The organism is Bacteroides stercorirosoris (assembly GCF_900142015.1).
In the GTDB taxonomy this organism is placed as follows: Bacteria; Bacteroidota; Bacteroidia; order Bacteroidales; family Bacteroidaceae; genus Bacteroides; species Bacteroides stercorirosoris.
The window spans coordinates 173015-213501 of the sequence record NZ_FQZN01000008.1 but is presented as its reverse complement, the minus strand read 5'-3'; the positions used below and the strand labels follow the sequence as shown (position 1 = coordinate 213501).

27 protein-coding genes (1 of these 27 cut by a window edge) are annotated in these 40487 nt (G+C 46.3%); 11 read left to right on the top strand and 16 right to left on the bottom strand.

The window, feature by feature from the left end; all coding sequences use genetic code 11:
- The 10 genes from BUC01_RS25670 to BUC01_RS08150 all read right to left on the bottom strand — a co-directional run.
- A partial coding sequence (locus tag BUC01_RS25670) for a hypothetical protein (RefSeq protein ID WP_217653890.1) occupies positions 1-286 on the bottom strand: 286 nt, incomplete at its 3' end.
- A 185-nt stretch (positions 287-471) separates the two neighbouring features.
- Positions 472-3495, bottom strand: coding sequence for a M14 family metallopeptidase (locus BUC01_RS08190; protein ID WP_073313298.1), 3024 nt, complete (start codon positions 3493-3495; stop codon positions 472-474).
- Positions 3492-4637: a beta-aspartyl-peptidase gene (iadA, locus tag BUC01_RS08185; RefSeq protein WP_025835026.1), complete on the bottom strand. Its 1146-nt coding sequence runs from the start codon at positions 4635-4637 to the stop codon at positions 3492-3494. Before iadA ends, BUC01_RS08190 begins: the two co-directional genes overlap by 4 nt.
- A gap of 12 nt (positions 4638-4649) precedes the next feature.
- Positions 4650-6038 (bottom strand): C4-dicarboxylate transporter DcuC, encoded by a 1389-nt coding sequence (gene dcuC, locus BUC01_RS08180; protein ID WP_073313296.1) that lies wholly within the window; start codon positions 6036-6038, stop codon positions 4650-4652.
- A 334-nt stretch (positions 6039-6372) separates the two neighbouring features.
- The gene (locus BUC01_RS08175; protein WP_073313294.1) at positions 6373-8166 is read right to left on the bottom strand and encodes a RagB/SusD family nutrient uptake outer membrane protein; all 1794 of its coding nucleotides are present in this window, start codon (positions 8164-8166) and stop codon (positions 6373-6375) included.
- Positions 8167-8187: 21 nt separating this feature from the next.
- Positions 8188-11229, bottom strand: a complete 3042-nt coding sequence (locus tag BUC01_RS08170; RefSeq protein WP_243462736.1) for a SusC/RagA family TonB-linked outer membrane protein — start codon at positions 11227-11229, stop codon at positions 8188-8190.
- A gap of 202 nt (positions 11230-11431) precedes the next feature.
- On the bottom strand, positions 11432-13147 hold the full coding sequence (locus BUC01_RS08165) for a DUF6377 domain-containing protein (RefSeq protein ID WP_073313293.1): 1716 nt from the start codon (positions 13145-13147) through the stop codon (positions 11432-11434).
- Between the two features lie 6 nt (positions 13148-13153).
- The gene (locus BUC01_RS08160) at positions 13154-14113 is read right to left on the bottom strand and encodes a tetratricopeptide repeat protein (protein ID WP_025835020.1); all 960 of its coding nucleotides are present in this window, start codon (positions 14111-14113) and stop codon (positions 13154-13156) included.
- Positions 14114-14212: 99 nt separating this feature from the next.
- On the bottom strand, positions 14213-15355 hold the full coding sequence (locus tag BUC01_RS08155) for a DUF5991 domain-containing protein (protein ID WP_025835018.1): 1143 nt from the start codon (positions 15353-15355) through the stop codon (positions 14213-14215).
- A 4-nt stretch (positions 15356-15359) separates the two neighbouring features.
- Entirely contained in the window at positions 15360-16391 is a 1032-nt protein-coding gene (locus BUC01_RS08150; protein ID WP_073313292.1) for a hypothetical protein, read from the bottom strand.
- A gap of 205 nt (positions 16392-16596) precedes the next feature.
- Here BUC01_RS08150 and BUC01_RS08145 point away from each other — a divergent pair, with 205 nt between their 5' ends.
- On the top strand, positions 16597-17394 hold the full coding sequence (locus BUC01_RS08145; protein ID WP_025835014.1) for a M48 family metallopeptidase: 798 nt from the start codon (positions 16597-16599) through the stop codon (positions 17392-17394).
- A gap of 166 nt (positions 17395-17560) precedes the next feature.
- Here BUC01_RS08145 and BUC01_RS08140 read toward each other — a convergent pair whose 3' ends face one another.
- Both BUC01_RS08140 and recJ read right to left on the bottom strand, forming a co-directional pair.
- Positions 17561-19471 carry a RecQ family ATP-dependent DNA helicase gene (locus BUC01_RS08140; RefSeq protein WP_073313311.1) on the bottom strand — a complete coding sequence of 637 codons (1911 nt, stop codon included), beginning with the start codon at positions 19469-19471 and terminating at the stop codon, positions 17561-17563.
- A gap of 97 nt (positions 19472-19568) precedes the next feature.
- Positions 19569-21284, bottom strand: a complete 1716-nt coding sequence (gene recJ / locus BUC01_RS08135; protein WP_073313290.1) for a single-stranded-DNA-specific exonuclease RecJ — start codon at positions 21282-21284, stop codon at positions 19569-19571.
- Positions 21285-21497: 213 nt separating this feature from the next.
- On the opposite strand from recJ, the gene yaaA reads away from it, so the two are divergent.
- Entirely contained in the window at positions 21498-22262 is a 765-nt protein-coding gene (gene yaaA, locus BUC01_RS08130; protein WP_025835013.1) for a peroxide stress protein YaaA, read from the top strand.
- Here yaaA and aat read toward each other — a convergent pair.
- The 3 genes from aat to BUC01_RS08115 are packed head-to-tail and all read right to left on the bottom strand — an operon-like array spanning position 22259 to position 25459.
- Complete coding sequence (aat, locus tag BUC01_RS08125) at positions 22259-22900, bottom strand: leucyl/phenylalanyl-tRNA--protein transferase (protein ID WP_025835011.1); 642 nt, start codon at positions 22898-22900, stop codon at positions 22259-22261. The genes yaaA and aat overlap by 4 nt on opposite strands.
- A gap of 4 nt (positions 22901-22904) precedes the next feature.
- Positions 22905-25133: an AAA family ATPase gene (locus BUC01_RS08120; protein ID WP_025835009.1), complete on the bottom strand. Its 2229-nt coding sequence runs from the start codon at positions 25131-25133 to the stop codon at positions 22905-22907.
- Positions 25134-25150: 17 nt separating this feature from the next.
- Positions 25151-25459 carry an ATP-dependent Clp protease adaptor ClpS gene (locus BUC01_RS08115; protein WP_025835007.1) on the bottom strand — a complete coding sequence of 103 codons (309 nt, stop codon included), beginning with the start codon at positions 25457-25459 and terminating at the stop codon, positions 25151-25153.
- An 898-nt stretch (positions 25460-26357) separates the two neighbouring features.
- Between BUC01_RS08115 and BUC01_RS08110 the strand changes: the two genes are divergently transcribed.
- The 6 genes from BUC01_RS08110 to BUC01_RS08085 all read left to right on the top strand — a co-directional run bounded on the left by BUC01_RS08110 (position 26358) and on the right by BUC01_RS08085 (position 36795).
- On the top strand, positions 26358-29510 hold the full coding sequence (locus BUC01_RS08110) for a SusC/RagA family TonB-linked outer membrane protein (RefSeq protein WP_073313288.1): 3153 nt from the start codon (positions 26358-26360) through the stop codon (positions 29508-29510).
- Positions 29511-29522: 12 nt separating this feature from the next.
- Positions 29523-31199, top strand: a complete 1677-nt coding sequence (locus BUC01_RS08105; protein WP_025834227.1) for a RagB/SusD family nutrient uptake outer membrane protein — start codon at positions 29523-29525, stop codon at positions 31197-31199.
- Positions 31200-31219: 20 nt separating this feature from the next.
- A complete protein-coding gene (locus BUC01_RS08100; RefSeq protein ID WP_073313308.1) occupies positions 31220-32035 on the top strand; it encodes a hypothetical protein in 816 nt (271 codons plus the stop codon).
- Between the two features lie 88 nt (positions 32036-32123).
- Positions 32124-32957 carry an ROK family protein gene (locus BUC01_RS08095; RefSeq protein ID WP_073313286.1) on the top strand — a complete coding sequence of 278 codons (834 nt, stop codon included), beginning with the start codon at positions 32124-32126 and terminating at the stop codon, positions 32955-32957.
- A 23-nt stretch (positions 32958-32980) separates the two neighbouring features.
- Entirely contained in the window at positions 32981-35614 is a 2634-nt protein-coding gene (locus BUC01_RS08090; RefSeq protein WP_073313284.1) for a glycoside hydrolase family 2 protein, read from the top strand.
- A 20-nt stretch (positions 35615-35634) separates the two neighbouring features.
- A complete protein-coding gene (locus tag BUC01_RS08085) occupies positions 35635-36795 on the top strand; it encodes a DNA-binding transcriptional regulator (protein WP_073313282.1) in 1161 nt (386 codons plus the stop codon).
- Between the two features lie 12 nt (positions 36796-36807).
- Here the strand turns inward: BUC01_RS08085 and BUC01_RS08080 are convergent, their stop codons facing one another.
- Positions 36808-37242 carry an acyl-CoA thioesterase gene (locus BUC01_RS08080; RefSeq protein WP_025834222.1) on the bottom strand — a complete coding sequence of 145 codons (435 nt, stop codon included), beginning with the start codon at positions 37240-37242 and terminating at the stop codon, positions 36808-36810.
- A gap of 80 nt (positions 37243-37322) precedes the next feature.
- Here BUC01_RS08080 and BUC01_RS08075 point away from each other — a divergent pair, with 80 nt between their 5' ends.
- The 3 genes from BUC01_RS08075 to fmt form a co-directional block, all read left to right on the top strand.
- Positions 37323-37886: an L-threonylcarbamoyladenylate synthase gene (locus tag BUC01_RS08075; protein ID WP_025834220.1), complete on the top strand. Its 564-nt coding sequence runs from the start codon at positions 37323-37325 to the stop codon at positions 37884-37886.
- A gap of 65 nt (positions 37887-37951) precedes the next feature.
- Positions 37952-39742, top strand: coding sequence for a chloride channel protein (locus BUC01_RS08070; RefSeq protein ID WP_025834218.1), 1791 nt, complete (start codon positions 37952-37954; stop codon positions 39740-39742).
- 23 nt (positions 39743-39765) lie between these two features.
- On the top strand, positions 39766-40487 hold the 5' portion of the coding sequence (gene fmt, locus BUC01_RS08065; RefSeq protein ID WP_073313280.1) for a methionyl-tRNA formyltransferase. 250 nt of this gene lie beyond the right edge of the window; the window shows 722 of its 972 coding nt (coding positions 1-722); the start codon lies at positions 39766-39768; its stop codon lies beyond the right edge, outside the window.

The following is a 40487-nucleotide window of genomic DNA, read 5'->3' as shown; positions in this document are numbered from 1 at the left end:
AAAACTGACAACCTTTCCAGTAGGGAAAGATAAGATGTGACAACTTATTTAGTAACCAGCCCCGAATAGTGACAACCATTTTTAGGATAAGACATACAGTATCACTGCAAAGCCTATGCAGCATCACTGCAAAGCCTATGCAGTATCGCTGCAAAGCATATGCAACAACATTGCAATACAGATGCAACACTACATTGCTTTTAATCCCCCGTAAGTAGTAACCTTTTTCTCCATCAATAGCTTGCAAATACGCAAGAATACGCAAGACTATGCAATAGCGCCACATATTCATTCCTTATTTGTTCATCGAATCACCTGGAATGAATATTTACCAATTAAAGCCTGTTATATAAAATGACGATATGCTATCACTTTGAGGGAGAATAGGGCATATCTACTTTCATTTAAGCAAACCGCAAAACACACAAAATCCTACGGGGAAGGGTTAGGAGAGAGGCTGTATATATCATTTCATCTCTCCCTGTACACCGGCAATTCCTGTCCCCGTTCCGTATGGATCACACCGAAGTTGACAAAACCATTTACCGATTCCGGCTCTAAAAGAGTTATGGCAAGGTTCGCATTCTTTTGTGAGAGACGAACAATGAAACTGCCTGCCGGGAAACTCTTCTTTTCCTTTATCACCCGAGTAGATACGGTGACCGGATAAATCTTTTCCCACTCCTTATCCGTCTTCCGGTATTCAGTGACGATGTACTTTTCTACAGTAGTCGTGAATGCTTTCCGGCTCTTTTCCACTTTTATTCCCAAAGCACGGAGTTTCTCAGCCTGCATCGGGCAACTGTCCGGCAGAATATAGGCTTTAGGGCGTTTGCGTACTAAATCCGCTTTCAGTTGGAGAGCATCGAGAGTCGGCAGGGTTTCCGTGAAACGTTCCTTCTTACTAAGGTCAATAAATGAAACAGGAAGCTCTGTACGGGTGGGTTGAAAAGTGACGAATACATCACTTTTTCCTGCACAAGTTTCCCTGACAGCTTTTTGTATGGTCTTTTTAACCTCCTTGTGATGGACTGCTGCTGTTTCCAAAAGGCTGCGGGATACCCGGAAACCGCAGTCGGCACGACGGGCAAAAGACGTCCTTCCCAGCCCTATACCCCGTATTTCTATGAATAAGGATGCCGCATTGGTGAGTCCTTGGTATGTGGAACTGGATTGCGGACTTTTTGCGTCTTTTATTGCATACAAACTATCATTCTTTATGTGTGGGGTAAAATAAAAACCGGAATTGTAACCATTGGCAGCCAACGCCTTTTCCGCTTCTTCGCGAAACAACCCGTTGGAGAGCCGGCGTATTCCATCAGAGATGTTCAGATGACCGCTGGGCAGAAACAAAACATCGGCGGCTGTGGTTGCCCGGCTTCCACGTAGACGTCCGAACTCTTTGCGGAAAGGGCTGAACTCATGGATGTCCAAAGCTATCTCAGGATTCCACTCTTTATATGCCTCTTTGAGAAGAAGGGTTACAGGGTCAGAGAGTTTGCTCTGATCCCGGTTCAAGTCGAAGCCGCTGCCCGACTTGCGGCTCTGAAATGCGTAACCATCCGGATTGGCCACAGGGATGAGTGCAAGAGATACTTTTTTTAGAATATCAGCCCCTTCGGGAGTGCCCAGCAGATAATCGGCTAGCAGACAGGCTGCTTCCGGTCCGGCCGGTTCATTGCCGTGCAGACCTGCCTGCATCCAGACTTTTATTTTCTTGTCTTCCTTTGCAGTGCCGAAATAAAGAATCGGTATTTCTCTTCCTTGCGGAGTATTGCCGATGTTGGCCAGTGTCACTTTATCAGAATGCTTGTCGGCTAATGCCTGTAAGTAGCGTGTTATCTCAAACAATGACGCCAAGCCTTCTTCAACCGGTTTTCCGAGAGTGGGGGTAGTATATTTTCTTTCCGGATCGGGATAGAACTGCCGGGTGACATCTTCGGGCTGTGGCGAAGGTTGGATATTCCATAGCGAAAGATTACTCAGAACGGTTTCCTGCGCCATCTGTTGCAGATAGAGGGCTTCATTGCGGGACAGCCCGGCAAGATAACCGCTTGTATAAGGTTTTTGGAAAAAGACGGTGCAAAATACGTTGGCGGCGAGATAAGAACCTTGCACGGACGGATGACTATGATCGGGGTTATAGAGCGTGAAGTCTGGATTCTCCGTGCGGATACGCTTCCAGGCCATACCTATGGGAGCGCACCAGGCGTTCAGCTGGTGAGTCATCTCCAGGTAACTCTCGGCAAGGCGTTGCTGCATCTCGGCATATGTGTCGATATGGTGTCCCCAGGTCATGTAGAAGACGGTTTTTCCTTGTGGATTATAAAGACGGCGCAGACTGTCGAGGGAGTAAGCCGGCTTATACACATTCTCCCGCACCCAATCCTTTTCGCGGGCGGGAGCCTTGCTTTGATCTTGCAGCACCACAAAGTCCCAGTTTCCCTCGCGGATGGCGTCGAGGGTTTCGGGATTGGCGGCATGTTTCTTCAGTGTCCAGCCGCCATGTTCCACTAATTTCACAGAGAGCTTGTGTCCGGTAGAGGCGGCGATGGCCTGCACTTGGCGAACTAAATGATTATACTGGGTGTAACTGTTGCCAATGAACAGCGCCCGCAGCGAATCGCCCAGCATGACCGGAACGGCCCGTTCGCCCATACCGGTAGAATGGTGTCCGATGCCTTGCTCATCTATCTTCTGCCAGTGGCAGGGCCAGTTCTTTTCAGCGGCTATCTGATGGATGTATTGATAGAAGCTGTTGCCGCGTTCGTAGCGGTTGCGTCCTTGCGCTTCCGCTTCGGGAGTTTTCCTTAGATAGGACTCCCGGACGGTGTCACCGGCCGCTAACTGTAAAACTATCGGTTTGGCAAGATATTTTTTGATTGTTTCGGAGGTGATATAAGGGATATTACGTACCCCGTAAGGAAAGTCCAGCGAGGTATCGGGGAACGTGTACCATCCCGGACTGCCTATGACCGCTTTTTCCACATACGGGCTGTCATAGAAAAGCATGAAGCGCTGCACAAACTGTCCTCCGGCTGAATGACCGTAAATCATATAGCCTGTTCGTTGGCTTCCCGAATTTTCTTTGACGTACTCGAATATTTTATCAATCAGGGCGGGAGTCTGTTCTTCGGCAGAACGTACAGTGTGGGTGTTGTTGTCAATGACACCGACTTCCTGATAATCGCACAGCGGATATTCTTTCAGGCCGAAGTGGGGGATGAAAACCATGAATTTGTGTTTCTCCGCTTCCCGCTTCCAAGTTTTGAGCAGATAGCTATAACCGCGGTCTGCCCCTTCGAATACGAAGACGACAGGCATTTGGCGCACATCGCCGGAAACCGGAATGTAATAGTGGACGTCTACCGGACGGTCGGCAAAAGGCGGATAATCCTTGTAAGTGAATTTCCCCTCGCCGGAGGAAAGAACCGGTGTTGCATAAAGTCCGGTGCAGAGGAAAATAACGCTGAGAAGTAGAAATAACCTTTTCATTCTTCGTACCTCCCTTTCATTATAACTTTCTTATTTCTCATTGCCACCTTTCCGCGTGCGATGACATCTGTCAGGCACAGTTCATCATCCAGAAAACAAAGGTCTGCATCGAAGCCGACGGCTATTCTGCCTTTGGTGCGAAGTTTGAGATTGCGTGCCGGATTGCTGGTGATGAGAGTGAGGGCCTTTTCCAGAGGTAGTAATCCCTCTTTCACGAGTAGTGTCATTTCCAGTAAATTAAGGTGTAGAGGGGCGGGACGGTAAGTGGGTTCCCCTGTTTCCGGGTTTACACGGCGCACACCTCCGCGGCCGTCGCTGGAGAATGTGATGCGCTCCAAAGGCACATTGGCTTCGAGGGCTTTCATCACACAACGGTGGGGGGCATCGAACTTGGTTCCCCCGGTGGAAAAGTCTACCATGCCTCCCATACCGGCAAATTCGATGGCCTGGTGGAACAATGCTTCCGTGCGTATCAGGTGGGTGGGTGAAAGGTAGGAGATAAGGGTGGGGTAGTGCCGGGCGATGTTCAGCAACGGCGTAATGCCTTCGGGCAATGCTCCGAGATGAATGTGCAGGATTCCCCCTTTGCCGGATGTGAAACCGCCGAGGCGCACCTGGTTGATGAGGCGTAATATTTCCAGTTCGGTGGGGAAAGCGCTGCGGTCGTCACTCATGGCGAGCTTGCAACCGATCACTTTATCGATAAATATAAGATCGTCTGCAACGCAGGACATCAGTGTCTTGGGTGGTAGACCGTAGAAGCTGGTAAGCATATAAGCACTAAGGCCATCGTCTTCCAGGGCTTTTGTTTTGGCATATAGGGTGGTCAGTTCTTTTACGAACCCGTCTGTTCCGAGCAGTCCCAGCACGGTAGTGGTTCCGCAAGCCACCAGTTCGCTCACAGAGACGTTGGGGACTAATGAGGCATACCCTGTCTGTCCTCCTCCTCCGGTGATGTGGACGTGTTGGTCGATGAAACCGGGGGTGACGGCACATCCTGCGGCATCTATGGTTTCGTAGGGAAGGCCTGACAAGTCTATTTTCCGGTCTATGAGGGCAATCTTGCCGTCCGCCAGCAGAATATCGCTTATGCCGAGAGGTTCGGGGGCGTACAGATTCGCATTTTTTATCAGTGTAAACATGGTTATGAAGTTTTATAGTGTAATGAAATGATAAGCTATCAGGAACAGGATGCTACCAACCAGGGGCAGGGTGTTTCTTTTCGCCAGTTCGATGGGCGATACGCCCGCCACACCGGCAATGGCTACAATAATTCCCGCTATGGGAGACGCTGCGCGCCCCATGCTGGCGGATAGTTGCAACGGGAGCACGAGGGAATAGGCTGGCATTCCCAGTTGTCCGGCAATGCCGGGCAGCAGGGGGCCGAAAGAAAAGAAGGCTGCATTCCCGCTTCCCATCAGCATGGCTGCACAGAAGATGATAAGGGCGAAGACCGCCGCGATGGCAATGCCGGAAAGACCTATATGCGTGGAGTAATCTACCAGTGAGTCGATAAATCCGAGGCTGATAAGCCCTTTTGAGAATATCTCGGATGCCACAATCAGCGTCACTACACTTGCAAAGACATTGCCCATTCCCTTCCAGAAGCTGGAGAAGGCGTCAAATGTTTTTCGTATGTTGCGTGTGTGGCAGCCTACGAATACGAGTGAGATGAACAGGGAGAACATCATTGCCGTAGTCGTATTGAGCGTGATGGGAGGTTGGAACAAACCTACGTAAGGTGAAAACAGAATGAGAAGTGCCAGTGGAAGTACGGGGAGCAAAGCGAATATCAAGGGAATATCCGGTCGGGTGGAGGACTGCGGAGTTTCCGGATTTCCGCTTGTTTCCGTACTCTGCCTGGCGGCTTCTTTTTTGTCGAAATACCTATTGTTGAAATAAAACAGTGTCATGACTACCAGGGTGGTGGGGAGGACCAGTGGTAGTTGGTGAGTGATGAAATAAGCCACATTGGTCTGGCCGATAAGTTCGGCGGCAAGGGCCGTGTTTGCCGAGCCGGGGCCTTGGTCGAAAAGCGTTGCGGCGGCAATGACGGATAAGGCTGTCAGTCGGCTTACTCCCAGTCCCACCAGGACGGGATAGACGGATGCGACAAGCAATAGCCCTAAACCGGCTGCCGAGGGTGTTGTGATAAATAGCAGTTGGCCGATAGGAATGGTGACGGTGGCTGCCAGATAGGGGTAACGGCGGAAGAATCCAAGTGGTTTCATGGAAATGTGCACCAGGGCATTGGTGGCTTGTATATGGTTCATGAAGGCCACGTAACCGCCGATAGTCATAATCATCAGTCCTGCACGGGAGAGGTTGCCGATAAATGTTTCTTCCACTACTTTCACCAGGTCGAAAACGATGCTGCCGGTAGGTTTGTCCGGAGTCAGGGGCTGGATGTTGAGTACGAGGGCAAATGTCAGCATGATGAGTCCGGCGAACATCAGTACTCCTTGCGGGTTGAGTTTCCGGTAAAGATAGATGGCAGTGAAGGTGGTCACTGCAATACAGAGTAGGAAGGCGATGACTGACATATATGGATTGGTTTTTAAGTTTAAGTACTGAATAGAATAAGTTTGATATATAAATGATAATTTAGGGGCGAGGCGCCCCGGCCAGGTTTCCTTTCGGCACAAGAGTATCTTCATTCTCCTCCTCTCGGGAGGAGGAGTACCCGTAGGGGGAGGTGGTAGGTGAAACAATAAAATACCTATTATTCAGAAGAATAAGGAACTCCTTTCTCACCTACCACCCCGCCCTTTGGGCACCCCTCCTCCGACTGGAGGAGGGGAATGAAGTTACTTCGCAAATCACGCCGCTAAATTATCATTTATCCCATTATCTTATAAACAAATAATGAACGCTCCCTTATAGATATCCCGGATTATTCTCCAGCTGTCTGCCTGTATTGGAGTCAATAAACTCTTGCGGAATCGGGAAGAGTACCGGAGTTTCATACGTATTCATACCTCGTGCGTCACGTCCTGCAATTTCATTCAACTGGCGCATACGGCGTTTGAAGTAATTATTCACGTCTCGTTCATCTCCGCCTTTCTCCTGGCTAACGCGAATCAGAGTGTGTCGGCGTTCTTCTTCCGAAAGGAGTTCGCGGCTGCGTTCGTCCAGAATGAAATCGAGCCCTCCTGCCGTCAGTTCAGCTTCCGTGATGCTGACAGCATTGGAACGGTTACGCACCTTGTTAATCCATTTTATGGCTTCACCTGCTTGATTGTTCTTCAACAGAGCTTCCGCATAGAGCAGGTAAGTGTCGGCCAGACGAAGGTAAACGATATCCTGGTAGCATCCGTCCTTGTCACCGTTTGCCATCAACGGTGCTACGTAGTCCCATTTGCGGGTGGTAGGCCAGTTGTACTTCTTGATGGTGGTTTTGTTGTCATCCAGCATGGCGGCGCTTACGATGGTGTCCACTACCATTTTTCCGTTATTCAGATATTCCGTGACTTTACCGTCGGCTCCTTTCTCATTAATGCTCCATACCACTGCGTAATCAGATACACGGTCATCCTTTGTGCCCTGATCCTTGTAGTTGTAGAGGCGGAAAGCCCCTCGTGACGGTACGCAACGCCCGGCACCTTTACCGCCGTTGTTTATCCAGAATACCTGGGGCCAGGTGGCTGCGCCGCTTGTATAGTTCGGGTCTTTCATATTACTTTTGTTGATGACGCCATCGTTGGAATAATAGTTCTTATAAGTACTCTTCATATACACCTCAGCCGTACCGAATGCACTGTTCTCCGGCTCTGTATTGACAAAGGCATACAGTACTTCTGTATTTCCATCCGCATACATCGGCGTGCGGAATACATCGATGAACGGACAGCCGGGGTTGGCGGCGTTCTTACCGAAACGTGTGGTCATCAGGCTATATTCATTGCCTTCTACCAGTGGTTTCAATACTTCGGCAGCTTTGCCGGGCTGGTCCATTGCCAGATATAACTCACCCAGATAGTGGCGTGCTACGGCTCCGGAAATCTTACTGTTGTTCTCTTCGCGGAGCGGCAGGTTGTTCATGGCGAATGTGAAATCCTGTTCCATCACTTCACGGATAGACTCTACGGAGTTGCGTTCCCAGTCGTTACGGTAGTTCATACCCGTAATCTCTTCGGTTGACAGAGGCACGGCGCCGAATGAATAAGTCAGGTGGCGATAGGCCCATGCGCGGAAGAAGCGGGCTTGCGCTATGATCTTGTTCTTATGGGCGGCAGCTTCCGTTTCCGTCCCTTTCCAGTCGATGCCGCTGCCTTCTGCACGTGAAATCACCATATTGGCGGTGTTGATGATGCGGTAGCACCATTGGAAGATGTTCTGGAATATCCGTAAATCTGTCTGATTGATTTGAGACGGATAATACATATACTTGAACTCACTGTGTGAATTGTTGCTCCATGAATTATCGACACCGCTACCCCATGCTGCATGCAGCACAAGCGGCAGGCCGCCACCCAGTGCGTCGGCACGGCGGTATTCGTTACGCATCATTCCGTTGAGGGTGATTACCATAGACTGGAATCCGCTGTAATCTACCAGCAGGTTTTCAGGATAGAGTGAAGCACGCGGGTCTTCCTCCAGGAAACTGGACTCGTTGCATCCGGTGGTGCAAAGCACAAGCAGTGCTATCAGTGTATATTTTAGCTTTTTCATACTTTTCTCTTTTTAAGCGGTTTATAAATCAAGTTTCAGACCGAATGTGAATGAACGCACCTGTGGAGTGGACTGTTGGTCGCTGATAAATTCGGGGTCCAGACCGGTCCAGCTTGTCCAGGTTGCCAGGTTCTTGATGTTCATATATACTTCGAGGCGGTTCAGTGAAATCTTCTTCAGCCAGCGTTGGGGGATGCGGTAGCCCAGTGTGATGTCCTGCACACGGAGGAAGTCGGTCTTTTCATAGAAGCCGGCGCCCATCGGGTTCACGGATGTGTCCAGAGAGTTCTTCGGATACTTATTGGTCGGATTTTCCGGGGTCCAGAAGTCTACCATCAGGCGGTTCTGGCGATAAGAGTTGTGAGATACATCGTAGAGCCAGTTGTTGGCGGTCTGTCCCAGCTGCGCATTCAAGAATACGCTGAGGCTTACATTCTTGTAGCGGAAAGTGTTCATCATGCCCATGGTAACTTTGGGAATAGCGGAGCCGATGATTTCCTTGTCTGCCGGAGTGATGTCATTTACACCGTCCTTATCATGATACTTCATGTAACCGGGGATGGAGTAACGGTAGTTCGGATCCTGCTGACCGTTGGGATTTGCCGGGTCGGTGATCTGCCAGATACCGATGAAGCGGTAGTCGTAGTTCACGCTGATAGGTTCGCCGATGAACCATCTGGAACCTACGTCATCCATAGGTTTGCCGTCAGCATCATAGAGGCCTACGTTTACAATCTTTGTTTTATAGTGCGACAGATTGAAAGTGGTCGACCACTCGAAATCTTTCTTGGTGATATTGTTTGAAGTGATTTGCAATTCCAAACCGCGGTTCTGGGTTTCCCCGATGTTCTCGGTAATATTTCCTGTTCCGTTGATGGTAGGAATGGAACGGTTCAGCAGCAAGTCGCTTGTTTTCGACCAGTACATATCGAAAGATCCCTGGATACGCCCGCTCCACAACTGGAAGTCGATACCCGTGTTGACGGACTGTGTAGTTTCCCATCCCAATGAAGGAGAAGCCAGCTTGGAAGGATAGAAACCATAGCTCGGTGTATGGTCGTCTTTCAGATAGTTGAACGTCGAGAGTTCGGGTAGTGTGGTGTAGGCACCTACGGCCTCATTACCGTTCTTACCCCATGACAAACGATATTTCAGGTTGCTGACGACTTTTGCCAGCGGACTTGCCTGGAAGAAATGTTCGTTAGAGATATTCCAGCCGATGGCCATGGAAGGGAATATGCCGAACTTGGATTGGTTGCCGAATGCCGAGTACCCGTCACGGCGTGCCGTCAATGTCAGCAGATAGCGGCTGTCGTATGAATAGTTCAGACGTGCCATCTGTGAGATATGGTTCTGCTTTGTATAGCTGGAACTTCCGGACATGGTGGCTGCTTTGGAAATCTGATAATAATACATCACGTCGTTAGGGAAGTCTTTTCCTTCCATTCCGTTGCCTTCTTTCTCGTAGCTCTGTGCAGAATACAGACCAGTGAAGAAGATGCGGTGTTTGCCGAATTCACGGGTATAGGTGATGATATTTTCCAAAATCCATTCCTGTGAATGCCAGTCGTCGGTATTCAGAATACCGTTGGAACGGGCTCCGTAGTAAGTGTCCATCCCCTGGTATTGTTTCCAGCTGCTGTCTTGGTAAGTATAACCTGTGTTCAGTTTATAGCTTAATCCCGGAACGAACGGCAGCTTAATTTCGATAACATTGTTAGTGATGACTTTGGAGCGTATATCACTGCTTTTATTGTTGAGGCTGCTCAGCGGGTTTACCGAAAAGGCTTCGCTGGAGTCTTCCCAAGCGGCAGAACGGATATTGCCTTCTTCGTCATAAGCCTCTGCCAGCGGGTTCATCCGGAAAGCTCTGGAGAATGAGGCGCTACTGCCGCTTCGGTCGTAGCGGCCCAACTGTGTGCTGGTGGAGAATTTAAGCCAGGAATTGAATTCCTGATCCAGGTTGAAGCGGATATTGTAACGCTTGAATTGGTTGCCGACAGCTGTACCCTTCACGTCTGTATAGTTCAGCGATACGAAATAATTCGTTTTGTTCACTCCACCACGGAATGAAATGTTATGTTGTTGCTTAAAGCCGGTACGGGTTGCCAGGTCCAGCCAGTCGGTATCTGTTCCCGCTTCGTGCATACGCAGCTCAGTGGCAGTCATAGAGCCCATCCACGGTTCCGGATTGCTTTCTGTCGGTGGAGTGGTATTGGCATCTCTCAATGCTTCAGTCTTGTATTTCCAAAATTCAGCGCCATTCATGAGGCGGGGTAAATTAATCGGATTATCAATGGTGACGTATGTATCATAAGCTACGACCACCTTTCCTTTCTCACCTCTTTTGGAAGTAATCAGGATGACACCGTTTGAACCGCGTGCACCATAGATGGCGGCCGAAGAAGCATCTTTCAGCACTTCGATAGACTCTACATCGTTCGGATTGATTTCCGACCAGGGACCGTCAAAAGGAATACCATCCAGAATAATCAGTGGCTTATTGTCCGCCGTGATGGAGTTCTCGCCACGGATGCGGGTTTTGGTGGACGACCCTTCGGCATTGGTTCCGGTTACTGAGATATTCAGTCCCGGTACGGCTCCCTGCAAAGACTGGATGATGTTGGCTTGCGGGCGGTTCTCCAATGTTTTGGTGTTTACGGAAGCAACTGCACCCGTCATGTCCGACTTGCGCTGTACACCGTAACCCACTACAACCACTTCATCCAGCATTTTTGTGTCTTCCTTCAGAATAATGTTGATAGGTTTGGTTCCGCTGACTTTTACGTCCTGGTTCAGATAGCCGATAAAGGAAATTTCAAGTGTGGCTCCGTTAGGTACGTTGGGCAGTGAGAAATCTCCATCTACATTACTGACACTTCCTGTGCCCGTACCTTTCACGATGACGTTGGCTCCGATGACGGGTTCTCCCTTTTCATCTTTTACGTTTCCGGTGACTGTGACTTGCTGTTGGGCAAATGCGTTGACCGAAATGAACATCAACAAAGCGCAGCAGACAAGAATAAGTCTGCCAAGGCGTTTTTCTTTTCTTTCGTTCTTCATGATTAATTTGATAGTTAACATAAGTTCTTGTTTTAAATCTCTTTGGCAAAGATATATGTAACAAGAGGCTATTCACTTCGTGAGGTAAACCGTTGAAGTAAACTGTTAAAAGAAGTAAGTGGTTGATTATTAGTGATATGTGGTGGCGGGGGAACGCTTGGAAGTAAACTTCCCGATAGGAAGCGGGAGTGGCAGACAGAGGTTAGGCTTTGTATTTTCCGAGCTTTTTGATGGCGTTCATGAAGTCTTCTTTCGGAATAATGGATTTATTCCGGGTACGAAGGCGGTTGTTGTAGACGGTTTGTGCGGAGCAATGAAGGAAGTCGGCTATTTTCACGCTGTCCGTAATGCCCATCCTTATTAATGCGTGTATGCGCAGTTCTGTATTCAGCAGTTCACCATCTTTCAGTTCAATCCGTTCTTCGGGCAGAAGCAGGGCATTGAAGTCTTCCACAAAATTAGGGTAGAGATGAAGAAAGATTGTATCGAAATGCTGATAGAACTCTTTCAGTTCATTGGAGGCCATTGTTGAAGGATCGGTCATGGCTTTGACGTCTTCTATCTGTCCCACTCTGAGTTTCCGGTTGATGTTTTTGCGGAACTCTTCCAATTTGCTGATATAAGTGGAGCAGATATTGAATACATAACCTATGTATTCCTCCTTTACATAATTGGATTCCCGCAATTGGGAGTTTACTTCTTTTAATTGGGTATTCAGTTCTTTCAGTTGGTCATTGGCCTCTTCCAGGTTTTGATGGGCGGTGGAGAGGGCATCCATATTGACAGAGAGTTTCTGATTGGTATTGTCCAATCTTGTATTAGCTTCTTTCAGCCGGCGCATTTGCTTACGGATGAACAGGAACGCACCAATCAATATAAGGAAAAGCAAACTGACGGTGATGAGAGAAGCTTGAAGTCGCTTTTGCTGTATGTTGTCCCGTTCCTGGTAGGCTTTGTAGATTTGATTTTGCAAATGAGACATTCTGACTATCCGTACCCGGTTATGAAAAAGCATGGCTTTTTGTGAACAGTAGACAATATAGTTATATGCGCGGTCTATCTTCCCGTGTTTAAACAGGTATTCGGCTATTTCCTGCAATGAACCTATGTCTCCGTTGACGCACCGGATGTCTGCCATAGCGGAAAGAATCAGATTTTCCAGATACTTGCTTTCATTTTTCTCGCTCCGGTAGATGGCGGACAGGTTGTATGTGGCAATGGAGTATTTTCGGCTGTCGTTGGGCAATATCTTTTTGTTATGTTCCAATGCTTGCTTGACAGGGGCTGCCTCGGGAGTTCCCAAGTAGAGCCATGTCCGGGTATTCCAGTAGCGCAATTCATCGGGGGTAGCTGTGTTGAGTATTGAATCCCGATAAGTCTTTTGAAGCTCATTGTAGTGCTCCGATAAATGAGAATTCTCACCGGAGTAGTCCCTTAGGCGGGAATAAAGTGTACACAAACGGCCAAAATATTCAGAACGTAGATTTTGCGGCAATTCTTCCGAACGTATATCGCTCACAGCATTCAGTGCTTCAGTAAGAAGTCCGCAGGATGTAAGGACAAAAGACTGTTCGAGCAGAGATACCACTTCCCAGGTCCGGTTATTGGTTTGTTGCGCCAACTGTACGTTTTTGTTAATGTAATGTAAAGCTGAATCAGCATCATATACCCGATACTCTAAATAAATCATCCGATTCATTGCATAGAGTTCCTTTACATCTTTTACCTGGTTATACTGCTTCTTCAACTGCATGATGCGTTCCTCTTTTACTTTCACAAAGACATCCTGATGTGCTAACAGGCTGTCCAGTGAGTAAAGAAGTTTTTTGTTTTCTTCAAAGCTGCGTTCGAAACTGTCGGCAGTTGCCAATGCTGGAAAAAGGAAACAAAATACAAGTATGGAGAGGAAGCTTCTCATAAGGCGTTACAGTCCTAATACATTCGGTTGCCTCTCGTTTGTCTGATTACCATATTGCCCGTTGAAGCCTTGTACTTCTTTTGGGTTGAGTTCCAGTCCTTTCTTCATGTCTTCTACAGAGCCTTCTTTGTCACCGTTTAGTAATTTGGCACGTCCGCGTTCGTGATAGGCCTGTGCAAAATTAGGATTTAGCTCAATGGCTTCATCAAAGAGGGCGATGGCTTCCGGAAGTTTCTTTTGCTCAATATAGAGTTGTCCCAGGTAGAGGAAGCCTTGCTCGTTGAAAGGGTTCAGTTCGGTCACGTGGCAATAATCGGCTTCTGCCGCTCCGGCATCGCCGGTGGCTTCTTTTATTTTGCCGCGTAGCAAGAGGGCGCTTTCGTCATCTGCATCTTGTGCCAATATAGCGTCAATGTCCTCCATGGCTTCATTATACTGCTTCATCTTGGTTAATGCTTCGGCACGTAGGAGGCGTGCTTCGGTGAAATCATCTTTCAGCACGATGGCTTTGGTGAGGTGGGCGATACTCATAATGCCGTCATCCATTCCCTGTTTGGCTCTTCCCAGAAGGTAGTGCGCCATGGCGTTGCCTTCTTCTATTTCAATGGCTTTCTGTGCGGCTTCGACCATGGCCTGATAATCTCCTTGCAGGTAGCATACATTGGCAAGGGTGAGGAAGGTGGAAGTATGTTCCGGTTCTAGTTTCGCCATACGCTCCAATAACTCGTGCGCTTCGCTGAGGGCGTTGGTCTGGACATAAACCTGGCTCAGATAACTCATAGTCTCAAAGTCATCCTGGATGGCCAAGGCTTCGGTGAAGCATTTGATGGCATAATCCGGACGTCCCATGCGTTGTGCACGCATGCCGTCATACTTGAATATTTCAAAGTTCTTCTGATTGTTTTTCTGTTTTTCAGTTTCCGGCTTGTCTTGTTTGCCGGAGAAGAAAGATTTAAAGAATCCCATAATTATGTATGTCTTTGATATTTTGTTTCTATTCTTTTGCAAACTTAAAGAAATTCTCCGGAATATACGAATAAAAAGAAAAAATCAATGAAAAACGAATTACCGTACCTGATCCAGAGATATCTTATAGTAATAAGTCTGGTCTGCTCCATTTTCCTCCCGGAGAGCTTTCATATAGAGCGTGGTGTTATCCTGCCAGCAGACGGTTTGCGGGAATATCTTGTCTGACCATAAGCCGAACATGAATTGGAATTCGTCGTATGAGACTTGATATACCTTTATAAATCCGGCTCTTTCGCCTTCGAATTCGGTGCATGCATCGACACAATAGCAATTGTTGGAATTTGGCGAGAACAAACCCTCATTCCGAAACCAATATTCTTCTCCATTTGCTTTAGAAAAGTATGAAACTCCTTCCCATTCGAAGCCTTCGTATTCGAATACATAACAATTTATTTGTGCAAGATACCCTTTATAATGGTATTTACAATAGTCGTCAGATTGTTCATAACTGTCGAATAAGACTTTTGTGTCCCCGTTTTCCAGTGGAATAGAATATTTCCCCTTGCTTGCAGGTATCTGAACCGTGCTGTCTATCTGTTGGTTCTGATATTTAGCCAACGCTGCTAAAAAATCAGCCTCATCGATAGCGATAGCCCAGCGGTCTAAACAATCGTCCTCATCACCATATTCAAAGTTCTCGTGCCAATAGGTTATTTTCGGCATACAGTCATTATCATCTTCTTCCGATATGTCAATCGATCCCTTTTCCAACAGCATTTTCTTATTGATGCCCCATTCAGCATCCGTAATAATCGGACTTTGCACATAATATTTGCCCTGTTCGCAAGTTATCAGGGCAACCGTATCGTTCACGTTTTGAAAAGGTATGGGAGTGACCGCTTCAATTGCTTTTTTGTAGAATAATATCAACTGATCCCGATCTTCTTTCCACGAGCACTCACATTCGAAAAATATCTGATAGCCAGCTGCTGTAAAAGAGACTGTTGAATCCCGAATCTCAAAATTATAACTGACTCCGATGTTGCTGGCGTCCTCCATAATGGTTTCGGTACTGATATATAAAGAATATCTCCCAATCCAATGCTGGCTGATGCTCTGTTCCAGTTGCTCGGTTTCACTACCGGGAGATTGGGCATCCGAAGCAGGTGACTGCTTTCCCAAGCTTGTGCAGCCGGATAGTATGGCACACAGTGTTATTAAAATCCATCTTTTATTCATATTGTCATGCATATATTTCTAATTCTTCACTGTCTTCGGGCATGTATAGTATAATTGGTATGATTCTAGTAGTAGGTATGCCGTCGCCGTCTTCATTGGCTATGTAAGATTCTATTTGTAAAACACTGTTTTTATCCGATTTATTTCGTAGTATGACCAGTTTGCCATTACCGCAAACAATCATTTCATAATCTGTAATGGGAAGAACTTTCCTTTTCTCCAACGTTTTATCGAACATTTCCGTGTTGCAGAGATTGTCTATTACTTCTTGTCGGCTATTGTAGTACATGTCCATATATGGAATAATATTGCTGAGGTACTGTGTCTGATAGGCTAATTGGTCACAGTCTACTAAGTATTGCCGCATCTTATTATATTGCTTTAGCGCCATTTCTTCCAAGTTGGGTATTTTCGTCAGGTCACGGGCTTTGGCAAGTCTGTCGCTGTAATCAAAGGGTAATAAGGCTTCAAAAGCCGCCGAAGCGGTATAGTATTTCAGCTTTTGTTGACCTATGTTTTCCGGTAAATTCAATTTTTTAATCAGTTTGGTTTCAGCCTCCGGTTTATCTATATCGGGGCGGCAGTATATTTCAATACTTATAGAGCAGTCGTCAGATATATAATCTTGCAGGCTGGTGGGATATACTTCAATGCTGAATGTTTGTTTTCCGCTGCAGGGCAGACAGCTGTTAATAGGGTATAGTGCACCGTCATAGTCAGTATAACCGCAATCGTAATCGGAAAAATTCTCGTATACCGGTATGTCGTTTACCCGGACTGCTATGCAACATCCCGATTTTTTTATTTTCAGATAAAACATCGGTTTGGTTTTATATTCATGCAGAGTCTTTGATATGTATTGCTCAACTAACTCCATCACTTTTTCTTCTTCTGCGCTTCTAACTGTTGCATTGTCCTTCCGACTGTAATCTGGGGCTGCCTGTATGATTACATCATTATGTGTGGTATGTTCCTGTGCACTGCTATGCAGCCCCCAAGACAATAATACTAAGATGATAAATGTTTTGATATGCATAATAGTTCTTGTGGATAATATTGGGTGCAAAGGTATGATATTATTTAGAAACAGTTTGGGTTTGCATAAAAAATTAGTCTTTATACCAAGAACTCCGCTGAAAAAGCGAAAAACATCCCCTAATATGTTGATGGTATCATTTAAAATTTGTTCTTTTGCGCCGCATTTATCAAAATAAAAATAATTATTTTCTAAAAACACAAGAATGAAAAAGACTCTTATGAAGTGGGCCCTTCTTCTAGTATGCATGGCTGTGGGCATGCCTGCAATGGCTCAATTTAATGTGAAAGCACTGAAAGGTGCAGTAAAAGCCGTTAAAGCGGTGACTTTAACAGATGCTCAAATGACGGAGTATGTGAAAGAATACATCGACTGGATGGATACTCACAATCAGGTATGCGCGGACGACAATGAGTACACTATCCGCCTGAAAAAACTGACTGAAGGTCTGACGGATGTGGAAGGAATTCCCTTGAATTTTAAGGTTTACTATGTGATAGACGTCAATGCTTTTGCGTGTGCAGATGGTAGTGTACGTATCTTTTCTTCTTTGATGGACATTATGAGTGACGACGAATTGCTCGGTGTGATCGGTCATGAAGTAGGTCATGTGGCACACAAGGACTCTAAGAATGGCTTCCGCACAGCATTGTTGACTTCTGCCCTGAAAGACGGTATTTCTTCACAAGGCGGTACGGCGGCTAAACTGACAGATTCTCAGTTGGGTGATCTGGGAGAGGCTTTGGTAAACTCCACTTACTCACAGAAGCAGGAACGTAGTGCTGATGATTATGGCTATGAATTCCTGAAAAGTCATGGTAAGAACCCTTGGGCGATGGCTTTGTCTTTCCAGAAGTTGAAGAAATTGCAGGAAGAGGCCGGCGCACAGAAGAGTAGTAAACTGAACCAGTTGTTCTCTACTCACCCGGATTTGGATGCCCGTATCAAACGTATGGAAGAACGTGCAACCAGCGAGGGTATCGAGAAACCGGCAACGGAATAAATTGAGTTACGGGCTACAGGCTATGGGTGAAATGTGCCTTTCGGAATGTTAGCCAGGCGAGTATTTATTCGCCCCTACAGTGTACGGTAAATCAATGACAACGCTCGTAGGGGCGAAAAATCTTTCGCCCGCGAACATAGCACAGCAACTTGTAGTTAGTCACTCGTTACTTCCGCCCTTTTCTTTCCGTTTGAAGTATTCCATTTACAGAAGTTATACGCTCTTCTTCCAATAGTTGGCGTACAGCTCCAGTCAGAAGCTCTTTGTCCGCCGCTATTTGTTCGGCAAGCTCTGCCGGAGTGGCTGATTGCTCTGCAAGAACTTGAAGTACTTTATTGCATAACTCTTCTCTTGATATTTCTTGTGGCACTTCTTCCGCCCGGTGGCTGAGGCAGATATCGCATATTCCGCAATTATGTTCGTTCTTCTCGCCGAAATATCGTAATAGCATGCGGCTGCGGCAAACCGTGTCGGTTGTCACATAATCCACCATTGCTCCGATCCGGGCTTCGTATCGCTCTTTGCGATCTTCGTATACCATACGTGATATTTGCAGTTGCTGAATGTCTATGCGCTCACGTGTATATATAATATAAGGTGTCTTTTTATGGGGAATGTAGTGGATGATGTGCATCTTAGACAAGCGCATCAGCATATCGTATACCCGTTGCCGGGTCAGTCCGCTACGTACAGCGAGCGTATTTTCGTTGATAAAGATGTAATCGGTAAATACACCGGTATAGGAGCGCAATACAACTTGGATAAGCCTATCCATATCCTCTCCTAATTCCCGTAACTTATATAGTTCGTCACGGCGAACGGTGAAATAGAGGCGGGAGGCATTGTCCTGTTCATCGGTATATTCCAGATATCCTGCTTGCGTCAGAATCTTCAATGCGCTGTCGGCAGGCACGGGGAAGTACTTGAACTTCCGGCAGAAATCTTCCAGACTGAACTCTCTGACACATCCCATACCATCCCCCATAGCCATCTGATAGTAGTATTGCAGATGCTCATATACCTGCTTGATGTAGTCTTTCTCCGGGAAAGTATCCGGAATACGTTTATGGAGAGTAATCTTATCTGATTTTGCATACAGGATAACGGCGTATGCCTTGTTACCGTCACGTCCGGCGCGCCCTGCTTCCTGAAAATAGGCTTCGATGGAGTCGGGCAGGTCGAGGTGGATAACGATACGCACATCCGGTTTGTCAATTCCCATGCCGAACGCATTGGTGGCAACCATTACCCGGCTTTCACCCGTTTGCCAGCGGTGCTGACGTACGTCTTTGGTGGCATCATCCAGACCGGCATGGTAAAAGTCGGCGGTGATGTCTTCATGGATTAAGAGTTCGGTGATTTCTTTGGTCCGGCGGCGGTTGCGTACATAGACAATGGCACTGCCGGGCATACGGCGCAGGATATGCAGCAATTCTCCGGTTTTGTTTTCCGTCTTGCGGACTATATAAGCGAGGTTCTTGCGCTCGAAACTCATGCGGAAAACATTCTCTTTCCTGAAACACAGGCGTTCCTGAATGTCTTTCACTACTTCCGGTGTGGCGGTTGCGGTGAGTGCCAGCACAGGGACACCCGGCAGTAAATCGCGTATTTCGGCAATTTTCAGATAGGCAGGACGGAAGTCGTATCCCCATTGCGAGATACAGTGGCTTTCGTCTACGGTAATCATGCTGATATTCATTTTCCGTAATTTGGTTCGGAAAATTTCAGTATCCAGCCGTTCGGGAGATATATACAGGAATTTATAGTTGCCGAAGATGCAGTTCTCCAGAGTGGTGACAATCTCCTGCCGGGACATTCCGGAATAGATGGAAAGTGCTTTTATACCTCGTTTCCTCAGGTTCTGCACCTGGTCTTTCATCAGGGAAATCAAGGGAGTGACAACCAGACAAAGTCCTTCTTTGGCGAGTGCAGGTACTTGAAATGTGATGGACTTGCCACCACCCGTAGGCATCAGCCCCAATGTGTCTTTGCCCTCGCCAATACTGTTGATGATATCTTCCTGTATGCCACGGAAGTTATCATATCCCCAATATTGTTTTAAGATTTCCTTGTACATAGAAATGAAGAATGAAGAATGAGAAATGAAGAATGAAGAATTGGCTGCGCAATTGTGCCGCATGGTAATTCTTCATTTTTCATTTCTCATTCTTCATTTAATTAGGTTTAATATCCTCTATCTGCAATTGGACTTCCCCGCGTTTATGAGTATTTTCTTCGATGGTGTAGCAGATGTCAAACGAACGTTTGGTTTTGATGAAACGCACGTGTGAGCTCTGTCCGAAGGCAATTCCGTTCATTACATTATTGGATTTATTATCCACCAGTTCCAGTTTGATATGTTCCTGGTCGCGCCCCACTACCTTACTTGTACCGTAATCATACACATTGTGCGTGCAGAATACCGGTTTCGGATTGTCCGGACCATAAGGGTTGAATTTCTTCAGATCGCTGAAGAATTTCGGGCTGATGTCCCTGAAGTCTATCTCCGCATCGATATTGATGAGGGCACTGGTCTGTTCGGGGAGAATATTCTGTGAAACGAACTCTTCAAAACGTTCGGTAAAGGCATTGACGTTTTCCACTTTCATGGACAGTCCGGCGGCGTATGTGTGTCCGCCAAAGTTTTCCAGCAGGTCGCGGCAATACTCAATGGCTTTGTACACGTCGAAACCGGATACGGAACGGGCAGAGCCAGTTGCCATATCATCCGTGCGTGTCAGTACTACGGCGGGGCGGTAATAAATTTCCGTCAGGCGGGAAGCGACGATACCGATAACCCCTTTATGCCAGTCTTCGTTATACAGCACGATAGAGCGGCGGTCGGCAAGTCCGTCCAGTTCGGCCACAATATTGTTGGCTTCTTCGGTCATGCTCTTGTCAAGGTCCTTACGGGTTTCGTTGTATTGGTTGATTTGGTTGGCCTTTTCCAAAGCTATGGAGAAGTCCTTTTCGGTCAGTAGGTCAACGGCTTCTTTTCCGTTCTGGATGCGGCCGGAGGCATTGATACGCGGTCCTATCTTGAACACGATATCGCTGACGGTAATATCCTTCTCAGTGAGTCCGCATACGTCGATAATCGCTTTCAGGCCTACACTGGGATTGCTGTTCAATTGTTTCAAACCGTGGAAAGCAAGTATCCGGTTCTCGCCCATGATGGGAACGATGTCCGAGGCGATGCTCACGGCAACCAGGTCGAGCAGCGGGATAAGGTGGTGGAATTCGATACCGTTGCTGATGGCGAATGCCTGCATAAACTTAAATCCTACGCCGCAACCGGAAAGGTGCTCGTAAGGATACGTATTGTCCAGACGTTTGGCATTTAGTATAGCGGCGGCCGGAGGCAGTACATCATCGGGTACATGATGGTCGCAAATGATGAAATCGATACCTTTTTCTTTGGCATACGTTATTTCCTCTACGGCTTTGATGCCGCAGTCCAGTACGATAATCAGCCCTACACCACTTTCAGCGGCATAGTCTACTCCTTTGGTAGACACCCCGTAACCTTCATTGTAGCGGTCGGGGATGTAATAGTCAATGTTCGAATAGAACTGTTGAATGAACTTGTAGACCAGGGATACCGCAGTAGTGCCATCTACATCATAATCTCCGTAAATCAGAATACGCTCTTTCTTTCCCATTGCCTTATTAAGGCGTTCCACGGCCAAGTCCATGTCTTTCATCAGAAATGGGTCGTGCAAGTCGGGCAATTGCGGGCGGAAAAACTTCTTGGCATCCTGTGCCTTCGTTATTCCCCGCTTCACCAATAATCCGCCAAGAATCGGGCTAATCCCTAATTCCTGGGCCAGTTTTTGGCTTGTCTCTGCCTGTTCGGGTGTAATGGGTTGATAATTCCATTTGTGGGTCATTTTATATATTGTTTTTTCTTTTTCTTGTCTCAGGGTTGGAATAGATTTCTTTTCGTTCGAAAAAGTCCGTACTCTCCAACAAGCTGTAAAGGTATGAAAAACTCTTGAAATGGAGGTGAATTCTATAGAAAAACTTTCCGAAATGGCGGTGGATATTAGAAATTACCTATTTATACTTATCTTTGTTTCCCGAAAACTTTAAAATGACGTGGTATGTTGACATTCATCTCTTGTGCCAAAACGATGGCGGCACGTACAACGGTGAAAGTGCCTGAAATGACAGTTCCTCATTTTCAGGCGGAAGCAGTGCAGAATGCGTTGGATATGGGGCAGTTCTCTGCCGCAGAATTGGAACGTTTGCTGCGGGTGAACTCTAAGATTGCCGCTGAGAACTACTTGCGTTATCAGGATTTCTTTTCGGAAGCCAATCGGCCGATGCCTGCTGTTTGCGCATATACCGGTGCCGTCTTCAAGCGTATATTGCCGAAAGATTTTTCAGCAGATGACTTCCATTATGCGCAAAATCATCTGCGCATCACCTCTTTTCTCTACGGACTGCTTCGCCCGCTGGATGGGATAAAGCCTTACCGGCTGGAAGGGGATGTACGCCTGCCGGAGAGGGGAGGAGTAACGATGTTTGATTATTGGAAACCGTTACTGACAGAGCGGTTTATAGCTGATATCAAGCAACAGGGCGGTGTACTTGTGAACCTTGCCAGCGGTGAGATGAAAGACCTGTTCGACTGGAAGCGGGTAGAGGAAGAAGTACGTGTCATTACACCCGACTTTCAGGTCCGGAAAGGCGGACAGTTGAAGACGATTGTCATCTATGCCAAGATGTGCCGCGGTGAAATGACGCGTTTCATCATCAGGAACCGCATAGAGCGTCCCGAAGATCTGAGAGCTTTTACGTGGGAAGGGTTTGCTTTCGATGAGAGCCGGAGTACGGATGACCATTTACAGTTTACGCTGGTTTAATCCTTCCGTAAGTATTCCATGTACTCTTCGTAGCTGATATATCTTCCGCCCATTGATTTCAGATGTGGCGTCTCGAACTGGCAATCGATCAGTTCCCCTCCATTTTCGCGGAAGACTTGCGCCAGGTAAATAAGGGCTAATTTGGATGCGTTGGGAACCAGTGAGAACATGCTTTCACCGAAGAAGCATCTTCCTAAGGTTACTCCGTATAATCCTCCCACCAGGCGTTCACCTTCCCATACTTCTACGCTTGCGGCAAAATTCTGTTCGTGCAGCCGTGTATAGGCAGCTATCATGTCTTCACCAAGCCAGGCACCTTCCATGTTCATTCTTTGCTCACCACAAGCGCGGATTACTTCGTGGAAAGCCTGGTTGACGCTGAGGTCGTATTCTCCTTTTCTGATAAATGTGCGCATGGAGTGGGAGATGTGGATTTCATCCGGGAAAATAACGAAACGCTCCATCGGGCACCACCATTGTATCACGCCCTCACGGAAAGCGTACCAGGGGAATATCCCGTTGGAGTAGGCAAGGATAAGGCGGTCGATGGAAAGGTCGCCGCCTACTGCCAGGAATCCGTCGGGCTCACCATAGTGCGGGTCGGGAAATGAAATTTCGTCAGTCAGTTGGAAAACCATGTTGCTATTTCGTTAAGATTTGTAGTTTTGAGCTTTCCTTCTCTACTTGTACGCAGGCTTTTCCGCCGGATTTCAAGCTTCCGAACAAAATTTCGCGCATCAGTAGCGGCTTCAGGTGTGAGGCTATTACACGGTCCATTTCGCGTGCACCGTATTCCGGCAGGAATCCCCGTTGCAGTAACCAGTCTCGGGCTTCGGGACTTAATTCCATTTCTACCTGGCGTGCCGCGAGCTTGCTGCTCAGTTCTCCGAGTTTCTTGTCGAGTATGAGCGAGGCCATTTCACGGCTCATATCGTGGAAGACGACTGTAGCCGATAAACGGTTGATGAACTCCGGCTTGAAAGTTTTCTTAACCTGTTTCAGCATGGCCTCTCCGGCTGTAATCTGGCTGCTGAATCCGATGGATGCCTGACGGGCATATTGGGCACCGGCATTTGAGGTCATGATAAGCACCACGTGGCGACAGTCGGCTTTCCGGCCTTTATTGTCGGTCAGCACGGCGTAGTCCATCACTTGCAGCAGGATGTTGAACACATCGGGATGGGCTTTCTCTATCTCGTCCAGTAACAGGACACAATGGGGAGTCTTGCGTATAGCATCGGTCAGTAATCCGCCGTCTTCATAACCTACGTAACCGGCAGGTGAACCGATCAACTTGGCCACGGTATGCTTTTCGGTATATTCGCTCATGTCGAAACGTTGCAGGGCGATGCCCAGTTCGGCGGCCAGCACTTTGGCAACTTCGGTTTTTCCTACCCCGGTAGGCCCTACAAAGAGGAGGCTTGCCAACGGCTTATTTTCATCCAGTAGTCCGGCTTTCGACATCTGTACGGCTTCCACTACTTGTCGGACGGCTTCTTCCTGTCCGTAAATTTTACTACTGATACGTGCATACAAGGTTTCGAGCGAAGCGGTATCTTCTTCTTTCATGGCAAGTGCATCTACTTTGCAGACGCGGGCCAGTACATCGGTTATCAAAGTTTTGTCCACGGTTTGCTCTTCGGAAGAGTTGGGATGGATCTCGCGCCAGGCTCCCGCTTCATCCACCAGGTCGATGGCTTTGTCGGGCAGGAAGCGGTCGTTGATATAGCGGGCACTTGCTTTTACTGCATAAGGGATGACGTCGGGTTGATAGGTCACACCGTGGAATGCTTCATATTTTGCTTTCAGACCCTCTACGATGTGGATGGTTTCTTCAATACTCGGTTCGAGTATGTCTATTTGCTGGAAACGGCGTACCAATCCTCTGCTGCGGGCAAAGTAACGATTGTATTCTTCGTAGGTGGTGGAACCGATGAAGCGGATGTCTCCTCTTTCCAGATAAGGTTTCAGCATATTGGAAGCGTCCATAGAACCGTCTCCGGTACGTCCGGCACCTATCAGATTGTGTATTTCGTCTATGTAGATAATGGCGTGGCCTTCGCTTCGCACACCTTCCATGATGGTCTTCAGGCGTTTTTCGAAATCACCCCGGTATTGTGTACCGGCCAGTAGGGTTCCTAAATCCAGTTCGTAGATGCGGCAACCCGAGAGTCGTTCGGGAACGTCGCCTGCTTCGATGCGTGCGGCCAGTCCGTAGGCGAGGGCGGTCTTGCCGACACCCGGTTCGCCCACATGCAGCGGGTTGTTCTTCTCTTTGCGGCAGAGTACCTGAATGGTCCGTTCCAGTTCGGCTTCGCGTCCGATAAGTGGATTGTGTGTTTCCAGACAATCGTTCAGGCAAGTTACGTAATTTCGCCAGGGCTCGCTCTTCTCCTGCGTGGCGGTTTGTTCATAGTCCATTTCTTCCGCTTCTTCGTATTGTGAAATAAGCGAACTGAGAAATTCCGGTAAGTCTTCTCCGAGAGTCTCTTTCAGGAAATGGGCTGCCCAGGACTCCTGCAACTGAAGCATTCCTTGTACCAAATGCGGGACATTCAGTTCCTCGGCACTCGAATAGTTCACCATCAGATAGGCGTGTTGTATGAGTTCGTTCAGTTGTGCTGAAACTTCCAATTCGTAGTCCACACCTTCGGGGATGCTCTCTAACTCTTCCGTGAAGTAATTCTCTAACGAGAGGGAAAGTTCCTCAACGTCACAGAAGAATTCTTGCAGGGCATTTAAAAAAGGAGGCTGTTCCAGAAATGCACTCAGTAAATGTTCGGGCATGATGAATTCGTGCCGGTAGGACAGTGCTTTTCTTTGTGCAGAGGAAAAAGCACTGCTCACATGTTCTGTATTTTGTATATCCATATCTTTTTCTGTTTTTTTTATTCTTCCTCCGGTGCGACGGTGAGCCGGAGCGGAAAACCTTCGCTGCGTGCCATGCGGGTGGCTTTTTGCACCTTCGATTGTGCAATGTCGTATGTATAGATGCCTACCACTGCCGATTGGCTCTTGTGTACCTGCATCATCAGCGCTTCTGCTTCTGCCGGTGATTTGTAAAACACGGTAGTAAGTATCTTCACGACAAATTCCATTGTAGTGAAGTCGTCGTTGTAGATTATCACTTTGAAGCGCCGCGGTTCGCGCAGACCGGTGCGCTCTTTTTCTTTGAAAGATGATTGTTGCTGTTCCATGATGGGGACAAAAGTATAAAAAAAGAGGCACATTGTCCTGCATACGTTCATCAAATATATATCGGAGACTAAGTGATTATCAAAATGACAAAATGTTATTCCCGATGTCTCACGTTTCTTTCTTTTGACGGGAAGGAGGAGACGGTGCGAAAGAACGCAGGGATTTTCTGTTTGAAAAATGCGAACTGATACTGAATGGAGGGGAAAATAGGACTTTAGATAGGTCTTCTTGCTTTGTTGAAACCTTATTGGCGGAATATTAAGGAGTTTTCTTGAAAAACGATTGTTTGCCTCGGTACGCCGTTTCCTTCGGGATAGAAAAATATCGTCTGCTTTTCGGAGAGGCTACACCCTTTTTTGTCGATGGTATTACCCTTTGGGACAAAAGGTATAGCCTTATGGTGCAAAAGGTGTAGCCTTGGCAAGTAAAAGATTGCTTGTTTTCGTAGAAAAGATGGTTTGTTTGGACTAAAAAGACCATGCGTTTACATAAAACAGACCATCTGTTACGTGCAAACAGATGGTCTGTTTCTTATAAACAAAGGTTTTAATCTTCCGGAAGTGCTTTTTGGCTTGAAGTGCCTGTTACTGATAATCAGAAAACATGAGCATTATGTGATATAATATGTCTGGTTACTATCACTTTGAATAGATAGGGTTTTAAAACCTTTACAGAATCTTGCAAGCATTCCCTTGATGGATAAATTGGACTAAAGAGAAAAAATAAATAGAAATCAGTGAAAGTCAGGTTTACGCAAAATGAAGACTTTCCTACGTAAAAGGAGTACAAAAAAAGTGAAGACTTGCCTACATTTGTCAATGTAAAAGACATCAGACTTATATAAGTCTCCGGATTAACCACCCGGAATAATATTATGAATCACTAAATTTGTATCTTATGCAATGGAAAAAGAACCAATCTGATTTGCAGAGAACTGTATCCGTCCGGATACCCTTTTTATCTGTATGTTTTTTGTTGCTTTGGGTTTGTATGGGCGTAGTGGCACAAACAAATTACAAAATCTCAGGTACGGTGGTTGCTGCCAAAGACGGTGAACCGCTGATCGGTGTAAATGTCCTTCAAAAGGGGACAACTAATGGAGTAGTTACGGATGTAGACGGAAATTTTACTTTGTCTGTTTCTCTACCATGTGAAATTTCTGTTACTTATGTAGGCTATCTGGGGCAATCAGTTAAAGTAAGCTCTGCTATGGCTCCCTTGAAAATAGCCTTGGAGGAAGACAGTGAGATGCTGGATGAAGTGGTGGTTGTGGGCTACGGAGTGCAGAAAAAGAAATTAGTCACCGGAGCCACTGTTCAGGTGAAAGGCGACAATATAGCCAAGCTGAACACAGTGAATGCTCTGGGAGCCCTTCAAAGCCAAACACCCGGTGTGAATATCACACAAAGTTCGGGTATGCCGGGAGAAGGTTTCAAAGTTACCATTCGTGGTTTGGGAACTACTGGATCGGCTTCACCTCTTTATATTATAGATGGTATGCCGGGCGGAGATATCAATAATCTGAATCCTGCCGATATTGAATCTCTTGATGTACTGAAAGATGCTGCCTCAGCGGCTATTTATGGTTCGCGTGCTGCCAATGGCGTAATCCTGGTGACTACAAAGCAAGGACGCATTGGCAAACCAGAGATTTCGTATGACGGATATTACGGTGTGCAGAACGTGTATCGTATGCCTGATGTGCTGAATGCACAAGAATTTGCCATGATTATGAGCGAGGCACGCATGATGGATGGTTTGCCCGATTACGACTATGCTTCGTTGGTTCCTGACTGGGAAGCAGTGAAGAACGGTACATGGAAGGGGACGAACTGGCTGGATGAATCACGTAATAAGAATGCTCCGATACAAAATCACGCTTTGAATATCACCGGAGGTACAGAACAGTCCGTTTACTCTATCGGCTTGGCATATACCAATCAGGAAGGTATTATCGGATCTCCGGCACAGCCTAAATATATCCGCTACACTGCGCGTGTCAATTCGGAACATACTTTGTATCGCAAGGGCAAACTGGATATCATCAAAGTAGGTGAGAACCTGACTTATTCTTATTCAGAGAGGAACGGTATCGCTATCGGTGATACTTGGAGTAATGATATCCGCAATATGTTGCATGCAAATCCTTTCTTGCCCAATAAAGACGAAAACGGTAATTTTCATTATGCCATTCCCTGGGAAATACGTGAGGCCAATCCTATCGGACAAATGTATTATGCAAATGGACAGAATATTGCTAAATCGCATGCGTTGCAGGGGAATATCTTTCTTACAATTCAACCGGTGACCGGACTGAAACTGAAGTCAAATTTCGGGTATTCGTTTTATGCCGATAATAGCCGTAGTTTTACTCCGGTTTATAAATTGGCAAGCAACACCTTTAGTGATAACAATAGTGTGACTCAGGAAATGTCTATGGGTGGCAATATTATGTGGGAGAATACGGTGACTTATGATTTTAAACTGAACAATCATAGTTTCGGTGTATTATTAGGCCAGTCCATTGAAAAGCATGGATTGGGAGATACGATAGGCGGAAGTAATATAAATTCTATTTTCGATGATTTCAAACATGCCTATCTGAGCAACACTCCAACCATAACCAACCGTACCAGTCTTCATGGTTATCCCTGGGGTAAAGAGTCGCTGGCTTCTTTCTTTGGCAGGGTGAATTATGATTATGCCAACAAATATATGGCTACCGCGGTGTTACGTATCGACGGTTCTTCTAAATTCGCACGCGGGCATCGTTGGGGATATTTCCCATCCGTATCGGCCGGCTGGGCCATTTCGGAGGAAGCTTTCATGGAGTCCACTAAATCCTGGATGGATTTTCTGAAGATACGCGCCAGTTGGGGACAGAATGGTAATCAGGATATTGATGGCTTCCAGTACCTTTCAACCATTGCATTTGGCGGGGCTGATTATACGTTCGGACCGGATAAGACGGTGCTGACATCCGGAGGTTATCCTGATATTCTGGCAAATCCGGATGTGACCTGGGAAACTTCCGAACAGTTGGATTTTGGTTTGGATGCACGTTTCCTGAACAATCGTTTGGGGGTAAACTTCGACTATTATATTAAAGATACGAAGGACTGGCTGCTTGTTGCGCCGATGTTGGACTCATTCGGGACGGGTGCTCCGTTTGTGAATGGCGGTGATGTGCGCAATCAAGGCTATGAAATATCATTGAACTGGAACGACCATATCTCTGATTTTGAATACAGCGCTATCCTTAACCTGGCACATAATAAGAATAAGGTGACCCGTATAGCCAATGCAGAGGGCATTATTCATGGCGATCCGGATGTATTAAGTAATCAGACTACGGAAATGTATCGTGCGCAAGTAGGTTATCCCATCGGATATTTCTATGGCTATTCTACTGCGGGAATCTTTCAGTCCGAAGAACAGATTGCCAATTATAAAGGCGCCAAACTGGACGGCACAAAACCGGGTGATGTAATCTGGGTGGACCGTGACCATAACGGGGTTATCGATGATGGCGACCAGGATATGATAGGCGATCCTAATCCCGATTATAATCTGGGATTGAGTTTGAGCGCATCCTATAAGGGATTCGATATCAGTATGACTATGAATGGTGCTTTCGGTAATCAGATCATGAAGTCCTATCGCTCGTATGTGGACTATACCCGTCAAAACTATACGTCTGATATCTTCGGTCGTTGGCATGGTGAAGGTACGTCAGACAGACTGCCCCGTCTGACATCAGGTACTCACTCCAACTGGCAGTACGTTTCGGAACTTTATATGGAAGATGGGGATTATCTTCGTATGCAGAACCTGACAATAGGTTATGACTTCAAGAAATTATTTAAGAATCTGCCGTTGAAGCAACTCCGTTTGTATGTGGCGGCACAGAATCTGTTCACCATAACCGGCTACTCGGGAATGGATCCGGAAGTGGGCTATGGTGGCTATCAGGATTGGGTGTCCGGCATTGATTTGGGTTTCTATCCCAGCCCGAGAACCTATATGGTAGGTGTGAATATTAAATTTTAAAGGAGAAGTAGTATGAAAAAAATATGGATATTTTCGATAGTAGCCCTTTTCTTTGCGGGCTGTGAAGGATTTTTGGATAGTGAAAATCTGACGAAGAAAGATAACTCCAATTTTCCTAAAAACTCTGGAGATGCGGAAACTGCACTGACAGGTGTATATGCGTTGCTCCGTGAAATGACTCCGGGAGAAGATGGACAAAGTTTCTTTCTGACAGCTGAGTTGCTTTCTGATGATCGTTTTGGAGGCGGCGGACCGGATGACCGGCGTATGCATGCAGTAGACAGGTTGAAGAAAGTTGATGAGAATATGTTTGCTGATGTTTGGAAACAGGATTACCGTGCTATCTATCGCAGTAATATGTTGTTGAGTTCATTGGACGGTATCAGTTGGGAGAGCCAGGAGGTTCGTGACAAGATTGAAGGGCAGGCCTGCTTCCTGCGTGCTTATTTTTATTTCGATTTATGTCGTCTGTTCGGTACTGTTCCTTTGCTTATAACTTCTGAACCGACGAATATTCCACGGGCATCGGCGGAAGAACTGTATGCGCAGATTGCATCTGATTTGAAAACCGCTATTGAGAAGTTGCCTTCCGTCAAGTATAGTCCCGCCAATAGTTCGGAGTTGGGGCGTGCTACCAAATGGGCGGCAGAAGCTTTATTGGCACGGGTTTATTTGTTTTATACCGGTTATTATCAAAAGGAAAGTATACCGTTGCCGGATAATGGTTCGTTGTCAAAGGCGGATGTTATTAACTATCTGGATGATTGCATAAACAACAGCGGGCATGACCTGATTAGTGATTTCAGGAACTTGTGGCCTTACAGTAATGTTCATACCAAAAAGGATTATAAATATGCTCAGGATAATGATTTGAACTGGGTAGGAGAAGATGGAGCCAATGTAGAAACAGTTTTCGCTATTCGTTATTCGGCGAAAGCTACTTGGGATAATCCGTGGTATAATAATGAGGTTTGTCTGTATTCGTCTCCCCGCGAACCGGCGAGCTTGGATGATATTTTTCCTTTCGGCATAGGCTGGGGGATAGGAACAGTGAACTCAAAGCTGTGGGAATCGTGGCCTTCTAAGGACATTCGCCGTGAAGCTTCTATTATGAGTGTGGAGAAGGAAATGCCTGATTATGGCTGGGGATGTGATAAGCAGATGAACGAAACCGGTTATTGGCAGAAGAAGTATATGGCTATCAATGCTTATAACGAGGATGGAGAGAGTGTGAACTATAGCCGTATTCTCTATCCTGGGATTGATCCGGATTATCAGTTGAATAATACGCAGGATTTGGTAATCATCCGTTTTGCTGATGTCTTGTTGATGGCTGCCGAACTGAAACGTGATGCAGCTCCTATGAATCGAGTACGTGCGAGAGCCGGACTGGAAGCTGTGGCTTACTCGGATGAAGCTCTGCGTAATGAACGCCATTGGGAACTTGCTTTCGAGGGTTTACGCTATTATGATTTGCTTCGTTGGGGAATTGCCGGAGAAGTTCTGAGTCAGCAAAATGGTGTGAAAGTTTTGGATAATATGGTTGAAACCCGCATGGATATGGGGGATATAGCACAACGCCTTCAGGCTACAAAAGGATTGATGCCGTTGCCTAAGACGCAGATTGATTTGTCGGCTGGAGTATTGGAACAAAATCCGGGTTGGGGAAATGAGAGTAATATGAATTAATGATTTTAAAATATTCGGATATGAAAAATATAGCGATAGGAATTTTATCGATATGGCTGCTGGTAGCATGCGATCCGGTGGTTGACAATAAAGAAATGGGTGGTGTGGTCAGTGAGAGTGAACTGAAGCTGGATGTACACGCCACTACGGAAGGCGGCAATGAGATTGTCATGACGAATAATACGCCCGGTGTAGGCAGTTATTGGGATCATATTACAGGCATTTCCACCAAGCAAACCGTTACGGCTGCGTTGCCATTTCTGGGTGAACAGACGATCAAGTTCATCGGTTTCTGTGATGGTGGACAGGTAGCTACCACCCGTACGGTTACTATTACTAAGATAGACCATCCTGTAGCCAAAGAATGGGCTTTCTTCGCCGGTTCCGGAACGAATGGGAAAGCATGGGTCTGGAATCTGGAAGACTATGATGCTGTGTATGGTACAGGTGGCTGGCTGACTGAGTTTGAGCCGAGTTGGGATGTTACGCCTGTCGAAGAGTTGGAGGACCTGGATTGTGAGCTGATGTTCGACCTTAATGGCGGACCGAATCTGAGTAAGATAGATGCAGATGGTAATGTGCTGGAGAAAGGAACATTTTCCTTTGATATGTCAGTGGTCAAGACCAATCCTGACAATGGAGAACAGTGGTCTCTCGGTCAGTTAAAACTGACGGGAGTCTCGGTATTGAGCGGACATGCTTTTTACGATGAATCCAATACGATTACTACCTTTGAGATTCTGGAATTAACGGATGATACAATGGTGTTATGCTGGAATCCTTCGGATGCAGAAGCATGGACCGATGCTACATTCTGGTGCTTTAGAAAGAAATAACTTTAACACGTAAAAGATAGACGGAATGTAGAGAACTCCCCCCTTTGATGTTCTCTGCTTCCGCTTTCTTGAATATAAATTATAGGAAATGAAAATAGGTATAGATTTAGGAGGAACCAACATGCGCGTTGGTTTAGTGGAAAACGGTTCTTTAGTAAGAAAAGAAGTTGTATCTTGCCCCGCTAAAGCAACGTATGAGGAAGTGTTAGCCCGGTTGGAGAGTTTGATAAACCTGATGATGTGTCCGGAAGTGAAAGGCATAGGTGTGGGAGTTCCTTCGGTTGTCGACTCAGAGGAAGGTGTCGTATATAATGTAGCGAATATTCCTTCCTGGAAGGAGGTTCCGTTGAAGCGATTGCTGGAAGAACGTTTTTCGGTTCCGGCTTATATCAATAACGATTCTAATTGCTTTGCGCTGGGGGTGAAACTTTTCGGCGAAGGGAGGCGGTACCGGAATTTAGTGGGAATGACAATCGGCACAGGTATCGGTACGGGAATCATTATAAATGGCGAACTCTATTGCGGGCAGAATACCGGTGCGGGAGAAGTGGGATCCTTACCCTATCTTTCCTATGATTTTGAACATTATTGCAGTAGCGGATTTTTTGTCAGGTATCATAACCTGACTGGTAAGGAAGCTGCGGAAAGAGCGGCAACGGGAGATACGAAATCTTTGGAAGTCTGGGATGAGTTTGGTTCTCATATAGGTGAATTGATGAAAGCTGTACTGTTTACGTACGATCCCGAAGCCATTGTGATAGGTGGAGGTATAGCGTCTGCATTTGCTTTCTATCAACATGCCATGTATAAGGCTATGCAGACATTTCCTTATGCAGAAACGGTGAAGCGGGTGAAGGTTTTTGTTACTGAGGTGGAAGATGTGGCACTGTTGGGTGCATCCGCTTTAGTAGGAAGTCATTAAAAATAATTTAGAGTTAAGAGTATATGAAAAGTAATTTGATTAAATCGTTGACTTTGTTCGGTTGTCTTGCAATGACGCTGTCTTCGTGCGAAAAAAGTGACTTGTCTGCGGGTGATTCACTGCTTTCGGATGGATGGAAGGTTCAGTCTTCGGCTAAGATATCCTCTTCGGGCGAAGAAATTTCCTCCTCTCAGGTGAAAACAGATGAGTGGTATGATGCAATAGTACCTTCTACAGTGATGGGTACATTAATCCGGAATGGGATTTATACGGATGTACTGGAAGGGATGAACTATGAAAATATCGATAAATCTCTTTTTGATACTACATGGTGGTATCGGACTGAATTTGAATTGCCGCGTCTGGCGAAAGGACAACATGCTTCGCTGATGTTCGATGGTGTCAGTTATGCCGCTAATATCTGGTTGAACGGGAAGCAAATTGCTGCTCGTGATTCTGTGTATGGAACTTTCCGTCGTCACAGACTGGATATAACGGAAGTGGCTCAGGAGAAGAATATATTGGCTGTGGAAGTATTCAGAGCGCAACCCGGAGAGCCGAATATAGGCTTTGTGGATTGGAATCCGCGTCCGGCAGATGAGAGTATGGGTATCTTTCGGGAAGTACGTATACTGATGAACAATGAGGTGAGTATGGAAAATTCCGTAGTACACTCTAAAGTAAACACGGAAACGTTGGACGAGGCTTGGTTGACAGTAGAAACTCAGTTGACGAATGAATCTGATCAAACCGTGACGGGACAACTGACCGGAACACTGGAAGGAAAGACGTTCTGCATCCCGGTATCACTTGCTGCCAAAGAATCGAAAAGGGTGAAAGTAACCTCGGAAGAAGCGGATTTATTACATTTAAAGAATCCGCGCATTTGGTGGTGTCATAATATGGGTAATCCGGAAATGTACAGTATGGATCTGGCTTTCGAGATAGATGGTAAGACGTCAGACAAGGAAACCGTAGACTTCGGTGTGCGTGAGATAAAGGACTATTTTACAGAAGAAGGATATCGTGGATTTTTGTTGAATGGCAAAAAAGTGTTGGTGAGAAGTGCCGGTTGGACGGATGATATTTTCCTGCGGGATACGCCTGCCACTAATGAGATACAGGTTCAGTATGTACGTGATATGAATCTGAACTCTATCCGGTTTGAGAATATTTGGGGAACTTCTCAGAGTGTGTATGATTTGTGTGACCGCTATGGCTTATTGGTGTTGGTAGGGTGGAGCTGTCATTGGGAATGGGATAATTATCTTGGTTCTCCGTGTGATGAGTTTGGTGGAATCAAGTCTGAGGCAGACATGGATCTGATAGCCCGTTCACTGAATGACCAGGTACTTTGGTTACGCAATCATCCGTCCATTATTGCATGGTTTGTGGGCAGTGATATGATTCCGCGTCCCGAGTTGGAGAAACGTTACCAGGCTTACCTGTCTCAGACAGATGATCGTCCTTACATAGGAGCGGCTAAAGAGCTGACCAGTGAAGTGACGGGAGCTACCGGCATGAAAATGGCGGGTCCGTATGATTATGTTGCTCCCGGCTATTGGTATTCGGAAGAAGCGCCGGGTGGGGCGTTCGGATTTAATACAGAAACAGGAATCGGGGCACAATTGCCCGTAATAGAGTCACTACGCAGGATGATTCCGTCTGATAAACTTTGGCCGGCGGGTAAAGAGTGGGATTATCATTGCACGGTTTCCGATGCGGCCATGAATTCTCTGGAAGTTCTGAAAGAGAGTATTACTGCCCGCTATGGTGAGGCTAAAGATCTGAATGATTTTCTTCTGAAAGCAGATTGGCTGAACTATGAAGGTACACGTACTATGTTCGAGGCATTTCGTGTAAATATTCCCCGTGCCACGGGCATTGTGCAATGGATGCTTAATTCTGCTTGGCCTTCCTTGTACTGGCAGTTATACGATCATTATCTGATTCCGACTGCTGCATATTATTCTGTGAAGAAATCCAATACTCCGCAACAATTGATATATCATTATGGTCGGAATGTAGTTTATGCAGTAAATGAAGGTGCGGAAACGGTCCGGATGCGGGGAATGATGTCTTTGTACGGTCTTGATGGTAAAATATCGGCGCAGCAAGCCACAGACTTGGAGGTTGCTCCTTATACGGTGGTGAAGGCTTTTGACGTTCCGGTAGTAAAAGACAATGCTTTTTTATATTTGCAATTGAATGATAAAGAGGGTGATCTCATGATTGATAACTTCTATTGTCTTTCGGCCACGCAGGATGTGAATGATTGGGTAAATACAGATTGGATACGGACTCCGGTTAAGAAGTCAGCCGATTTTACCGGACTGGCAACTATGCCCCGGGCAAACTGTGATATGAATGCCATAGTCAGGCAAGAGAAAGATAATGCGATAGTTGAAGTCACACTTGAAAATGCTTCGACGGCATTAGCATTCTTTATTCGTCTTTCACTGAAAAATGAAAAGGGAGAACTGCTTTATCCGGTATTCTGGGAGGATAATTATTTATCTGTAATCCCCGGGGGAAAACGGACTTTGAAATGTGTTGTGCCACAATCAGTAGCTCAGGCAAAGTCTGTGACTTTGACAATTTCCGGCTGGAATGTACCGGAGAAAAAGATGGAACTCTCTTTGGGGAACACGAAATAAGTGAGTAACTTGCGGGCACTATGATTAGATTAATTCTTTTGACAGATTTTACCGAAGCTTTTGCCCACAATCTATTAAGGGGGATTCTGGAATACTCCAAGGAGCGCGAACCTTGGGTGGTATGCCGGATGCCCCCTTCTTATAAACAGGCTCATGGCATTCCCGGAGTGTTGAAATGGGCCAAAAAGTGGCAGGCAGATGCTATTATTGCCCAGTTTGATGATAGCGATGATGTGGAGTTATTCCGGGAGAATGGAATCATCGCATTGGCTCAGGATTTCAAGTCTCGCTTTTCGACTATTCCCAATATTACAAGCGAATATAAGTTGACCGGGCGGATGGCTGCTGATTTTTTTCTGCAAAAAGGGTTTCGTAATTTTGCGTTTTATGGCTATGAGAATGTGGTCTGGTCAGAAGAACGTTGTCTGGGGTTTCGGGATAGAATCACAGAGAAGGGGTTTGGGGATAATTTCTTTGAATACCAGAAACAACCTTTGGAAAACTTGTGGTATTATGAATCCGAACCGTTAGCAAGCTGGATTAAGTCTTTGCCGCATCCGCTGGCATTGATGGCCTGCGATGATACACAAGGAAATAAGATTATGGAAGTTTGCAGGGTGCTGGGCATCAAGATTCCTGAAGAAATAGCGGTTTTGGGGGTGGATAATGATGAGATTATCTGTAGTTTGTCCGATCCTCCTTTGTCCAGTGTGAACCTGAATATAGCGAAAGGAGGATATGAAGCTGCCGAATTGATAGAAAGGTTGATACGGGATAAAGAAGTTTCTTGCGAAGATGTGGTTATACATCCTACAAGCATAGTGAACCGGCTCTCGACTGATATTTATTCTACCGGTGATCCCTATATCCTGATTGCTCTGAAATATATACATCAGAATCTGGCTGCCAAGCTTACGGTAGAAGATATTGTGCGCCAAGTTCCCTTGTCCAGAAGATTGTTGGAGATACACTTCAAGCAAGTCACCGGAAGTTCTATCTACCAGTATATTTTTAATTTACGCATGGAGCGTTTTTCCCAATTATTGTTGGAGGGTAACGAACCTATTGCAGATATTGCTATGTCAGTGGGGTTATCCGATTATAAGAACCTGTCTCGTCAGTTTAAGTTGTGGAAAGAATGTTCACCCGCTGAATACCGGAAGATTCACCGGGTGAAGTGATGAGGAAATCCTTTATTTCTTCTTTCTCAAATCTCTCCCTTCATATTTACAGATTGCCTGAATCCATTCCTCTTCCAGTGGCTTGGATTCATGTTTTTCAAGATTGAAAGCAACCATGATGGAGGTGCAAACGCATTTGACTTCCTTTGTTTCCGTGTCGATCACCCGCTGGGCGAGGTGAAAACTTTTAGTTCCGATTTCCGTAACGGCAGTTTGTACGGCAATGTGGTCCGAACCGTAAATCTGTGCAAGGAAGTTCGCTTCGATGTGTACAACGACGATACCGTCTCTTTCCCAATCGACATCCGGACACACAGAAGCAAAGTACTCGGTTTTTCCCAAATCATAGAAAGAGAAGTAAACCGTATTGTTCACGTGGCCGAACTTATCGACATCATTAAATCGTAGTTGTATGGGCAGGGTGTGGTTAAATTGAATTTCTTCCATTGTTTTCTCTTAAACTTTTCTATTAATCCGTGCAAAAATAGTACTTTTGCGTGTTAATCACTGTATTTATACACCAAGAAATGATAGAAGATATTAAAAAAGCCTGTCAGGTGATGAACGAAGGCGGAGTCATTCTGTACCCCACCGACACCATTTGGGGCATTGGTTGTGACGCCACTAACGAGGAAGCTGTGCGGCGCGTGTATGAGATTAAGCAGCGCTCGGACAGCAAGGCGATGCTGGTATTGGTCGATTCTGCCGTAAAGGTGGACTTCTATGTGCAGGATGTGCCGGAAGTGGCCTGGGATTTGATTGAGGTCGCAGACAAACCGCTGACCATCATCTATTCCGGTGCACGCAATCTGGCTCCCAACTTGCTCGCCGAAGACGGCAGCGTGGGTATCCGGGTGACGAATGAGGAGTTCTCGAAACGTCTTTGCCAACAATTCCGCAAGGCAATTGTTTCTACATCCGCTAATGTCAGCGGACAACCTTCACCGGCAAATTTCAGTGAAATCACAGAAGAACTTAAGTCTTTGGTAGACTATGTAGTGGGGTATCGCCAGGATGAAGCAGGACATCCGAAACCATCCAGTATCATCAAGCTGGATAAGGGAGGCGTTATAAAAATCATACGCGAATAAATGATGCTGCTTCAGGCAGCTGCCTTCGTCCGGTTTGTCAGGATAAGGGTATATAAATAGGTATAATGGAAAAAGAGAAGAGAAGTTTGTTTCAGCGTTTCCTATTATGGCGCGAGAAAAATATTAAGGAAAAGCAATTTATTCTGATACTCAGCTTTCTGGTAGGTATATTTACGGCAATTACCGCCTTGATACTGAAGATGCTGATACATTGGATACAGAATTTTCTGACGAATAATTTCAATACGACGGAAGCTAACTACCTTTATCTGGTTTATCCGGTGGTAGGTATTTTTCTGGCAGGATTGTTCGTGCGCTATGTGGTGAAGGACGATATCAGTCACGGAGTAACCAAAATCCTTTATGCGATTTCCCGGAGGCAGGGACGGATCAAGCGGCATAATACGTGGTCGTCTGTGATTGCCAGCTCCATAACCATCGGTTTCGGTGGTTCGGTAGGAGCGGAGGCGCCTATTGTGCTGACGGGATCGGCTATCGGTTCCAACTTGGGAAGTGTCTTCAAGATGGAGCATCGTACACTGATGCTGCTGGTAGGCTGTGGTGCTGCCGGTGCTATTGCCGGTATCTTCAAGGCGCCTATTGCCGGATTGGTATTCACGTTGGAAGTGCTGATGATAGACCTGACTATGACTTCTTTACTCCCGTTATTGATTTCTGCGGTGACTGCCGCTACCGTGTCTTATATCACTACCGGTACGGAAGCTATGTTCAAATTCCATCTCGACCAGGCATTCGAAATGGAACGTATTCCTTACGTTATCATGTTGGGGATCTTCTGCGGTTTGGTTTCACTTTACTTTACCCGTGCCATGAATTCGGTAGAAGGGGTGTTCGGTAAGTTGAAAGGCCCTTATCAGAAATTGGCTTTGGGAGGAGTTATGTTGAGTATATTGATTTTCCTCTTTCCTCCGCTCTACGGTGAAGGTTACGATACCATCGAGTTATTGTTGAACGGTACTTCCAATGCCGATTGGGATACGGTGATGAACAATTCATTCTTCTATGGGCATGGTAACTTGCTGTTGCTCTATCTGATGCTGATTATCCTTTTCAAGGTCTTTGCATCCAGTGCTACGAATGGCGGTGGCGGTTGTGGCGGTATCTTTGCACCCTCTCTGTATCTGGGATGTATTGCCGGTTTCGTCTTTGCTTTTTTCAGCAATAAATTCGATTTCTCTTATTATTTGCCCGAAAAGAACTTCGCCCTGATGGGAATGGCGGGCGTAATGAGTGGCGTCATGCATGCCCCGTTGACGGGAGTCTTTCTCATAGCCGAGCTGACCGGGGGATATGACCTTTTCCTGCCGTTGATGATTGTGGCCGCCAGTTCTTATCTGACGATTATTGTTTTTGAGCCTCATAGTATCTATTCCATGCGTTTGGCGAAGAAAGGTGAGTTGCTGACACATCATAAGGATAAAGCGGTACTGACACTGATGAAAGTGGAAAATGTGGTGGAAAAGGATTTCGTAGTCGTTCATCCGGAAATGGACTTGGGTGAGTTGGTAAAGGCTATTTCTGCTTCCCGCCGCAATATATTCCCCGTGACGGATAAGACCGGAATCTTGATTGGCATTGTGATTCTGGATGATATCCGGAACATTATGTTCCGCCAGGAGTTGTATCATCGTTTCACGGTGGGCAAGTTGATGACAGCCATTCCGGCTCGCCTGTATGATACGGACAGTATGGAACAGGTAATGCGTACCTTTGATGATACGCAAGCGTGGAATCTTCCTGTGGTGGATGAAGAAGGACATTATCTGGGATTTGTTTCCAAATCGAAGATATTCAATTCTTACCGTCAGGTGTTGGTACATTTTTCAGAAGACTAAGTACATTGTAAATTGTGAATGAAATGATGAAGAAAGAAGATTTGCGGATAGTTTATATGGGTACTCCCGACTTTGCAGTGGAGGCTTTGCGTTGTTTGGTAGAGGGTGGATATAATGTAGTGGGTGTTATCACCATGCCTGATAAACCGGCAGGACGGGGACATAAGCTCCAGTTCTCTCCTGTGAAACAGTATGCACTTGAACAGAATCTTCCCTTGTTGCAGCCGGAGAAGCTGAAAGATGAGGCTTTTGTTCAGGCTTTGCGCGACTGGAAAGCTGACTTACAGATAGTGGTTGCTTTTCGCATGTTGCCCGAGGTGGTATGGAATATGCCACGTTTGGGAACATTCAATCTTCATGCTTCCCTTTTGCCTCAATACAGGGGTGCTGCACCCATCAACTGGGCGGTTATCAATGGTGATACGGAAACGGGTATCACGACTTTCTTTCTGCGCCATGAGATTGATACAGGCGAAGTTATCCAGCAGGTGCGGATTCCTATTGCCGATACAGACAATGTGGGCATAGTGCATGATAAGCTGATGATGCTTGGTGGAAAGTTGGTGACCGAAACTGTGGATGCTATCTTGAGTGATGCGGTGAAACCTATTCCGCAGGAAGAAATGGCTGTCGTTGGTGAATTGCGCCCTGCGCCGAAGATTTTTAAAGAAACTTGCCGCATTGACTGGAACCAGCCGGTGAAACGTATTTATGACTTTATACGTGGTTTGTCTCCTTATCCTGC

Coding starts and splice junctions, on each gene's coding strand:
- BUC01_RS08105 (WP_025834227.1), top strand. CDS start 29,523: ATGAAAAAAATATGGATATTTTCGATAGTAGCCCTTTTCTTTGCGGGC.
- BUC01_RS08165 (WP_073313293.1), bottom strand. CDS start 13,147: ATGAGAAGCTTCCTCTCCATACTTGTATTTTGTTTCCTTTTTCCAGCA.
- BUC01_RS08095 (WP_073313286.1), top strand. CDS start 32,124: ATGAAAATAGGTATAGATTTAGGAGGAACCAACATGCGCGTTGGTTTA.
- BUC01_RS08150 (WP_073313292.1), bottom strand. CDS start 16,391: ATGCATATCAAAACATTTATCATCTTAGTATTATTGTCTTGGGGGCTG.
- BUC01_RS08100 (WP_073313308.1), top strand. CDS start 31,220: ATGAAAAATATAGCGATAGGAATTTTATCGATATGGCTGCTGGTAGCA.
- BUC01_RS08145 (WP_025835014.1), top strand. CDS start 16,597: ATGAAAAAGACTCTTATGAAGTGGGCCCTTCTTCTAGTATGCATGGCT.
- BUC01_RS08080 (WP_025834222.1), bottom strand. CDS start 37,242: ATGGAAGAAATTCAATTTAACCACACCCTGCCCATACAACTACGATTT.
- aat (WP_025835011.1), bottom strand. CDS start 22,900: ATGGTTTTCCAACTGACTGACGAAATTTCATTTCCCGACCCGCACTAT.
- BUC01_RS08120 (WP_025835009.1), bottom strand. CDS start 25,133: ATGGATATACAAAATACAGAACATGTGAGCAGTGCTTTTTCCTCTGCA.
- BUC01_RS08070 (WP_025834218.1), top strand. CDS start 37,952: ATGGAAAAAGAGAAGAGAAGTTTGTTTCAGCGTTTCCTATTATGGCGC.
- BUC01_RS08140 (WP_073313311.1), bottom strand. CDS start 19,471: ATGTACAAGGAAATCTTAAAACAATATTGGGGATATGATAACTTCCGT.
- dcuC (WP_073313296.1), bottom strand. CDS start 6,038: ATGTCAGTCATCGCCTTCCTACTCTGTATTGCAGTGACCACCTTCACT.
- BUC01_RS08160 (WP_025835020.1), bottom strand. CDS start 14,113: ATGGGATTCTTTAAATCTTTCTTCTCCGGCAAACAAGACAAGCCGGAA.
- BUC01_RS08175 (WP_073313294.1), bottom strand. CDS start 8,166: ATGAAAAAGCTAAAATATACACTGATAGCACTGCTTGTGCTTTGCACC.
- yaaA (WP_025835013.1), top strand. CDS start 21,498: ATGTTGACATTCATCTCTTGTGCCAAAACGATGGCGGCACGTACAACG.
- iadA (WP_025835026.1), bottom strand. CDS start 4,637: ATGTTTACACTGATAAAAAATGCGAATCTGTACGCCCCCGAACCTCTC.
- BUC01_RS08115 (WP_025835007.1), bottom strand. CDS start 25,459: ATGGAACAGCAACAATCATCTTTCAAAGAAAAAGAGCGCACCGGTCTG.
- recJ (WP_073313290.1), bottom strand. CDS start 21,284: ATGACCCACAAATGGAATTATCAACCCATTACACCCGAACAGGCAGAG.
- BUC01_RS08090 (WP_073313284.1), top strand. CDS start 32,981: ATGAAAAGTAATTTGATTAAATCGTTGACTTTGTTCGGTTGTCTTGCA.
- BUC01_RS08170 (WP_243462736.1), bottom strand. CDS start 11,229: ATGAAGAACGAAAGAAAAGAAAAACGCCTTGGCAGACTTATTCTTGTC.
- BUC01_RS08085 (WP_073313282.1), top strand. CDS start 35,635: ATGATTAGATTAATTCTTTTGACAGATTTTACCGAAGCTTTTGCCCAC.
- BUC01_RS08190 (WP_073313298.1), bottom strand. CDS start 3,495: ATGAAAAGGTTATTTCTACTTCTCAGCGTTATTTTCCTCTGCACCGGA.
- BUC01_RS08075 (WP_025834220.1), top strand. CDS start 37,323: ATGATAGAAGATATTAAAAAAGCCTGTCAGGTGATGAACGAAGGCGGA.
- BUC01_RS08110 (WP_073313288.1), top strand. CDS start 26,358: ATGCAATGGAAAAAGAACCAATCTGATTTGCAGAGAACTGTATCCGTC.
- BUC01_RS08155 (WP_025835018.1), bottom strand. CDS start 15,355: ATGAATAAAAGATGGATTTTAATAACACTGTGTGCCATACTATCCGGC.